Here is a 57,671-nt window from a genome sequence, read left to right as displayed (position 1 = left end):
AATTTTCCGGTGCAGAACCGACAGCGGTCCAGAATTCCGGAGATGCGAAGTCGCGGATTACAATACCCATCGGGATCATAAACATGTTTGCGATACTGTGCTCAAAACCGCTGGCAACAAACATCGCGACCGGCAGCACCATGATAAACGCTTTATCCATCAGGCTGCGGCCAGAATAACTCATCCATACTGCCAGACATACCATCAGGTTTGCCAGGATACCAAGGCTGACAGCCTCAATAAAAGTATGGTGCACTTTGTGGTCGGCAGTTTGTAGGACGTTTAGCCCCCATTGACCATTTGCGGTCATATACTCGCCGGAAAGCCACATTAAAAGTACAAACAGCAGTGCGCCGACCAGGTTGCCAAAATAGACATTTAGCCAGTTTTTCGCCAACTGGCCCCAAGTGATGCGCCCACTCGCCTTGGCAACAACAATCAACACTGTGGAAGTAAAGAGATCGGCTCCGCAGACAACACAAAGAATTAGCCCCAGAGAGAAGCAAATGCCACCAACCAGTTTTGCCATGCCGAAGGGCATTGTGCCTGTGCCAGTGGTTGCTGTGATATAGAAGACGAATGCGATTGAGATGAAAACACCGGCGGTAATCGCCAGATAGAAAGTCTTAAGCGGATGTTTCGTTGCTTTATAGACACCTGCCTCTTCGGCTACTTTGGCCATTGCGGCAGGAAGTAAAAGATCAAAAGGGTTGTCAGCTTTCACACTAACTCTCTCTTTATTAAGTCGGCGACGAGATACTAACAAAGCATTATAGATGAGAAATTGATATAGATCATATCTCGCCTGGCTTATAGGCCCGTAATTCGCATGGTTTTTATGCAAATACGGAGTAAGTATTTGATTATCAAAATAAAAATAAATTTTAAAAATTAACAAACGAGTTGAATTTTTTCCGCATCCTCCGCTAAAACAGTTAATTAAAAGGGTGCATCAGGCAAATAAAGTAACAATATCGATCGCATTTATTAAATATAAATCACCGACATTTAACTTTATAATTACAATCGTTTTATTAATGCAAATATATGTAAAGAGGGGCATTAAAAAAACGCCCCGTAATATAACTCAGACGAATCATTAAGCCTACATTGCGTAGGCTATTTGATTTTATTTTGCCCAGAATGCTGCTTTGGCGCGCTGCAGCTTTTCGTAGGCCTTCAACAATGACTGATGCGCAGCAAACGCGTGCAGATCGCTATCTACCGGTTGCAGGCCATAAAACGCGGCTTCGCCACTCATTGCCGCACTGGCAGCTTCTACCGCCTCCGCACCGTACATGCGGACAAAAGCATTCAGATATTGCAGGGGCTGGCGATCCTCTTCCTGAGCCAGTAGCAGTAGGGTTTGCAGGCAGCGATAATAGTTGGCGCGTTCCGGACTGAACACTGATGAGTTAAATTCCATTGTCCATTCGGTCCAGACCAGAGCCAGCTCCTGATCGCCACCAGCCAGCGCGAGCATGGCTTTTAATTCACCGATACGCAGAGTGTACCAACCGTTATCCGGCCCGGTCGCCAGACCCAGCAGCTCACGCACGCGGGTAAAGTCATCAAAACCTTCTTCATCCAGTTGCTCAATGAGGTTAAGGTAATCTTCTTTTTCCCACTCGCTGCCGGGTAGCGACAGGATCGTTTCACGTAAATGGCTGCCCATGCTGTTATTCGCCAGCCACAGATCTTCAGCCGGATAAATATCGGACATGCCAGGCACGATAATACGGCAAGCATAAACGCCCAGATGCTCGTAGTCGGCAATATACACTTCTTTACCTTCTTTACTGAAGATAGCCATCAGCGTGGCAAACTCTTCTTCCGTGGTGCCGGAGAAATTCCAGTCCACAAACGGATAATCGGCATCCTGCTTGAACAGGTCCCAGGAAATTAAACCGCTGGAATCAATAAAGTGCGTTTCGAGGTTAGTATGTTCAGCGACTTCTTCATCATCGAAGGTTGGGGGAGTAAACACATCCAGGTCTTTCAAACCGCGGCCTTGCAGCAGCTCGGTCACGGTACGTTCCAGTGCCACGCCAAAATCAGGATGCGCACCGAAAGAGGCAAAGCAGGTGCCGTTAGCCGGATTGAACAGTACAACGCAAATCACCGGATACTGGCCGCCAAGTGAAGCATCATAAGCGAAGATTGGGAAACCTTCCGCTTCCAGTGTTTCGATCGCTTCAACTACTGCAGGGTAACGCGCCAGCACCTCTGCTGGGATCTCTGGCAGACTGATGCTTTCAGCAATAATGCGGTTTTTCACGTAACGTTCGAAAACTTCGGACAACCCTTGAACGCGTGCTTCGTTGCGGGTATTGCCAGCGGACATACCGTTAGAAACGTACAGGTTACCAATGATATTCATCGGAATATAAACGGTCTGATTGTCGGACTGGCGCGTAAACGGTAGACCGCAAATACCACGATCTTCGTTACCGGATTGCAGGTCAATTAGCATGCTGCCGGTCAGTTCATTTTCCGGATCGTAAAATGCACGCAGACGGTCATCAAGCAGCCCTTCCGGCACATCGTCATTTTCGGTCAGTGGGAACCATTTTTCGTTGGGATAATGCACGAACGGACCGTTGGCGATGGTTTCGCCCAGCCAGAAGTCCGCAAAAAAGTAGTTGGTTGAGAGACGCTCGAAATATTCACCGAGGGCAGATGCCAGCGCCGCTTTTTTGGTTGCGCCTTTACCGTTGGTAAAACACAGCGCGCATTCTTTGTCGCGAATGTGCACAGACCAGACGTTTGGTACGGGATTCAACCAGGAGGCCTCTTCAATCTGAAAACCGAGGTCTGAAAGTTTTTGCTGGAAGCGAGCGATGGAATCTTCCAGTGCGGCATCTTTGCCGGGGATAAATGTTTGCGTCATGTAAATCACTTTAGTCGTACGGAAAGCGCGCAATAATACGGGTTTTATCTCAAAGGCGCTATCACCGCCGCCATGCCGATGAACTGTTGACTATGCTTTTAGCGGATAAACCACGATAAGAGCATAAAAATGAAGGCGTTCGATCTCCACCGTATGGCATTTGATAAAGTGCCTTTTGATTTCCTTGGCGAAGTTGCACTACGTAGTCTTTATACCTTTGTACTGGTCTTTTTGTTCCTCAAAATGACCGGAAGACGCGGTGTGCGGCAGATGTCGCTGTTTGAAGTGTTAATCATTCTGACGCTGGGGTCAGCGGCGGGGGATGTGGCGTTTTATGATGATGTGCCGATGGTCCCGGTACTTATCGTCTTTATTACTCTGGCGTTGTTATACCGCCTGGTAATGTGGTTGATGGCGCACAGTGAAACACTGGAAGATCTTCTGGAAGGTAAGCCGGTTGTCATTATTGAAGATGGCGAGCTGGCCTGGTCGAAACTCAATAACTCCAACATGACGGAATTTGAGTTTTTTATGGAGCTACGATTGCGAGGCGTGGGGCAGCTGGGGCAGGTACGTCTGGCGATTCTCGAAACCAACGGGCAAATCAGTGTCTATTTCTTTGAAGATGACAAGGTGAAACCGGGTTTACTTATCTTACCCAGTGACTGTACTCAGCGTTACAAAGTGGTGCCCGAGGCGGCAGACTATGCCTGCATTCGTTGCAGTGAAATCATTCATATGAACGCAGGGGAAAAACAATTATGTCCGCGCTGCGCAAATCCAGAATGGACGAAGGCAAGCCGGGCTAAACGGGTGACCTGACAGCAAAAATATCGGTTTTTTGGTAATAATCCGAGAGATTCTGTTGTGTGATATGTGCCTCATTTTTGCCCTCAATTGTTTTACCCATTGCGATGCGTGTCACTGAATGATAAAACCGATAGCCACAGGAATAACATATTACCCGCGGTCGCAATCGATTGACCGGGGGTTAATGGCAACGCAACGTGGTGAGGGGAAATGGCTCAAATCTTCAATTTTAGTTCTGGTCCGGCAATGCTACCGGAAGAGGTGCTTAAACAGGCTCAACAAGAACTGCGTGACTGGAATGGTCTTGGTACGTCGGTGATGGAGGTGAGCCACCGTGGCAAAGAGTTCATTCAGGTTGCAGAGGAAGCCGAGAAGGATTTTCGTGATCTTCTTAACATCCCCTCCAACTACAAAGTATTGTTCTGCCATGGCGGTGGCCGCGGTCAGTTTGCTGCTGTACCGCTGAATATTCTCGGTGATAAAACCACCGCAGATTATGTTGATGCCGGTTACTGGGCGGCAAGTGCCATTAAAGAAGCCAAAAAATACTGCACGCCTAATGTCTTTGACGCCAAAGTGACGGTTGATGGTTTGCGCGCGGTTAAGCCAATGCGTGAATGGCAGCTCTCTGATAATGCTGCTTATATGCATTACTGCCCGAATGAAACCATCGACGGTATCGCCATCGACGAAACGCCAGATTTCGGCAAAGATGTGGTGGTCGCTGCCGACTTCTCTTCCACGATTCTTTCCCGTCCGATTGATGTCAGCCGTTATGGCGTGATTTACGCTGGCGCGCAGAAAAATATCGGTCCAGCTGGCCTGACAATCGTTATCGTTCGTGAAGATTTGCTGGGTAAAGCGAATATTGCTTGTCCGTCGATTCTGGATTATTCCATCCTCAACGATAACGACTCCATGTTTAACACGCCGCCGACATTTGCCTGGTATTTGTCTGGTCTGGTCTTTAAATGGCTGAAAGCGAACGGCGGTGTCGCGGCAATGGATAAAATCAATCAGCAAAAAGCAGAACTGCTGTATGGGGTGATTGATAACAGCGATTTCTACCGTAATGACGTGGCGAAAGCTAACCGTTCGCGGATGAACGTGCCGTTCCAGTTGGCAGACAGTGCGCTTGACAAATTGTTCCTTGAAGAGTCTTTTGCTGCTGGCCTTCATGCACTGAAAGGTCATCGTGTGGTCGGTGGAATGCGCGCGTCTATTTATAACGCCATGCCGCTGGAAGGCGTTAAAGCGCTGACAGACTTCATGGTTGAGTTCGAACGCCGTCACGGCTAATGCCGAAATTTTGCTTAATCCCCACAGCCAGCCTGTGGGTTTTTTATTTCTGTTGTAGAGAGTTGAGTTCATGGAATCCCTGACGTTACAACCCATCGCTCGTGTCGATGGCACTATTAATCTGCCCGGTTCCAAGAGCGTTTCTAACCGCGCTTTATTGTTGGCGGCATTAGCACGCGGCAAAACAGTATTAACCAATCTGCTGGATAGCGATGACGTGCGCCATATGCTGAATGCATTAGCGGCGTTAGGGGTAAGCTACACGCTTTCAGCCGATCGTACGCGTTGCGAAATCATCGGTAACGGCGGTCCATTACATGCAGAAAGTGCCCTGGAGTTGTTCCTCGGTAACGCCGGAACGGCAATGCGTCCGCTGGCGGCAGCGCTTTGTCTGGGGAGTAATGATATTGTGCTGACCGGTGAACCGCGTATGAAAGAACGCCCGATTGGTCATCTGGTGGATGCGCTGCGCCTGGGCGGGGCGAAGATCACTTACCTGGAACAAGAAAACTATCCACCGTTGCGTTTACAGGGCGGCTTTACTGGCGGCAACGTTGACGTAGATGGCTCCGTTTCCAGCCAGTTCCTCACCGCACTGTTGATGGCTGCGCCTCTTGCACCGGAGGATACGGTGATTCGAATTAAAGGCGATCTGGTTTCTAAACCTTATATCGACATCACACTCAATCTGATGAAGACATTTGGTGTTGAAATTGAAAATCAGCATTATCAACAATTTGTCGTAAAAGGCGGGCAGTCTTATCAGTCTCCGGGGAGTTATTTGGTGGAAGGCGATGCATCTTCGGCTTCTTACTTCCTGGCAGCAGCAGCAATCAAAGGTGGCAGTGTAAAAGTGACCGGCATTGGACGCAACAGTATGCAGGGTGATATTCGCTTTGCTGATGTGCTGGAAAAAATGGGCGCGACCATTTGCTGGGGCGATGATTATATTTCCTGCACGCATGGTGAACTGAACGCTATTGATATGGATATGAACCATATTCCCGATGCGGCGATGACCATTGCCACTGCGGCGTTATTTGCAAAAGGCACCACCACACTGCGCAATATCTATAACTGGCGTGTTAAAGAGACTGATCGCCTGTTTGCGATGGCAACAGAGTTGCGTAAAGTTGGTGCGGAAGTAGAAGAAGGGCATGATTTCATTCGTATCACTCCACCGGAAAAACTGAACTTTGCCGAGATCGCAACATACAATGATCACCGGATGGCGATGTGTTTCTCGCTGGTGGCATTGTCAGATACGTCAGTGACGATCCTTGATCCCAAATGTACGGCTAAAACCTTCCCGGATTACTTCGACCAATTGGCGCGGATAAGCCAGGCAGCCTGAATAATGGGCGAAAAACAGACAAATATTTCTTTCTAAAAACGTCGGCATATTGCCGTAATGCCGATCTACTCCCGCGATAAAGAGTCCGAAGCAGATGATTTCTCTTTTGAGCTGTTGAAGAAACGCGGCATCAGCACTCAGGGGCTGGTCGGTAGCTTTGAAAAACTGGCCAGCCCGCTATAATTGCGCAATAAATCCCCATCTGAATACAGACAAAACTGGTTTTTGCACACAACGTTAACGATTTGTGGCGTCGACGCGTATAATGTGCGCGGTTATGTTAACGGTAGGCCTGTTTTAAGGAGATAAAGATGACGGCAATTGCTCCGGTTATTACCATTGATGGCCCTAGCGGTGCAGGGAAAGGCACCTTGTGTAAGGCTATGGCGGAAGCGTTGCAATGGCATCTGCTGGACTCGGGTGCAATTTATCGCGTACTGGCTCTGGCGGCATTACATCACCATGTTGATGTTGCGTCGGAAGATGCGCTGGTGCCGCTGGCATCCCATCTGGATGTACGTTTTGTGTCGACCAATGGCAATCTGGAAGTGATCCTCGAAGGGGAAGATGTCAGCGGCGAAATTCGGACTCAGGAAGTAGCGAATGCTGCTTCACAAGTCGCTGCATTTCCACGTGTTCGTGAAGCATTGTTGCGTCGCCAACGCGCATTCCGCGAGTTGCCAGGCCTGATTGCCGATGGTCGCGACATGGGAACGGTGGTATTCCCTGATGCGCCAGTGAAAATTTTCCTTGACGCCTCCTCACAAGAACGTGCGCATCGCCGCATGCTACAGTTGCAGGAGAAGGGCTTTAGTGTTAACTTTGAGCGCCTTTTGGCCGAGATCAAAGAACGCGACGACCGCGATCGTAACCGAGCGGTAGCGCCACTGGTTCCGGCAGCCGATGCTTTAGTGTTGGATTCCACCACCTTAAGCATTGAGCAAGTGATTGAAAAAGCGCTACAATACGCGCGCCAGAAATTGGCTCTCGCATAAGCGACCGAATTTGCAGTACCCCCGTTGCAATGGAGTGACAGCGGGTATGTTAAACAACCCCATCCGGCAGGAGCCAGGTGGACGTTAAATATAAACCTGAAGATTAAACATGACTGAATCTTTTGCTCAACTCTTTGAAGAGTCCTTAAAAGAAATCGAAACCCGCCCGGGTTCTATCGTTCGTGGCGTTGTTGTTGCTATCGACAAAGACGTAGTACTGGTTGACGCTGGTCTGAAATCTGAGTCTGCCATCCCGGCTGAGCAGTTCAAAAACGCCCAGGGCGAGCTGGAAATCCAGGTAGGTGACGAAGTTGACGTTGCTCTGGACGCAGTAGAAGACGGCTTCGGTGAAACTCTGCTGTCCCGTGAGAAAGCTAAGCGTCACGAAGCCTGGATCACGCTGGAAAAAGCTTACGAAGATGCTGAAACTGTTACCGGTGTTATCAACGGCAAAGTTAAGGGCGGCTTCACTGTTGAGCTGAACGGTATTCGTGCGTTCCTGCCAGGCTCTCTGGTAGACGTTCGTCCGGTGCGTGACACTCTGCACCTGGAAGGCAAAGAGCTTGAATTCAAAGTAATCAAGCTGGATCAGAAGCGCAACAACGTTGTTGTTTCTCGTCGTGCCGTTATCGAATCCGAAAACAGCGCAGAGCGCGATCAACTGCTGGAAAACCTGCAGGAAGGCATGGAAGTTAAAGGTATCGTTAAGAACCTCACTGACTACGGTGCATTCGTTGATCTGGGCGGCGTTGACGGCCTGCTGCACATTACTGACATGGCCTGGAAACGCGTTAAGCATCCGAGCGAAATCGTTAACGTGGGCGACGAAATCACTGTTAAAGTGCTGAAGTTCGATCGCGAACGTACCCGTGTATCCCTGGGCCTGAAACAGCTGGGCGAAGATCCGTGGGTAGCTATCGCTAAACGTTATCCGGAAGGTACCAAACTGACTGGTCGCGTGACCAACCTGACTGACTACGGCTGCTTCGTTGAAATCGAAGAAGGCGTTGAAGGCCTGGTACACGTTTCCGAAATGGATTGGACCAACAAAAACATCCACCCGTCCAAAGTTGTTAACGTTGGCGATGTAGTGGAAGTTATGGTTCTGGATATCGACGAAGAACGTCGTCGTATCTCCCTGGGTCTGAAACAGTGCAAAGCTAACCCGTGGCAGCAGTTCGCGGAAACCCACAACAAGGGCGACCGTGTTGAAGGTAAAATCAAGTCTATCACTGACTTCGGTATCTTCATCGGCCTGGACGGCGGCATCGACGGCCTGGTTCACCTGTCTGACATCTCCTGGAACGTTGCAGGCGAAGAAGCCGTTCGTGAATACAAAAAAGGCGACGAAATCGCTGCAGTTGTTCTGCAGGTTGACGCAGAACGTGAACGTATCTCCCTGGGCGTTAAACAGCTCGCAGAAGATCCGTTCAACAACTGGGTTGCTCTGAACAAGAAAGGCGCTATCGTAACTGGTAAAGTAACTGCAGTTGACGCTAAAGGCGCAACCGTAGAACTGGCTGACGGCGTTGAAGGTTACCTGCGTGCTTCTGAAGCATCCCGTGACCGCGTTGAAGACGCTACTCTGGTTCTGAGCGTTGGCGACGAAGTTGAAGCTAAATTCACCGGCGTTGATCGTAAAAACCGCGCAATTAGCCTGTCTGTTCGTGCGAAAGACGAAGCTGACGAGAAAGATGCAATCGCAACTGTTAACAAACAGGAAGATGCAAACTTCTCCAACAACGCAATGGCTGAAGCTTTCAAAGCAGCTAAAGGCGAGTAATTCTCTGACTCTTCGGGATTTTTATTCTGAAGTTTGTTGAGTTTACTTGACAGATTGCAGGTTTCGTCCTGTAATCAAGCACTAAGGGCGGCTACGGTCGCCCTTAATCAATGCAGCAACAGCAGCCGCTTAATTTGCCTTTTTTAAGGAACCGGAGGAATCATGACCAAGTCAGAATTGATAGAAAGACTTGCCACCCAGCAATCGCACATTCCCGCCAAGACGGTTGAAGATGCAGTAAAAGAGATGCTGGAGCATATGGCCTCGACTCTTGCGCAGGGCGAGCGTATTGAAATCCGCGGTTTCGGCAGTTTCTCTTTGCACTACCGCGCACCACGTACCGGACGTAATCCGAAGACCGGCGATAAAGTTGAACTGGAAGGAAAATACGTTCCTCACTTTAAACCAGGTAAAGAACTGCGCGATCGCGCCAATATTTACGGTTAAGTTTTTACTCAAACTTGAACGCGAGAAAAGCACCTGTTGGGTGCTTTTTTCATTTCTCTAATCTGGAACTGGAAGCTGCCTCGCAGAGTTTTGAGCCGTTTTCACCCTCTCGTTAAATTCTTCTGAACCCGCCTCGGGGAACACAAAACTCCCGCCAGACAACCACTCAACAAAGTTGCACACTTTCCAAAAACAGGGAGGAGTGCATGAAAATAACGACAGTCGGCGTATGCATAATTTGCGGAATATTACCGCTGCTGATTTTGCCCCAGTTGCCTGGGACGTTAACCCTTGCGATTCTGACTGTCTTCGCCTGCGTACTGGCATTTATTCCTGTTAAAACCGTCCGTTATACCGCGCTGACGTTGCTGTTTTTTCTTTGGGGCATATTAGCGGCAAAGCAAATTTTGTGGACAGGAGAAACTTTAACTGGCGCGACGCAGGATGCAATTGTTGAGATCACTGCTACTGACGGCATGACCACTCATTATGGTCAAATTACTCATCTACAAGGTCAACGTATATTTCCGGCGCCAGGCATCGTGCTGTATGGCGAATATCTTCCGCAAGCGGTTTGTGCCGGACAACAATGGTCAATGAAACTCAAAGTTCGTGCAGTTCATGGCCAACTTAATGATGGCGGCTTTGATAGTCAGCGTTATGCCATTGCCCAGCATCAACTACTCACTGGCCGTTTTCTTCAGGCAAGTGTCATTGAACCGAATTGTAGCCTGCGTGCACAGTATCTGGCGTCACTACAAACAACGCTGCAACCCTATATGTGGAACGCGGTTATTCTTGGTTTAGGAATGGGGGAACGGTTATCCGTTCCCAAAGAAATCAAAAATATCATGCGCGATACGGGAACGGCGCATTTAATGGCGATATCAGGATTGCACATCGCTTTTGCGGCGTTGCTGGCTGCGGGGATCATTCGCAGTGGACAAATTTTTCTGCCTGGGCGCTGGATCCACTGGCAAATGCCATTAATTGGCGGAATCTGCTGTGCTGCTTTTTATGCCTGGTTGACGGGAATGCAACCTCCTGCATTGCGTACTGTGGTGGCGCTTGCCACGTGGGGAATGCTTAAGTTAAGTGGGCGACAATGGAGTGGCTGGGATGTCTGGATATGTTGTCTGGCGGCAATTTTGCTGATGGATCCTGTTGCCATTCTCTCGCAAAGTTTATGGCTCTCTGCCACTGCGGTAGCGGCGCTGATTTTTTGGTATCAGTGGTTTCCCTGTCCGGAGTGGCAACTGACGCCGGTATTGCGCGCGGTTGTTTCCCTCATCCATCTGCAACTGGGAATCACGCTCCTGCTAATGCCTGTGCAAATCGTCATATTTCATGGCATCAGTCTGACTTCGTTCATAGCAAATCTGTTCGCTATTCCCTTGGTGACATTTATCACTGTACCGTTGATCCTGGCCGCGATGGTTGTGCATTTAAGTGGGCCGTTAATCGTTGAGCAAGGGTTATGGTTTCTTGCCGATCGGTCTTTGGCTTTGCTTTTCTGGGGGTTAAAGAGTTTGCCAGAAGGATGGATCAACATTGCTGAACGTTGGCAATGGCTATCATTTTCCCCGTGGTTCTTACTGGTGTTATGGCGATTAAACGCCTGGCGAACGTTGCCAGCAATGTGTGTGGCTGGAGGCTTGCTGATGTGTTGGCCGCTGTGGCAAAAACCTCGACCTGACGAGTGGCAGGTGTACATGCTTGATGTCGGGCAAGGGCTGGCAATGGTAATTGCGAGAAATGGTAAAGCGATTCTTTATGATACGGGGCTTGCCTGGCCGGAGGGGGACAGTGGTCAACAACTTATTATTCCCTGGCTACGCTGGCATAACCTTCAACCAGAAGGGGTTATTCTTAGTCATGAACATCTGGATCACCGGGGAGGGTTGGACTCGATATTACGAGTCTGGCCAACAATGTGGGTCAGAAGCCCACTAAACTGGGAACATCATCAGCCCTGTGTGCGTGGCGAAGCGTGGCAGTGGCAAGGATTGCGTTTTAGCGCACACTGGCCTTTACAAGGTAGCAACGATAAAGGAAATAATCATTCCTGTGTGGTTAAGGTTGATGACGGGACGAATAGCATTCTTCTAACCGGTGATATTGAAGCCCCCGCTGAACAAAAGATGCTAAGCCGTTACTGGCAACAAGTGCAGGCAACATTACTTCAGGTACCTCACCATGGCAGTAATACATCATCATCATTACCATTAATTCAGCGAGTGAATGGAAAAGTGGCACTGGCGTCAGCATCGCGCTATAACGCATGGCGACTGCCTTCCAGTAAAGTTAAACGGCGCTATCGACAACAGGGCTATCAGTGGTTGGATACCCCGCATCAGGGGCAAATAACGGTCAATTTTTCAGCGCAAGACTGGCGGGTTAGTAGCCTCAGGGAGCAAATTTTACCTCGTTGGTATCATCAGTGGTTTGGCGTGCCAGTGGATAACGGGTAGAATATACGGCTATTTCAACAAATGCTGGTTTTTTGAATGCATAACGACAAAGATCTCTCTACGTGGCAGACATTCCGCCGACTGTGGCCAACCATTGCGCCTTTTAAAGCGGGTCTGATCGTGGCGGGCGTAGCGTTAATCCTCAACGCAGCCAGCGATACCTTCATGTTATCGCTCCTTAAGCCACTTCTTGATGATGGCTTTGGTAAAACAGATCGCTCCGTGCTGATGTGGATGCCGCTGGTGGTGATCGGGCTGATGATTTTACGTGGTATCACCAGCTATGTCTCCAGCTACTGTATCTCCTGGGTATCAGGAAAGGTGGTAATGACCATGCGTCGCCGCCTGTTTGGTCACATGATGGGAATGCCTGTTTCATTTTTTGACAAACAGTCAACGGGTACGCTGTTGTCGCGTATCACCTACGATTCCGAGCAGGTTGCTTCTTCCTCTTCCGGCGCACTGATTACTGTTGTGCGTGAAGGTGCGTCGATTATCGGCCTGTTCATCATGATGTTCTATTACAGCTGGCAACTGTCGATCATTTTGATTGTGCTGGCACCGATTGTTTCGATTGCGATTCGCGTCGTATCGAAGCGTTTTCGCAACATCAGTAAAAACATGCAGAACACCATGGGGCAGGTGACTACCAGTGCGGAACAGATGCTGAAAGGCCACAAAGAAGTATTGATTTTCGGTGGTCAGGAAGTGGAAACGAAACGCTTCGATAAAGTCAGCAACCGAATGCGTCTTCAGGGGATGAAAATGGTTTCAGCCTCTTCCATCTCAGATCCGATCATACAGCTGATCGCCTCTTTGGCGCTGGCGTTTGTTCTGTATGCGGCGAGCTTCCCAAGTGTCATGGATAGCCTGACTGCCGGTACGATTACCGTTGTTTTCTCTTCAATGATTGCACTGATGCGTCCGCTGAAATCGCTGACCAACGTTAACGCCCAGTTCCAGCGCGGTATGGCAGCTTGTCAGACGCTGTTTACCATTTTGGACAGTGAGCAGGAAAAAGACGAAGGTACGCGCGTGATCGAGCGTGCGACTGGCGACGTGGAATTCCGCAATGTCACCTTCGCTTATCCGGGACGTGACGCACCTGCATTGCGTAACATCAACCTGAACATTCCGGCAGGGAAGACGGTTGCTCTGGTTGGACGTTCTGGTTCAGGTAAATCAACCATTGCCAGCCTGATCACGCGTTTTTACGATATTGATGAAGGCGAAATCCTGATAGATGGTCACGATCTGCGCGAGTATACCCTGGCGTCGTTACGTAACCAGATTGCTCTGGTGTCGCAGAATGTCCATTTGTTTAACGATACGGTTGCAAACAATATTGCTTACGCACGGACTGAACAGTACAGCCGTGAGCAAATTGAAGAAGCTGCGCGTATGGCCTACGCCATGGACTTCATCAATAAGATGGATAACGGTCTCGATACAGTGATTGGTGAAAACGGCGTGCTGCTCTCTGGCGGTCAGCGTCAGCGTATTGCTATTGCTAGAGCCTTGTTGCGTGATAGCCCGATTCTGATTCTGGACGAAGCTACCTCGGCGCTGGATACCGAATCCGAACGTGCGATTCAGGCTGCGCTGGACGAGTTGCAGAAAAACCGTACCTCTCTGGTGATTGCCCACCGCTTGTCTACCATTGAAAAGGCAGACGAAATTGTGGTCGTCGAGGATGGTGTCATTGTGGAACGCGGTACGCATAACGATTTGCTTGAGCACCGTGGTGTCTACGCGCAACTTCACAAAATGCAGTTTGGCCAATGATTGAAAAAATCTGGTCTGGTGAATCCCCTTTGTGGTGGCTATTGCTGCCACTCTCTTGGTTGTATGGCCTGCTGAGTGGCGCTATCCGTCTTTGCTATAAACTAAAACTGAAACGCGCCTGGCGTGCTTCCGTGCCGGTTGTCGTGGTTGGTAATCTCACCGCAGGCGGCAACGGAAAAACTCCGGTCGTTGTCTGGCTGGTGGAACAGCTGCAACAGCGCGGTATTCGCGTGGGGGTCGTGTCCCGGGGATATGGTGGTAAGGCTGAATCTTATCCGCTGTTATTGTCGGCAGATACCACCACAGCACAGGCGGGTGATGAACCTGTGTTGATTTATCAACGCACTGGCGCGCCTGTTGCTGTTTCTCCCATGCGTTCTGATGCGGTAAAAGCTATTCTGGCGCAACATCCTGATGTGCAGATCATCGTAACCGACGACGGTTTACAGCATTATCGTCTGGCGCGAGATGTGGAAATTGTCGTTATTGATGGTGTGCGTCGCTTTGGTAATGGCTGGTGGTTGCCGGCGGGGCCAATGCGTGAGCGGGCGGGGCGCTTAAAATCGGTTGATGCGGTAATCGTCAACGGCGGTGTCCCACGCAGCGGTGAAATCCCCATGCATCTGCTGCCGGGGCAGGCGGTGAATTTACGTACCGGTACGCGTTGTGACGTTGCTCAGCTTGAACATGTGGTAGCGATGGCGGGAATTGGTCATCCACCCCGCTTTTTTGCCACGCTGAAGATGTGTGGCGTACAACCGGAAAAATGTGTACCGCTGGCCGACCATCAGTCTTTAAATCATGCGGAGGTTAGCGCGTTGGTAAGCGCCGGGCAAACGCTGGTAATGACTGAAAAAGATGCGGTGAAATGCCGGGCCTTTGCGGAAGAAAATTGGTGGTATTTGCCTGTTGATGCACAGCTTTCAGGCGATGAACCAGCGAAACTGCTTGCGCAACTAACCTCGCTGGCTTCCGGTAACTAGTTATGCCGCGGCAGCGTTCGATTGATGGAGTCATGAATGTCGCTGCCGCACCTCTCCCTTGCTGATGCGCGTAATCTTCACCTTGCCGCGCAAGGTCTGTTAACAAAATCCCGTCGTCGCGCGTTGCCAGAAGATATTCTGGCGACTATCTCCTGTATGTCATTGCTGCAAATCGACACGATAAATATCGTTGCCCGCAGCCCTTATCTGGTGCTTTTCAGTCGTCTTGGTCATTATCCTGCGCAGTGGCTGGATGAGTCTCTGGCGCGTGGCGAATTAATGGAATACTGGGCGCATGAAGCCTGCTTTATGCCGCGTAGCGATTTTCGTCTTATTCGCCACCGCATGCTGGCACCTGAAAAAATGGGCTGGAAATACAAAGACGCCTGGATGCAGGAACATGCGGTGGAAATTGCACAGTTAATTCAGCATATTCAGGATAAGGGGCCGGTACGTTCAGCCGATTTTGAGCATCTTCGTAAAGGTGCAAGCGGTTGGTGGGAGTGGAAGCCGCACAAACGGCATCTGGAAGGTTTATTTACTGCCGGAAAGGTGATGGTGATTGAACGGCGCAACTTCCAGCGCGTTTATGATTTAACCCACCGTGTCATGCCTGACTGGGATGATGAGCGCGATCTCATTTCGCAAACAGAAGCAGAAATCATCATGCTGGATAACAGTGCGCGTAGTCTGGGAATATTCCGCGAACAGTGGCTGGCAGATTACTACCGGCTGAAACGTCCGGCACTGGCGGCGTGGCGTGACGCGAGGGCTGAACAGCAGCAAATCATTGCTGTGCATGTTGAAAAATTGGGCAATCTTTGGCTGCATGCTGATTTGCTTCCGCTACTTGAACGCGCGCTCGCCGGAAAGCTCACTGCAACGCACAGCGCGATACTTTCGCCTTTTGATCCTGTTGTCTGGGATCGCAAACGCGCAGAGCAGCTTTTTGATTTTAGCTACCGGCTGGAGTGTTATACCCCAGCGCCGAAACGCCAGTATGGCTATTTTGTTCTGCCGTTATTACATCGTGGGCAATTAGTTGGGCGAATGGATGCCAAAATGCACCGCCAGACACGCATTCTTGAAGTGATCTCTCTGTGGTTACAGGAAGGCATTAAACCAACGGCAACGCTGCAAAAAGGGTTGCGTCAGGCGATTACTCATTTCGCTAACTGGCAGCAGGCAACGCGAGTGACATTAGGACGCTGCCCGCAAGGCCTCTTTACTGATTGCCGCACCGGCTGGGAAATAGACCCCGTCGCATAAATGATTATGATAAGATTTATGCATTCATAACCCGATCCATCTGGAGGAACTATGGATCATCGTCTGCTTGAAATCATTGCCTGCCCGGTTTGCAACGGAAAACTTTGGTATAACCAGGAAAAACAAGAAATTATTTGCAAACTGGACAACCTGGCCTTCCCGTTGCGCGATGGTATTCCAGTGTTGCTGGAAACGGAAGCCCGCGTACTGACTGCTGATGAGAGTAAATCATGAGTTTTGTGGTCATTATTCCCGCGCGCTACGCGTCCACGCGTCTGCCCGGTAAACCATTGGTTGATATTAACGGCAAACCCATGATTGTTCATGTTCTTGAACGTGCTCGCGAATCAGGTGCCGAGCGCATCATCGTGGCAACCGATCATGAGGATGTTGCCCGCGCTGTCGAAGCCGCTGGCGGTGAAGTATGCATGACGCGCGCCGATCACCAGTCAGGTACAGAACGCCTGGCAGAAGTTGTCGAAAAATGCGTGTTCAGCGACGACACGGTGATCGTTAATGTGCAGGGGGATGAACCGATGATCCCTGCGACAATCATTCGTCAGGTTGCTGATAATCTCGCCCAGCGTCAGGTGGGAATGGCGACTCTGGCGGTGCCAATCCACAATGCGGAAGAAGCGTTTAACCCGAATGCGGTGAAAGTGGTTCTCGATGCTGAAGGGTATGCACTGTACTTCTCACGCGCCACCATCCCATGGGATCGCGATCGTTTTGCAAAAGGCCTTGAAACCGTTGGCGATAACTTCCTGCGTCATCTCGGTATCTATGGCTACCGTGCAGGTTTTATCCGTCGTTATGTCACCTGGCAGCCAAGTCCGTTAGAACACATCGAAATGTTAGAGCAGCTTCGTGTTCTGTGGTACGGCGAAAAAATCCATGTTGCTGTCGCGCAGGAAGTGCCTGGCACAGGTGTGGATACCCCTGAAGATCTCGAGCGCGTTCGCGCTGAAATGCGCTAATTTCACTTCACGACACTCCAGCCAATTTGGGAGGAGTGTCGTACCGTTACGATTTTCCTCAATTTTTCTTTTCAACAATTGATCTCATTCAGGTGACATCTTTTATATTGGCGCTCATTATGAAAGCAGTAGCTTTTATGAGGGTAATCTGAATGGAACAGCTGCGTGCCGAATTAAGCCATTTACTGGGCGAAAAACTCAGTCGTATTGAGTGCGTCAATGAAAAAGCGGATACGGCGTTGTGGGCTTTGTATGACAGCCAGGGAAACCCAATGCCATTAATGGCAAGAAGCTTTAGTACGCCCGGAAAAGCCCGACAGCTGGCATGGAAAACTACCATGCTGGCAAGAAGTGGGACTGTCCGTATGCCGACTATTTATGGTGTGATGACGCATGAAGAACACCCCGGCCCCGACGTTCTGTTACTGGAGCGGATGCGCGGTGTTTCCGTGGAGGCGCCAGCCCGAACACCAGAACGCTGGGAACAACTCAAAGATCAAATCGTTGAAGCCCTACTGGCCTGGCATCGTCAGGACAGTCGCGGTTGCGTCGGCGCGGTCGACAATACTCAGGAAAATATCTGGCCCTCATGGTACCGGCAACGTGTTGAAGTGCTATGGAGCACGCTCAATCAGTTCAATAACACCGGTCTAACGATGCAGGATAAGCGGATCCTGTTTCGCACCCGCGAATGTCTCCCGGTATTATTTGAAGGCTTTAACGACAATTGTGTGCTGATTCACGGTAACTTCTGTTTACGCAGCATGTTGAAAGATTCGCGCAGCGATCAGTTACTGGCCATGGTCGGGCCGGGATTAATGCTTTGGGCGCCACGAGAATACGAACTGTTCCGCTTAATGGATAATTCTCTGGCAGAAGATTTGCTCTGGAGTTACCTGCAACGCGCGCCAGTAGCAGAGTCGTTCATCTGGCGGCGTTGGTTGTATGTGTTATGGGATGAAGTTGCGCAACTGGTTAACACCGGACGATTTAGTCGTCGCAACTTCGATCTGGCATCAAAATCACTCTTGCCGTGGCTCGCCTGACTAACCTTTCAGCCACTGCCAGATGCGGCCAAGCGTTTCATAGCCAGCACGATCGCTATGCATCAACCAGACCGGAGAGGGGATTGCCCGTTCCCATGGATTAAGCGGTGAGTCGATGGTCAACTGGTTCGCCGGGGCTGGCAGCGGATTTAGCCCTTCCTGCTGAAAAAAGATCATCGCGCGCGGCAAATGAGACGCAGATGTCACCAGCAGGAAAGGGGCGTTGCCAATTGTCTGTTTCACTGCGGCAGCTTCTTCTTCGGTATCTTTTGGGAAATCCAGTGTGATAATTTGCTCGCGTGGGACACCCAGCGATTGCGCAACTCGGGCACCTACTTCGGCTGCACTCACCGTATTGGTTTTTGCCACGCCTCCTGTGAAGATCAGCTTTGCTCCCGGATTTTCACGCCATAAGCGAATGCCTTCATTCAGGCGTGGCAGACTGTTATTGATTAAATTCGAGCTTGGTGCCCACAGTGGATTCCAGGTATAACCACCCCCGAGCACCACGATATAGTCCACTTTTTGCGAATTATTCCATGTCGGATAGTTGCTTTCGATGGGACGTAGCAGGCGGTCGGCTACCGGTTGCAAACTCAATAACAAGAGCGCCAGCCACCCAATGCTAATAAAAATCTTCCCGGTTTTTTGAAAACGGCTAAACCACAGCAGCGCCAGGCCCGCGCCAATAATCAATAACATTAGCGGAAGTGGTAGCAACATATTGCCAATCACTTTTTTCAGTGTAAAAAGCATCCTTTTTGGTTCCTTTTTTGACCATATAGCAAGGGATCGCCAGCGATATTACACCAGACGGGTTCATTCTCGCCGTGGCTGTGACAAAATAGCGTCTTTATCAGAAAACGTCTTAGCCAACCGGTGGAGAAAGCAATGCAGGATCGCAATTTTGATGATATTGCGGAAAAGTTTTCCCGTAACATTTACGGCACCACCAAAGGGCAGCTTCGACAGGCTATTCTGTGGCAAGATCTCGATCGCGTGCTGGCGGAAATAGGCCCACGAAAACTGCGCGTGCTGGATGCTGGCGGTGGAGAAGGGCAGACCGCAATTAAAATGGCCGAGCGCGGGCATCAGGTCATTTTATGCGATCTCTCTGCGCAGATGATCGACCGTGCAAAACAGGCGGCAGAAGCAAAAGGTGTGAGCGATAACATGCAATTTATCCATTGCGCCGCTCAGGACGTTGCTTCGCATTTGGAAACGCCCGTTGATCTGATATTGTTTCATGCGGTGCTCGAATGGGTGGCCGATCCCCGCAGCGTATTACAGACTTTGTGGTCAGTATTGCATCCAGGCGGTGTGTTGTCGCTAATGTTCTACAATGCGCATGGTTTGTTGATGCATAACATGGTCGCCGGGAATTTTGATTACGTGCAGGCGGGAATGCCGAAAAAGAAAAAACGGACGCTTTCGCCAGATTATCCACGCGACCCGGCGCAAGTTTATCTGTGGCTGGAAGAAATTGGTTGGCAAATTATGGATAAGACTGGCGTACGCGTGTTTCATGATTATCTGCGTGAAAAGCACCAGCAGCGCGACTGCTATGAAGCATTACTTGAATTAGAAACGCGTTATTGCCGTCAGGAACCGTATATTAGCCTGGGGCGTTATATTCATGTTACCGCGCGCAAACCGCAGAGCAAGGATAAAGTATGAGTGAATTTTCCCAGACAGTCCCCGAACTGGTTGCCTGGGCCAGAAAAAATGACTTCTCCATCTCGCTGCCGGTAGACCGACTCTCTTTTCTGCTGGCGGTTGCCACGCTGAATGGCGAGCGTCTGGATGGTGAGATGAGTGAAGGCGAGCTGGTGGATGCATTCCGCCATGTGAGTGATGCGTTTGAGCAAACCAGCGAAACCATCGGCGTGCGCGCCAACAACGCGATCAACGACATGGTGCGTCAACGTCTGCTGAACCGCTTTACCAGCGAGCAGGCAGAAGGGAACGCGATTTACCGTTTGACGCCGCTCGGCATCGGCATTACTGACTACTACATCCGTCAGCGCGAGTTTTCTACGTTGCGCCTTTCAATGCAGTTGTCGATTGTGGCGGGTGAGCTCAAACGCGCAGCAGATGCCGCCGAAGAGGGCGGTGATGAATTTCACTGGCACCGTAATGTCTATGCGCCACTGAAATATTCGGTTGCGGAAATTTTCGACAGTATCGACCTGACGCAACGTCTGATGGACGAACAGCAGCAGCAGGTGAAAGATGATATCGCCCAGCTGCTGAATAAAGACTGGCGGGCGGCGATTTCCAGCTGCGAATTGTTGCTTTTGGAAACTTCCGGAACGCTGCGTGAATTGCAGGATACGCTGGAAGCGGCAGGCGACAAATTGCAGGCCAATCTGTTGCGCATTCAGGATGCGACGATGACTCATGACGATCTGCATTTCGTCGATCGGCTGGTGTTCGATCTGCAGAGCAAACTGGACCGTATTATCAGCTGGGGCCAGCAATCCATCGATTTGTGGATTGGTTACGACCGCCACGTACACAAATTTATCCGTACCGCGATTGATATGGATAAAAATCGCGTCTTTGCCCAGCGTTTACGTCAGTCGGTACAAACCTATTTTGATGAGCCGTGGGCGCTAACTTACGCCAATGCCGATCGTCTGCTGGATATGCGTGACGAAGAGATGGCACTGCGCGATGAAGAAGTGACCGGGGAACTTCCACCAGATTTAGAGTACGAAGAGTTCAACGAGATCCGCGAACAACTGGCGGCAATCATCGAAGAACAACTCGCCGTGTACAAAACCAGACAAGTGCCGCTGGATCTTGGTCTGGTGGTACGCGAATATCTGTCACAGTATCCGCGTGCGCGTCACTTTGACGTTGCGCGAATTGTTATTGATCAGGCGGTACGTCTTGGCGTAGCGCAAGCAGATTTCACCGGACTGCCTGCGAAATGGCAGCCGATTAATGATTACGGAGCCAAGGTACAGGCGCATGTCATCGACAAATATTGAACAAGTGATGCCGGTTAAGCTGGCGCAGGCGCTGGCGAATCCGTTATTTCCGGCGCTGGATAGCGCCTTACGTTCAGGCCGTCATATTGGCCTCGACGAATTGGATAATCATGCATTCCTGATGGATTTTCAGGAATATCTGGAAGAGTTTTACGCGCGTTATAACGTTGAGCTTATTCGCGCACCGGAAGGGTTCTTCTATTTACGCCCACGTTCCACCACTATTATCCCGCGTTCCGTCTTGTCGGAACTGGATATGATGGTCGGGAAAATCCTCTGTTATCTTTATCTCAGCCCGGAACGGCTGGCGAATGAGGGGATTTTCACCCAGCAGGAACTGTACGATGAACTGCTCACCCTGGCCGATGAAGCGAAACTGCTGAAGCTGGTGAACAACCGTTCAACCGGTTCAGACGTTGACCGGCAGAAGTTGCAGGAGAAAGTACGTTCTTCGCTCAACCGTCTGCGTCGTTTAGGCATGGTGTGGTTTATGGGCCACGACAGTAGCAAGTTCCGCATTACCGAATCGGTGTTCCGCTTCGGAGCCGATGTGCGTGCGGGAGACGATCCGCGTGAAGCACAGCGTCGCCTGATTCGTGATGGCGAAGCAATGCCGATTGAAAATCATCTGCAACTCAACGATGAAACCGAAGAGAATCAGCCAGATAGCGGAGAGGAAGAATAATGATTGAACGCGGTAAATTTCGCTCACTGACGCTGATTAACTGGAACGGCTTTTTTGCCCGAACCTTTGACCTCGATGAGCTGGTTACGACGCTCTCCGGCGGTAACGGTGCGGGTAAATCCACCACCATGGCGGCGTTCGTTACGGCGCTCATTCCCGACCTGACCCTGCTGCATTTCCGTAACACCACGGAAGCCGGGGCCACCAGCGGTTCGCGTGATAAAGGCCTGCACGGTAAGCTGAAAGCGGGTGTCTGCTATTCGATGCTCGACACCATTAACTCGCGCCACCAGCGCGTGGTGGTCGGTGTGCGTCTGCAACAGGTTGCCGGACGCGATCGTAAAGTGGATATCAAACCATTTGCTATTCAGGGCTTGCCGATGTCAGTGCAGCCGACACAGCTGGTGACCGAAACCCTGAACGAACGTCAGGCGCGTGTGCTGCCGCTGAACGAGCTGAAAGACAAGCTCGAGGCGATGGAAGGCGTGCAGTTTAAGCAGTTTAACTCCATTACTGATTATCATTCGTTGATGTTCGAGCTGGGCATCATCGCGCGTCGTCTGCGCTCAGCATCTGACCGTAGCAAATTCTATCGTCTGATCGAAGCCTCGCTGTACGGCGGGATCTCCAGCGCCATTACCCGTTCTCTGCGCGACTATTTGTTGCCAGAAAACAGCGGCGTGCGTAAAGCGTTCCAGGATATGGAAGCGGCGCTGCGTGAAAACCGTATGACGCTGGAAGCGATTCGCGTCACCCAGTCTGACCGTGACTTGTTCAAGCATCTGATCAGCGAAGCCACCAACTACGTGGCGGCAGACTACATGCGTCACGCCAATGAGCGCCGTGTTCATCTCGATAAGGCCCTGGAGTTTCGTCGTGAGCTTCACACTGCGCGTCAGCAACTGGCGGCTGAGCAGTACAAACATGTCGATATGGCACGTGAACTGGCAGAGCACAACGGTGCCGAAGGCGATCTGGAAGCAGATTATCAGGCGGCCAGCGATCATCTGAACCTGGTGCAAACCGCACTGCGTCAGCAGGAGAAGATCGAACGCTACGAAGTGGATCTCGATGAACTGCAGATCCGTCTGGAAGAGCAAAACGAGGTGGTGGCAGAAGCCATCGAGCGTCAGGAAGAGAACGAAGCACGTGCAGAAGCTGCCGAACTGGAAGTGGACGAGCTGAAAAGCCAGCTTGCCGACTACCAGCAGGCGCTGGACGTCCAGCAAACGCGGGCGATCCAGTACAACCAGGCGATTGCTGCGCTTAATCGTGCCAAAGAATTGTGTCATCTACCTGACTTAACCGCCGACAGCGCCGCCGAATGGCTGGAAACCTTCCAGGCGAAAGAGCTGGAAGCGACCGAAAAAATGCTCTCTCTTGAGCAGAAGATGAGCATGGCGCAAACCGCGCACAGCCAGTTTGAGCAGGCTTATCAATTGGTAGTTGCAATCAACGGCCCGTTGGCGCGTAACGAAGCGTGGGATGTCGCCCGCGAGCTGCTGCGCGAAGGGGTCGATCAGCGTCATCTGGCAGAGCAGGTTCAGCCGCTGCGGATGCGCTTAAGCGAACTGGAACAGCGTTTGCGCGAGCAGCAAGAAGCTGAGCGTCTGCTGGCAGATTTCTGCAAACGTCAGGGCAAGAATTTTGATATCGATGAACTGGAAGCCCTGCATCAGGAACTGGAAGCGCGCATTGCTTCTCTTTCTGACAGTGTTTCTAACGCCCGCGAAGAGCGTATGGCACTGCGTCAGGAGCAGGAACAACTGCAGTCTCGCATTCAGAGTTTGATGCAGCGTGCACCGGTTTGGCTGGCAGCGCAAAACAGCCTCAATCAGTTGAGCGAACAGTGCGGCGAAGAGTTTTCCTCCAGCCAGGACGTGACCGAATATCTGCAACAGTTGCTTGAGCGTGAGCGCGAAGCGATTGTTGAACGTGACGAAGTGGGCGCACGCAAAAACGCCGTCGATGAAGAGATCGAGCGTTTAAGTCAGCCAGGTGGTTCTGAAGACCAGCGTTTGAATGCGCTGGCGGAGCGTTTTGGCGGCGTGTTGTTGTCAGAAATTTATGACGACGTTAGCCTGGAAGATGCGCCGTACTTCTCGGCGCTGTATGGCCCGTCACGCCACGCCATCGTGGTGCCAGATCTGTCGCAGATAACCGAACACCTGGAAGGCTTGACCGATTGCCCGGAAGATCTCTATCTGATCGAAGGGGATCCGCAGTCATTCGATGACAGCGTGTTCAGCGTTGATGAGCTGGAAAAAGCGGTAGTGGTGAAAATCGCCGATCGTCAGTGGCGTTACTCACGTTTCCCGGAAGTGCCGCTGTTTGGTCGTGCTGCGCGTGAAAGCCGTATTGAAAGCCTCCATGCCGAGCGTGAAGTGCTTTCCGAACGCTTCGCCACGCTCTCCTTTGATGTACAGAAAACTCAGCGTCTGCATCAGGCGTTCAGCCGTTTTATTGGCAGCCATCTGGCGGTGGCGTTTGAGTCCGATCCGGAAGCAGAAATCCGCCAACTGAACAGCCGTCGCGTCGAACTGGAGCGGGCGTTGAGTAATCATGAAAATGACAACCAGCAGCAGCGTATTCAGTTTGAGCAAGCGAAAGAGGGCGTTACGGCGCTGAACCGCATTCTGCCGCGTCTCAACCTGTTGGCTGATGACAGCCTGGCAGATCGCGTCGATGAAATCCGCGAACGTCTGGATGAAGCCCAGGAAGCCGCGCGTTTTGTTCAGCAGTTTGGTAATCAACTGGCGAAACTGGAACCGATCGTTTCAGTATTGCAGAGCGACCCGGAACAGTTCGAACAGTTAAAAGAAGACTACGCGTACTCCCAGCAGATGCAGCGCGACGCCCGTCAGCAGGCGTTTGCCCTGACGGAAGTGGTGCAGCGTCGTGCGCACTTTAGTTACTCTGACTCGGCAGAAATGCTTAGCGGTAACAGCGATCTCAACGAAAAACTGCGTGAACGTCTGGAACATGCGGAAGCGGAGCGTACCCGCGCTCGTGAAGCCTTGCGCGGACACGCTGCCCAGTTGAGTCAGTACAACCAGGTACTGGCTTCGCTGAAAAGTTCTTATGACACCAAAAAAGAGCTACTTAACGATCTGCAACGTGAATTGCAGGATATCGGCGTGCGTGCCGATAGCGGAGCAGAAGAGCGGGCGCGTATTCGCCGTGACGAGCTGCACGCGCAACTAAGCAATAACCGTTCACGCCGCAATCAACTGGAAAAAGCGCTTACCTTCTGCGAAGCGGAGATGGACAACCTGACCCGCAAACTGCGCAAGCTGGAGCGGGATTACTTTGAGATGCGCGAGCAGGTAGTGACTTCCAAAGCGGGCTGGTGTGCCGTCATGCGCATGGTGAAAGATAACGGTGTTGAACGCCGCTTACACCGTCGCGAGCTGGCTTATCTCTCCGCTGATGATTTGCGTTCCATGTCGGATAAGGCGTTAGGTGCGCTACGTCTGGCGGTAGCGGATAACGAACATCTGCGCGACGTACTGCGTATGTCAGAAGATCCAAAACGTCCGGAGCGTAAAATTCAGTTCTTCGTGGCGGTTTATCAGCATCTGCGCGAGCGTATTCGTCAGGATATTATTCGTACCGATGATCCGGTGGAAGCTATCGAGCAGATGGAGATCGAACTGAGCCGTCTGACTGAAGAGTTAACCTCCCGCGAACAGAAACTGGCGATCAGCTCTCGCAGTGTGGCGAACATCATCCGCAAAACCATTCAGCGCGAGCAGAACCGTATCCGTATGCTCAACCAGGGCTTGCAGAACGTATCGTTTGGTCAGGTGAACAGCGTGCGTCTCAACGTGAACGTGCGTGAAACTCACGCCATGCTGCTGGATGTGCTCTCTGAACAGCATGAGCAGCATCAGGATCTGTTTAACAGCAACCGTCTGACCTTCTCGGAAGCGCTGGCGAAACTGTATCAGCGTCTTAATCCGCAGATTGATATGGGGCAGCGCACGCCGCAGACCATCGGCGAAGAACTACTGGATTACCGCAATTATCTGGAAATGGAAGTTGAGGTTAACCGTGGTTCCGATGGCTGGCTGCGCGCAGAGTCTGGTGCACTATCGACCGGTGAGGCGATCGGTACTGGCATGTCGATTTTGGTGATGGTGGTACAGAGCTGGGAAGATGAATCACGTCGCCTGCGTGGTAAAGATATCTCTCCTTGCCGCCTGCTGTTCCTCGATGAAGCTGCGCGACTGGATGCCCGTTCCATCGCCACGCTGTTTGAATTGTGTGAGCGTTTGCAAATGCAACTCATCATCGCGGCACCAGAAAATATCAGTCCGGAAAAAGGCACCACCTATAAACTGGTGCGTAAAGTCTTCCAGAATACGGAACACGTTCACGTTGTTGGTCTGCGTGGCTTTGCGCCGCAACTCCCTGAAACGCTTCCAGGAACTGATGAAGCGCCTTCCCAGGAGAGCTAAAATTAAGGCGGCAGCAATGCCGCCTTTTTCTTTTTTCGAAAACTCCGTTTCTGCACTAAAAAAGTGGCACATTACGGCGCGCTTTTCTTTAAACTTCTTTACATTAGGTTATGTAAAAACGTATCGGCGTTTATATACTGAAGATAAGCCTGATGAGTAACAGGCTTGCTCGTCATACTTTCGTGAGTATTGGCGTTGTACAGGCAAGTCGTAAAATAACAGCCTGGCTATTCAGAGTATGATAAAAACAGGGGGCAAGGGATGTTGCTTAATATGATGTGTGGTCGTCGGCTGTCGGCAATCAGTTTGTGCCTGGCTGTAACATTCGCTCCACTGTTCAATGTGCAGGCCGATGAGCCTGAAGTAATCCCAGGCGACAACCCGGTGGCTGTCAGCGAACAGGGCGAGGCACTGCCGCAGGCGCAAGCCACGGCAATAATGGCGGGGATCCAGCCATTGCCTGACGGTGCGGCAGAAAAAGCCCGCACACAAATCGAATCTCAATTACCCGCAGGTTATCAGCCGGTTTATCTTAACCAGCTTCAACTATTGTATGCCGCACGCGATATGCAACCCATGTGGGAAAACCGTGATGCTGTTAAAGCCTTCCAGCAACAGCTGGCAGAGGTGGCGATTGCCGGTTTCCAGCCGCAGTTTAATAAATGGGTAGAGTTACTGACCGATCCTGGTGTTAACGGGATGGCACGCGACGTGGTGCTCTCTGATGCGATGATGGGCTATCTCCATTTCATTGCAAATATTCCGGTCAAAGGCACTCGCTGGCTATATAGCAGTAAACCTTATGGGCTTTCAACGCCGCCTCTCTCGGTGATTAACCAATGGCAGTTGGCGCTGGATAAAGGTCAATTGCCTACGTTTGTTGCAGGACTGGCACCGCAGCATCCGCAATATGCGGCGATGCATGAATCATTACTAACCTTACTCAGTGACACCAAACCGTGGCCCCAACTGACCGGCAAAGCAACGTTGCGTCCAGGGCAGTGGAGTAACGACGTACCGGCGTTGCGCGAAATATTGCAACGCACAGGCATGCTGGACGGGGGGCCGAAAATTACTCTACCTGGCGATGACACGCCAACGGAGGCGGTAGTCAGCCCATCTGCTGTTACTGTTGAAACAGCAGAAACTAAGCCGATGGACAAGCAAACTACGTCTCGTAGTAAACCTGCACCTGCCGTTCGTGCCGCCTACGATAATGAACTGGTGGAAGCCGTTAAACGTTTTCAGGCATGGCAAGGATTGGGGGCTGATGGCGCTATTGGCCCGGCAACGCGGGACTGGTTAAACGTAACGCCCGCCCAGCGTGCTGGCGTGTTGGCACTCAACATCCAGCGATTGCGCTTGCTGCCAACAGAGCTTTCTACCGGGATTATGGTTAACATTCCCGCCTATTCGCTGGTCTACTACCAGAACGGCAATCAGGTACTGGATTCGCGAGTCATCGTCGGTCGCCCCGATCGCAAAACGCCGATGATGAGCAGTGCCCTTAACAATGTAGTGGTAAACCCGCCGTGGAATGTACCACCAACTCTGGCACGCAAAGATATTCTGCCGAAAGTGCGCAACGATCCGGGATATCTCGAAAGCCATGGCTATACGGTGATGCGCGGCTGGAATAGCAGGGAAGCAATTGACCCGTGGCAGGTTGACTGGTCTACAATCACGGCCTCGAATTTACCGTTCCGCTTCCAGCAGGCTCCAGGCCCACGGAACTCACTGGGACGCTATAAATTCAATATGCCGAGTTCAGAGGCTATTTATTTGCATGACACGCCGAACCACAATTTGTTCAAGCGTGATACACGCGCATTGAGTTCAGGCTGTGTACGAATAAATAAAGCTTCCGATCTGGCGAATATGCTGTTGCAGGATGCTGGCTGGAATGACAAACGCATTTCCGATGCGCTGAAGCAGGGCGATACGCGTTACGTCAATATTCGGCAGTCGATTCCTGTGAATCTCTACTACCTGACTGCCTTTGTGGGTGCAGATGGTCGCACCCAGTATCGTACAGATATTTACAATTATGATCTGCCTGCGCGATCCAGCTCGCAAATCGTATCGAAAGCGGAACAATTAATCAGGTAAATGAAGTAGTTCGGGAAAATCAGTTGTCGTAATAATTAGCATGATTGGGGGCGATTCTCTGCAGCCCCCGTCACTGCTGGGGTTGAGTCATCTTGACGTCTGCTTTACGGGCGGTTAAGGTGCCTCTTGTGCGCCAGAAGTGCATATAAACGATAACATTGACCTGTAGACTTGATTATCATGGACAAATTCGACGCTAATCGCCGCAAGCTGCTGGCGCTTGGTGGCGTTGCACTTGGTGCCGCCATCCTGCCGACCCCCGCGTTTGCCACACTCTCTACCCCACGCCCGCGGATTTTGACACTCAATAATCTTCATACCGGAGAGTCAATAAAAGCAGAGTTTTTCGATGGCAGAGGCTATATTCAGGAAGAATTGGCAAAACTTAACCATTTTTTCCGCGATTACCGCGCGAACAAAATAAAGTCCATCGATCCCGGATTATTCGACCAGTTGTATCGCCTGCAAGGGTTGTTAGGCACCCGCAAACCGGTGCAACTCATTTCCGGTTATCGTTCCGTTGATACCAACAATGAACTACGCGCTCGCAGCCGTGGAGTAGCGAAGAAAAGCTATCACACTAAAGGCCAGGCGATGGATTTCCATATTGAAGGTATCGCGTTAAGCAATATTCGCAAAGCCGCGTTATCTATGCGCGCAGGTGGTGTAGGATATTACCCACGTAGTAACTTTGTGCATATTGATACCGGGCCAGCACGGCACTGGTAGTAATTGCTTAACGAAACAGGGGCAGTATGAATTATCGTATTATTCCGGTCACCGCATTCTCCCAGAACTGTTCATTGGTCTGGTGTGAACAAACCCGCCTGGCCGCACTGGTCGATCCTGGTGGCGATGCAGAAAAAATCAAACAGGAAGTTGACGCCAGCGGCCTGACATTGATGTTGATCCTGCTGACGCATGGTCATCTGGACCATGTTGGTGCAGCGGCAGAACTGGCGCAACATTACGGCGTGCCGGTTCTTGGCCCGGAAAAAGAAGATGAGTTCTGGCTGCAAGGCTTGCCTGCGCAAAGCCGCATGTTTGGCCTGGATGAGTGTCAGCCACTAACGCCAGATCGTTGGCTGAACGAAGGCGATACCATCAGCATAGGGAATGTGACTTTACAGGTGTTACATTGCCCAGGGCATACGCCGGGTCATGTGGTCTTCTTTGATAACCAGGCAAAACTGCTGATTTCTGGCGACGTTATTTTCAAAGGTGGAGTAGGGCGTAGTGACTTCCCGCGTGGCGATCACAATCAACTGATCTCTGCTATCAAAGATAAACTGCTACCTCTTGGCGATGACGTGACTTTTATTCCGGGACACGGGCCGTTATCCACTCTCGGATTCGAGCGTCTGCATAATCCCTTCCTGCAAGACGAAATGCCCGTCTGGTAAAGGCGCATAAAAAAGCTCGCTTTCAGCTGGCCTGAATTTCTGGCAACGTGTGCTTTGTTTATGCCGGATGCGACGTGAACGCCTTATCTGGCCTACAAAACCATGTAATTCAATAGATTGCAGAGATTATGTAGGCCTGATAAGCGTAGCGCATCAGGCAATGTTGGGGGCGTCATCAGTCTCAGCCCGCTTTTCAGCGGGCTTCATTAGTTTTAACGCTTACAGCACAGCCACAATCGCTTCACACAGCGGAGCCATGTTATCGGGTGTCATCCCGGCTACGTTCACACGACCGGAAGCCACCGCATACACGCCAAACTCTTCGCGCAGACGTAGCACCTGTTCTTTTGTCAGACCACTGAAGGAGAACATGCCGTTCTGTTTGATGATAAAGCTAAAGTCGCGGTTTGCGCCTTTTTCCTGCAGCGTATTGACGAACAACTGACGCATACGCTGAATACGCTGGCGCATATCAGTCAGCTCTTGTTCCCAAATCGCACGTAATGCATCGTTGCTCAGGATTGTGGCAACAACAGAAGCACCGTGTGCTGGTGGGTTAGAGTAGTTAGCGCGAATCGCCGCTTTCATCTGGCTGAATGCGCGATCAACGGTTTCACTGTCAGCAGCAACCAGAGTACAAGCGCCAACACGCTCGTTGTACAGGCCAAAGTTTTTTGAGTAGGAACTGGCAACAATCAGCTCTTTATGCAGAGCCGCGAAAGTGCGCAGTCCTTCAGCATCTTCTTCCAGACCACGAGCAAAACCCTGGTAAGCGAAGTCAAACAGCGGTAACCAGCCTTTCTCAACGGAAAGTTGTGCCAGTGTCTGCCATTGTTCCAGCGTAGGGTCGATACCGGTTGGGTTATGGCAACAGCCGTGGAACAGCACTACGTCGCCAGCCTGAGCTTCGTTCAGGCTGTTAATCAGTGCATCGAAGTCAAGGGTGTGGTTTTCCGCATCATAATAAGCGTATTCACGAACTTCCAGACCTGCAGAGTTAAAGACGCTCTTATGGTTCGGCCAGCTTGGGTTGCTCACCCACACACGCTTAACGCTGGTATTTTTTGCCAGGAAATCGGCAGCCACGCGTAGTGCGCCAGTGCCCCCCGGAGTCTGTGCCGTGCGAGCACGTTTGTCATTGATCAGGGTGCTACCTTTACCAAACAGCAGTTCCTGAGTGCAGCGACCAAATTCAGGGATGCCGTCAATGCCGAGGTAATTTTTGGTGGTTTCATTTTCGAGCAGATACTGTTCAGCCTTTTTCACGCTGGTCAGTACCGGGGTTTTGCCCGTCTCATCTTTATAGACACCAATCCCGAGGTTAATTTTGCCGGGACGTTCATCGGCACGAAATAGATCAGCCAGGCCCAGAATCGGGTCGGCAGGAGCGGCTGTAATATTCTCAAACATGACGAGGTTCCATTATGGTTACAGAAGGGAAGTCCGCTATCAGGGTAACGGGAGATTTACAAAATTCCAACTATTACTGATGAAAACGCAGGCTGTTTTTGCAAGACGTGAGATTGCTCTGGAAGGCATAAAAAAAACAGGACCAAAGCCCTGTTTTTTCGGCATTTAACAAAGAGGTGTGCTATTAGAACTGGTAAACGATACCTACAGCAACGGTGTCGTCAGAACCTACACCCAGTTTGTTGTCAGAATCGATCTGGTTGATGATGTAATCAACATAGGTGGACATGTTTTTGTTGAAGTAGTAGGTTGCGCCCACTTCAAAGTAGTTCACCAGATCAACATCACCGATACCTTCTACGTCTTTCGCTTTGGATTTGGTATAAGCGATGGACGGACGCAGACCGAAATCAAACTGGTATTGCGCAACTAACAGAACGTCTTGTGTTTTGTTGGCGAAGCCGCCAGTGATCGGCGTAGCATTACGGGTTTCACCGTAGTTCGCTGCCAGGTAGATGTTGTTCGCATCATACTTCAGACCAGTTGCCCACTGTTCAGCTTTTTTACCTTTGCCAAGAGTTTGAGCTTCTTGCAGGTTGGTACGATCAGCTGCACCATAAGCACCAACGATACCAAAGCCTTCGAAGTCGTAGCTGATAGAACCGCCAACACCGTCGCCGTTAGAGCGGCGTGCAGTGTCACGCTCGTTTTTACCCAAGTACTGAACTGCGAAGTTCAGGCCATCAACCAGACCAAAGAAGTTTGAGTTACGGTAAGTTGCAACGCCGCCAACACGACCAACGAAGAAGTCATCGCTGTATGCGGTATCACCACCAAATTCCGGAAGCATATCGGTGTAACCCAGTGCATCGTAAACCACACCGTAGTTACGACCGTAATCGAAAGAACCCGCATCAGCGAATTTCAGACCAGCAAACGCCAGACGCGTTTTATTGCCATTCTGAGCATCACCACCTTCAGAGTTATTACCCTGGAAGTTGTATTCCCACTGACCATAACCGGTCAGATCGGAATTGATTTGTGTTTCCCCTTTAAAACCAAGACGGGCATAGGTCTTATCGCCATTGCCACCGTAACTGTTTTCACCGTTACCCTTGGAGAAATAATGCAGACCGACAGCTTTACCGTACAGATCTACTTTGTTGCCATCTTTGTTATAGATTTCTGCAGCGTTTGCAGTACCTGCTACCAACAGAGCAGGGACGATCACTGCCAGAATATTGCGCTTCATCATTATTTATTACCCTCATGGTTTTTTATGACACCTGCCACTGCCGTCAATAAGTTCTGTCAATAAAAATTCACGGAACTATTGATGAAAGTTTGGTGTCTTTATGTGTCTGCAGGCATCTTTTCATTCAAACTAACGTTTCGCTACCGTGAAAATGCTACAAATATAAAGATATAGTTACAAAAAGAAAAAGTATGTAACAAAAAATTAAAATTTAAGAAGCTTTGTGAACACCGTCATGTTTCCATAGAAGCGTGATGATATTTACAGCAATTTTTATCTATTTATATGATTTCCTTATATTTAATTTAACTAAATGCAAATTTTGTTTCTGATGGAAACTTTATTGACCTGGCACAAAATCCTCTTTCAGACATCCAGAACGCCCCAAAATAGTATAAGAATTGTGCTATCGGCTAAGAAAAAACTAATCCGTAATAAAAATGCGGATTAGTTTTTGTACGTAAATGTTGTAGTGTAATATTCCGTAACAGGATGATCGTTATGGTGGGGTTGCAAATAGATTAATTGACTTAACAAAGAGATAACTTGACAGAAAGGACAAAAAAAGAGCCAGCGGGCGCTGGCTCTTGAAGATGCTTAATTAGAAACTGGCGTTACGCGGAGTACGCGGGAACGGAATCACGTCACGCACGTTTTGCACGCCAGTTACGTAAGCAATCAGGCGTTCAAAACCAAGGCCGAAACCGGAATGCGGAACAGTACCGTAGCGACGCAGATCGCGATACCACCAGTAATCTTCTTTGTTCAGGCCCATTTCCAGCATTCGCTCGTCCAGCACGTCCAGACGTTCTTCACGCTGGGAACCACCAATGATTTCACCGATACCCGGTGCCAGAACGTCCATAGCCGCAACGGTTTTACCGTCTTCGTTAAGGCGCATATAGAACGCTTTAATGTCTTTCGGATAGTTTTTAACCACTACCGGTGCTTTAAAGTGTTCTTCTGCCAGATAACGCTCATGCTCAGAAGAGAGATCAACCCCCCAGTAAACTGGGTTTTCAAATTTCTTGCCGCAGTTTTCGAGAATGGCCACTGCGTCGGTGTAATCCACCTGCGCGAAATCGGCTTCAATGAAGCGTTCCAGACGTGAAACAGCATCTTTATCTACGCGTTCAGCGAAGAATTTCATGTCGTCAGCGCGTTCTTCGAGAACTGCTTTGAAGACATATTTCAGCATGGCTTCAGCCAGACCGGCGATATCGTTCAGGTTAGCAAACGCTACTTCTGGTTCCAGCATCCAGAATTCGGCCAGGTGACGGCTGGTGTTGGAGTTTTCAGCACGGAAAGTCGGGCCGAAGGTATAAATTTTGGACAATGCGCAAGCGTAGGTTTCGCCGTTCAATTGGCCAGATACGGTCAGGAAAGACTCTTTACCGAAGAAATCTTTGTCGAAATCCACCTTGCCCTGATCGTTACGCGGCAGGTTTTCCAGATCCAGCGTAGAAACGCGGAACATTTCGCCAGCACCTTCGGTATCAGATGCGGTAATCAGTGGCGTTGAAACCCAGAAGAATCCCTGCTCGTTAAAGAAACGATGCAGCGCCTGCGCCAGCGTATGGCGAACGCGCGCGACGGCACCGATCAGGTTAGTGCGCGGACGCAGGTGAGCGACTTCACGCAGATATTCAATGCTGTGGCGTTTTGCCGCCATCGGGTAAGTGTCTGGATCTTCGACCCAACCAGCAACTTCAACCTTGCTGGCCTGAATTTCAAATTGTTGCCCCTGGCCCGGCGACGCCACGACTTTACCCGTCACAATGACTGAGCAACCGGTAGTCAGACGTAGAACGTCTTCATTGTAATTGGGCAGAGAATTATTGATGACAGCCTGTACAGGATCAAAGCAGGAACCGTCATAAACGGCGAGGAAGGAGATGCCAGCTTTTGAATCTCGGCGGGTACGTACCCATCCGCGCACGGTGACTTCGCTGTCAACGGCTACACGGCCCTGGAGTACGTCGGCTACAGGCACAACGCTCATAATATTCTCTCTGTTAATAGTCGGAAAAAATAAACACTTGTCCACCCTTCAATGGGGGGATACCTATGTTACCAGGCATCTGCAATCAGACAAGCAGAATTCGCAAATGCAGCGAAAGATTTCGGAATTAAAGGTAAAAAAAGGGGCGCCGAATAGCTCCCTCAGACTGCTGACAACGTGCGCGTTGTTCATGCCGGATGCGGCGTGAACGCCTTATCCGGCCTACAAAACATGCAATATCAATAGATTGCAGAGATGATGTAGGCCTGATAAGCGTAGCGCATCAGGCAATTTTGCATTTGTCGTCATTCTCAGGGAGCCTAACTGGCTTTTTTAATATGCGGAAGGTCGAACGCTTTTCGCAGCGCCCGGACAAATGCTTTGTCATGGCAGATAGTTTTGCCAGGACTGTCAGAAAGTTTCGCTACCGGTTTACCATTACATTCCACCAGTTTAATCACGATATTCAGTGGTTTCACCTGGGGAATATCACAGGTCAGGCGAGTACCAATACCAAAACTTAATTGCACGCGGGAAGAGAAGTGGCGATAAAGCTCAACCGCTTTGCGTAAATCCAGATTGTCAGAGAAAACTAGCGTTTTACTCTGTGGATCAATTCCCAGCTTCTCATAATGTGCAATGGCTTTTTCACCCCATTCAACCGGGTCGCCAGAGTCATGACGCAGGCCCTGATAGCGGCTGGCAAATTCTACGCCGAAATCTCGCAGGAAAGCATCCATGGTTATACAGTCGGTTAACGCAATGCCAAGCTGGTCGGGATACTCTTCCAGCCAGGCAGCAAGTGCAGCCCGCTGGCTGTTGGCTAGATCCGGACTGATTTGCTGATGTGCCTGGAACCACTCGTGTGCCTGTGTTCCCATCGGTGTGAGGGAAAGCCGACGCGCCAGATCGTAGTTGCTGGTGCCCACGAACCAGGATTCCTGTTGCAGACGCTTAACGATGGTTTCTTGTACTTCGCGAGAAAAACGGCGGCGGGTGCCAAAATCCATCAGATGGAAGCGCGACATATCAAGACCGGCGGTTAATGCCGAGAAGTCGACTAATTTGCTTTCCAGCGCATCAAGGGCTTGCGCAACGTCGGCCTGCGGTGAGCGATAGCGATGTACCATTTCACTGATAACCGCCAGTAAAGGAACTTCCCAGAGGATGACTTCACGCCACGGGCCGCTTAAACGAATATCCAGCTTGCCATTATCGTTGGACACGGTCACTTGTTCCGGATTAAAGCGGAACTCGCGTAGCCAGTTAAGATAGTCGGCCTTAAAGAAAGGCAGGGCAGAGAGCCACTGATATTCATCATCCTGCAGGCGCAGGTGCTGCATCGCCTGAACCTGTTCACGAATAGCATCGGCATAAATACCCAGCAGATCGTCACCTCGGCAACGAAATTCTGCCGCGACATGCACATCGTAATAGTGATGAAACACGGCTTGCTGCATATGCAACTTATAAGCATCTGTATCCAGCAATGAGTGCAGAACAGGAGAAGCGAATTGTGTCATAGGTGCGCAGTAGCGTCCTCGTACAGGAGCGTTTAGTACAATAAACATCTTCAGGAACTGTTGGAGTATACCTTGTTTCGCAATTTATTGAACCCCGATCACACCATATGCCACCTTTCTGATCGATGGCACTACGCTGTGTATGTTATAAAAATGTAGCAATTAAAGGTGTTTGTGTCTGAAAAGATGAAGATTCTGCGTAGCGCGATTTACGCAACAGGAATAGACTGAACACCAGACTCTATAAAAGATGCTAAAGGTTATTTATGACTCAACAGCCACAAGCCAAATACCGTCACGATTATCGTGCGCCGGATTACCAGATTACTGATATTGACTTGACCTTTGACCTGGACGCGCAAAAGACGGTTGTTACCGCAGTCAGCCAGGCTGTCCGTCATGGTGCATCAGATGCTCCGCTTTGTCTCAACGGCGAAGACCTCAAACTGGTTTCTGTTCATATTAATGATGAGTTGTGGACCGCCTGGAAAGAAGAAGAGGGCGCACTGGTCATCAGCAATTTGCCGGAGCGTTTTACGCTCAAGATCGTTAATGAAATTAGCCCGGCGACGAATACCGCGCTGGAAGGGCTTTATCAGTCAGGCGATGCGCTTTGCACCCAGTGTGAAGCCGAAGGTTTCCGCCATATTACGTATTATCTTGACCGCCCGGATGTACTGGCGCGTTTTACCACCAAAATTATTGCCGATAAAACCAAATATCCATTCCTGCTTTCCAACGGTAACCGCGTTGCGCAAGGTGAACTGGAAAACGGACGTCACTGGGTACAGTGGCAGGACCCGTTCCCGAAACCATGCTACCTGTTTGCGCTGGTGGCAGGCGATTTTGATGTACTGCGCGATACTTTCACCACGCGTTCTGGTCGCGAAGTAGCGCTGGAGCTGTATGTTGATCGTGGTAACCTTGACCGCGCGTCGTGGGCGATGACGTCCTTGAAAAACTCCATGAAGTGGGATGAAGAACGCTTCGGCCTTGAGTATGACCTCGACATCTATATGATTGTTGCGGTGGATTTCTTCAATATGGGCGCAATGGAGAATAAAGGTCTGAATATCTTTAACTCCAAGTATGTGCTGGCGCGCACCGACACCGCTACCGATAAAGATTACCTCGATATTGAGCGCGTTATTGGTCACGAATACTTCCATAACTGGACGGGTAACCGTGTGACCTGCCGCGACTGGTTCCAGCTCAGCCTGAAAGAAGGGTTAACCGTGTTCCGAGATCAGGAATTCAGCTCTGACCTTGGTTCCCGTGCGGTAAACCGTATCAACAACGTGCGAACCATGCGCGGATTGCAGTTTGCGGAAGACGCCAGCCCAATGGCGCACCCGATCCGCCCGGACATGGTTATTGAAATGAACAACTTTTACACCCTGACCGTTTACGAGAAGGGCGCGGAAGTGATTCGTATGATCCACACCCTGCTGGGCGAAGAAAACTTCCAGAAAGGGATGCAGCTCTATTTTGAGCGCCATGATGGCAGCGCGGCAACCTGCGACGATTTTGTTCAGGCGATGGAAGATGCGTCGAATGTCGATCTCTCCCATTTCCGCCGTTGGTACAGCCAGTCCGGTACGCCGGTTGTGACCGTCAAAGACGACTATAATCCGGAAACCGAACAGTACACCCTGACCATTAGCCAGCGCACGCCAGCCACGCCGGATCAGGCAGAAAAACAGCCGCTGCATATTCCGTTTGCCATCGAACTATATGATAACGAAGGCAACGTGATCCCATTGCAGAAAGGCGGTCACCCGGTTAATTCAGTGCTGAACGTTACCCAAGTGGAACAGGCCTTTGTCTTTGATAATGTCTACTTCCAGCCAGTGCCTGCGCTGCTGTGCGAATTCTCTGCGCCAGTGAAACTGGAATATAAGTGGAGCGATCAGCAACTGACCTTCCTGATGCGTCATGCGCGTAATGATTTCTCCCGCTGGGATGCAGCGCAAAGCCTGCTGGCAACTTACATCAAGCTGAACGTTGCCCGCCATCAGCAAGGTCAGCCGCTGTCTCTGCCGGTGCACGTTGCCGATGCTTTCCGCGCGGTGCTGCTGGATGAAAAAATCGATCCGGCGCTGGCGGCAGAAATTCTGACGCTGCCATCCGTCAATGAAATGGCAGAATTGTTCGATACCATTGATCCGATTGCCATTGCTGAAGTACGCGAAGCACTCACCCGTACTCTGGCGACGGAACTGGCAGATGAGCTGCTGGCTATTTACAACGCGAATTACCAGAGCGAGTACCGTGTTGAGCATGAAGAAATTGCGAAACGCACTCTGCGTAATGCCTGTCTGCGCTTCCTTGCTTTTGGTGAAACGCATCTGGCTGATGTGCTGGTAAGCAAGCAGTACCACGAAGCGAACAATATGACCGATGCGCTGGCGGCGCTTTCTGCGGCGGTTGCTGCACAGCTGCCATGCCGTGATGTGCTGATGCAGGAATACGACGATAAGTGGCATCAGGACGGTCTGGTGATGGATAAATGGTTTATCCTGCAAGCCACCAGCCCGGCGGCGAATGTGCTGGAGACGGTGCGTGGCCTGTTGCAGCATCGCTCATTTACTATGAGCAACCCGAACCGCATTCGTTCGTTAATTGGCGCGTTTGCGGGCAGCAACCCGGCAGCGTTCCATGCTGAAGATGGCAGCGGTTATCAGTTCCTGGTGGAAATGCTTACCGACCTGAACAGCCGTAACCCGCAGGTGGCTTCACGTTTGATTGAACCGCTGATTCGCCTGAAACGTTACGATGCCAAACGTCAGGAGAAAATGCGAGCGGCGCTGGAGCAGTTGAAAGGGCTGGAAAATCTCTCTGGCGATCTGTACGAGAAGATCACCAAAGCACTGGCTTGATACAAACATGCCTGATGCGCATCTTATCAGGCCTACAAACCCGTTGAAATTGCTGGTTTTGTAGGCCGGATAAGGCGTTTACGCCGCATCCGGCAGCCGTGCCGAACAGCCTGATGCGACGCTTGCCGCGTCTTATCAGGCCTATAAGCCCGTTGAAACTGCTGGTTTTATGCGCCACATTCGGCATATTAACCATGACGCCGAATCGGTTGTTCAGAATGCCCACGCTGCATCACCCGTTGCAACACTTCTGCTTCCAGCTCCGCTAATCGCACCGAACCTAACCGGCGCGGACGGGGAATATCCACCGTCAAATCAAGCCCAATCTTTCCCTCTTCAATCAACAGTACCCGGTCAGCCATCGCCACCGCTTCGCTCACATCATGCGTCACCAGCAAAACGGTAAAACCGTGCTCCTGCCAAAGCGACACAATCAGATCCTGCATCTCCAGTCGCGTTAAGGCGTCCAGCGCCCCGAGCGGTTCATCAAGCAACAATAACCCCGGTCGATGAATCAACGCTCTTGCCAGCGCCACGCGCTGTTTCTGCCCGCCAGAAAGTGCGGCAGGCCATTCTCCCGCGCGATTCTCCAGCCCTACCGCAGCCAACGCCCGACGAGCGGCATCGCGCCACTGGCCTTTAAGACCTAACCCAACGTTATCAATCACCGATTTCCACGGCAGCAGACGCGCATCCTGAAACATCATTCGCGTATCGTCCTGAATCTCAGCCATCGGCGTTGTGCCCGCTAACACATCGCCTGCGGTTGGCGTTTCCAGACCAGCCAGAAGGCGCAGCAGGGTACTTTTACCACCGCCGCTGCGACCCACCACCGCCACAAATTGACCTGCCGGAATATGCAGATCCATTCGGTTCAGGACGATATTTTCCGCGTAATGTTTGCTTACTGCATTGAGTAACAATGGTGTGCCCTTGTTCAGACGAGCAGTATTCATACCGTGGCCTCCTTCAGATGATAAGCCGGGTTCCAGCGCAACCAGAAGCGCTCTAACAGCTGCGCGCTGACGTCAGCAAGTTTGCCGAGCAGGGCGTAAAGAATAATAGCGACTACCACCACATCCGTTTGCAAAAACTCCCGCGCATTCATCGCCAGATAACCAATGCCGGAATTGGCAGAAATGGTTTCGGCAACAATCAGCGTCAGCCACATCAGGCCCAACGCAAAACGAACGCCAACCATAATTGAAGGCAGGGCGCCAGGCAGGATCACATGAATAAACAGCGGTAAACCGGATAATCCATAGCTACGCGCCATCTCCACCAGCCCGCGATCAATATTACGGATGCCATGCCAGGTGTTGATATAAATGGGGAATAGCGTGCCGAGCGCCACCAGAAAGATTTTTGCGGATTCATCAATGCCAAACCACAAAATCACTAGCGGGATCAGCGCCAGATGCGGCACGTTGCGCAACATCTGAATTGAGGTATCCAGCAGCCGTTCTCCCCAGCGCGACAGTCCGCTAATCAGTCCCAGAATCAACCCCAGCGATCCGCCAATTGAAAAACCAATCAGCGCCCGCCAGGAGCTGATCGCCAGATGTTGCCACAATTCGCCGCTGGCTGAGAGCGTCCAGAATGCCATCACCACCCCTTCCGGTGAGGGCAAAATACGTGTCGACAGCCAGCCAACCGAGGAGGCCAGTTGCCACACCGCCACGATGCCCACCGGTAAAAACCAGGGGGCAACGCGCAATAACCACTTCTTCACTGGCGTTGCCATCATTTTGTTCCTTAGCTCTGCGCGACTTTGCGTGGGATAAAATCATTTGCCACCGCTTCACCTTGTAGATTCAGCGGCTGCGGCTGGGGAATTTCCGGGATGGCGACATCCAGATGCGGGAACAGCAACTCGCCAACCCGATACGCTTCTTCCAGATGTGGATAGCCCGAAAGCACAAAACTGTCGATGCCAAGTGCAGCGTATTCCTTGATTCTCGCGGCGACCGTCGGACCATCGCCCACCAGCGCTGTCCCGGCACCGCCGCGGACTAAGCCAACGCCCGCCCATAAATTAGGACTGATCTCCAGATTGTCGCGCTTGCCGTTATGTAACGCCGCCATCCGCTGTTGCCCCACAGAATCCGTACGGGCAAAGGCGGCCTGTGCTTTGGCGATGGTCTCATCATCAAGATGGGAGATTAATCGTTCGGCTGCCTGCCACGCTTCGTCGTTGGTCTCGCGAACAATCACATGCAGACGAATACCAAAACGAATTTTGCGTCCATGCGCGGCAGCTTTCGCCCGTACTTGTTCGATTTTCTCTTTTACCCGTTCCGGCGGTTCGCCCCAGGTGAGATAGAGATCAACTTGTTCTGCCGCCAGTTCCTGGGCGACGTCTGACGATCCACCAAAGTAAAGCGGAGGATACGGCTGTTGAATTGGCGGGAAGAGCAGTCTGGCTCCGCGCACATGAATATGTTTACCGTTGAAATCGACGGTTTCTCCCTGTAATAAACGTCGCCAGACTTGGGTAAATTCTGCCGAGGCTTCGTAACGCTCGCTATGGTCGAGGAACACGCCGTCGCCTGCCAGCTCTTGTGGATCGCTGCCTGTCACCAGATTAAACAACGCGCGTCCGTTAGAGAGGCGGTCAAGCGTGGTGGCCTGGCGGGCGGCAACGGTAGGAGAGGTCACACTGGGGCGCAAAGCAACAAGAAACTTCAGCCGTTGCGTCACCGGGATCATCGATGCTGCAACCAGCCACGCATCTTCGCAGGAGCGCCCCGTTGGGATCAGCACCCCAGTATAGCCAAGACGATCCGCTGCTTGCGCAATCTGCTGCAGATAACCGTGATCAACCGGGCGTGAACCTTCTTCCGTTCCCAGATAACGACCGTCACCGTGGGTCGGTAAAAACCAGAACATATTCAGACTCATAATTGTTTTCCTTCCAGTTGCGTGGGCTGCCAGATGCGCTGGCGAATATCGACTTTTTTCGGTACCAGACGGTTTTCATAAAACAGATCTGCCGTTTGCTGCTGTAAGGCGGCAATCTCGGCGTTAACCGGTTTGATGGTGGTGGGAGGACGATGATCCAGATACGAGGCAATCACTGGTGCCGGTAAGCCCATCGTTTTTGCCAGTAAAGCGATGCTTTGCTCACGCTGACTGCGGGTTAACGCATCGGCTTCGCTAAAGGTTGCCAGCACGTCCTGAATAAATGCGCCGTTTTTTTCGGCATAGGGGCGAGCTGCCAGATAAAACGATCCGGTTTGATTAAGATCGCTGCCGTCTTTCAACACCCGTACGCCGCCCTGTAATAACGCGGCAGAGTAGTAGGGATCCCAGATGGCCCAGGCGTCGACGTTACCTTGCTGGAACGCAGCGCGGGCATCGGCGGGCGTCAGGTAAGTGGGCTGGATATCCGTGAATGTAAGCCCGGCCTGGCGCAATGCGCGTAGTAAAAGATTGTGCGAACTGGAACCTTTCTGAAAGGCAACTTTGTGACCTTTAAGGTCGGCTACGGTTTTGATCGGACTGCTTTCTGGTACCAGAATCACTTCGGCTTTTGGCTTCGGCGGCTCGACGCCCACGTACACCAAATCAGCCCCGGCGGCCTGAGCATAGATTGGTGGAATATCCCCGGTGCCGCCGAGATCAATACTGCCAACGTTTAACGCTTCCAACATTTGCGGACCCGCGGGAAACTCCACCCACGAGATTTTGGTTTGTGGATAGCGTGTTTCCAGTAACTGGTGGCTTTTTGCCAGCACCATACCAATGCTGCCTTTCTGATAGCCTATTCGTAACGTTTCAGGCGAGGACTCTGCAGCAACCGCAATCGTAGAGACGCTAAGCAATCCCGCCAGCGCCAGTTTAATGATGTTACGCATGGGCATTACCTCGCAGAGAATGAAAGTCAGGAACCTGAACATCCCGACGGTGCAACGCCTGCCAGAAAGTTTCTAGCGCGGTATCAAGACGGGTTTGCAGATTTGGCGTGAACTGGGGTTTGTGCTGGTAATCAATCACCTGAGAGTCATCGGCAAACACGCCGTGCAGGATCTCCTAGGCTTTCAGTGCGCTTAAAACAGGTTTAAGTGCGTAATCGACCGCCAACAGATGAGCCACCGTACCGCCCGTTGCCAGCGGCAGTACCACTTTGCCTTGCAACGCACGTTCTGGCAGCAGATCGAGCAGAGTTTTCAGTGCACCGGAATAGGCGGCTTTATACACAGGTGTGGCGACAATCAACCCATCGGCCTGTTGCAGTTGTTCGGTGAAAGTCTTGACTGCCGGACTATCGAAACGAGCATAGAGCAGATCTTCCGGGGCGAAGTTTTGCAGATTCCAGTGATAAACCTCTACATCCAGGCCATTCAGTTTTTCCCGCGCATATTCCAGCAAGGCGCTGGAGCGAGAAGGAAAGCGAGGACTACCCGCCAGGGTGATGACACGCATACTCTCTCCTTATAACCAATTGTTCTTCTTTTGTTAACATTGATAACAATTTAGTCAGTCTGACAGAGGGCGTTCGCGAGTTGAAATGATTTATCTGGCGAAGCAAAGCCAAAAAAAGCATAAAAAAAACGCAATAAGAAAACGTTTGCTATTTATTGCCGTAGGTCAATTCCCTTTTGTTCCGAACTCGCACATAATATGCCCCCGGTTTGCACACCGGGAATCCAGGAGAGTTCATGTACTACCCCTTCGTTCGTAAAGCCCTTTTCCAGCTCGATCCAGAGCGCGCTCATGAGTTTACTTTTCATCAATTACGCCGCATTAGCGGAACGCCGTTTGAAACACTTATTCGGCAAAAAGTTCCTGTAAAACCCGTTAATTGCATGGGCCTGACGTTTAAAAATCCACTTGGTCTGGCAGCCGGTCTGGATAAAGACGGGGAGTGCATTGACGCGTTAGGCGCGATGGGTTTTGGATCGATCGAGATCGGTACCGTCACGCCACGCCCACAACCCGGTAATGACAAACCGCGTCTCTTTCGTCTGGTAGATGCCGAAGGTTTGATCAACCGCATGGGCTTTAATAATCTTGGCGTTGATAACCTCGTAGAGAACGTAAAAAAAGCTCATTATGACGGCATCCTGGGGATTAACATCGGCAAAAATAAAGATACGCCGGTGGAGCAGGGTAAAGATGACTATCTGATTTGTATGGAAAAAATCTATGCCTATGCGGGATATATCGCCATCAATATTTCATCGCCGAATACCCCAGGATTACGCACACTGCAATATGGTGAAGCGCTGGATGATCTCTTAACCGCGATTAAAAATAAGCAAAATGATTTGCAAGCGATGCACCATAAATATGTGCCGATCGCGGTGAAGATCGCGCCGGATCTTTCTGAAGAAGAATTGATCCAGGTTGCCGATAGTTTAGTTCGCCATAATATTGATGGCGTTATTGCAACCAATACCACACTCGATCGTTCTCTGGTTCAGGGAATGAAAAATTGCGATCAAACCGGTGGCTTAAGTGGTCGTCCGCTTCAGTTAAAAAGCACAGAAATTATTCGCCGCTTATCACAGGAATTAAACGGTCGCCTACCGATCATCGGTGTTGGCGGCATTGACTCGGTGATCGCTGCGCGTGAGAAGATTGCTGCTGGTGCCTCACTGGTGCAAATTTATTCTGGTTTTATTTTTAAAGGTCCGCCGCTGATTAAAGAAATCGTTACCCATATCTAATTATTTCTTCGAATTTCTCTTTATAAGATAATCAGGGCTTTATTTTCAGCCCTGGTTGTTTTATATTCATCCCTGTTGCTTATTTAGACATTTTGTACTTTATTGTTGAGGTTATTAAGCGAAGCGACAATGGATTGTGTTGCTGCGGTTTTATAGGGTAGGGGGAGGCAGATGCGAATTAAACCAGACGATAACTGGCGTTGGTATTACGATGAAGAGCACGATCGAATGATGCTCGATTTAGCCAATGGTATGCTATTTCGCTCACGTTTTGCGCGAAAAATGTTGACTCCGGATGCCTTTTCTCCCGCAGGCTTTTGCGTTGACGACACCGCACTCTATTTCTCGTTTGAAGAAAAGTGCCGCGATTTCAATTTATCTAAAGAACAAAAAGCCGAACTGGTGCTTAATGCGCTGGTGGCGATTCGTTATCTCAAACCGCAAATGCCGAAAAGCTGGCATTTTGTTTCCCATGGCGAAATGTGGGCACCAATGTTGGGTGATGCTGCTTGTGTCTGGTTGAGCGATACCCACGAGCAAGTCAATTTGCTGGTCGTTGAATCTGGCGAAAATGCCGCACTATGCTTGCTGGCGCAACCCTGCGTAGTTATTGCTGGTCGCACGATGCTGCTAGGCGATGCCATCAAAATCATGAACGACAGGTTGAAACCGCAGGTTAATTTTGACAGCTTCAGCCTCGAACAGGCAGTCTAACGCGTCAGCTTAAGCGCAGTCTTCGGCACACAGCTACAGCAAAGAATGGTGCCATCATCGCCCATTGCGGATTTTTTCAGCGGTGTAACTTCGCCTTCTATAAGCTGAACACGACAACTTCCACAAATGCCCGCGCGGCAAGAATAAGGGATACGAATTCCCTGATTTTCTAATTGCTCCAGCAAAACCTGTTGGTTGTTTCCACGAAATGCCTGTCCCTGCCAGTCAATATCTACATTTGCGTCCGGTTGTTGCGTGATGTTGACAGTATCGTCAGCGGCAGTTGCGCCGTAAATTTTAGCCGGAACCGTGGCCAGAATTTCCACCTCGTCGCCAACGCGAATCACGCCACTATTACGGGCAATTAAATTCTGACCAAAATCGACATCACCGTTATCCTGGGCAGTGCGGAAAGATTGCAACGTTTTTAACGGTTCACCAGCCGGATGCTTTTGTCCTTTTTCCGGACTGACAGTGGTGAAAATACAGCGGCTGCAAGGTTTAACCACGTCAAACACCACATCACCAATGCGAATCACTTTCCAGCTATCTTCTTCCCAGGCCGACGCGCCGGAAACCACCAGATTGGGACGGAACTGCTCCATTTTTACACTGGCCGGACAACGTTGCTGGAGATCACGTAACGAGGCTTCGTTAGCAAGTAGGTAAGGATAGCCATCGGCAAATGACAGAGGTACAGTGTGGTGGCGTTTCACGCGCCGCGTCATTTGTGGCCCCACCCAGCGTAATTGCACTTCGCGGGAGAAAAATCCACTTAGCCATTTGTTGATCGCGTCTGGCGCAGTTCGCGCGGTAAAATGCGTGCCCCAAACCTCTGTTGGTGCGTCTTGTGTGGCGAAATCAGCAAAACGGACATATGCGCTACTGCCATCTGGAGCGGTGAGATGCAAGCCATCATGCACGGGGGAAGGGGTAAACCGTACCATTTGCGGAAACTGGCGAGCGGTAATAAACGTACCGTCAGGTTCCGTGAGCATGAAGATGCGATCGAAGGCCAGACCACTGACATCAGCCAGGGCATGTGTAAGACCAATGCCGCGCATCGATTTAACAGGATGAATAAAAAGCCGGGTTAATGTCGCCACGCTGCGGTCCTCAAATGAAAATAAGCCTTCAACTTTATGACATGACGCGCTTATTAGCTATAATGCGCAACAATTTTCTTAGAGTAAAAGTGACGATATGAATTCTCTGTTTGCCAGTACGGCCCGTGGGCTGGAAGAGCTGTTAAAAACTGAACTGGAAAACCTGGGGGCCGTTGAATGCCAGGTAGTTCAGGGTGGGGTCCATTTCAAGGGCGACACACGGCTTGTTTACCAGAGCCTGATGTGGAGCCGCCTGGCCTCGCGTATTATGTTGCCGCTGGGCGAGTGCAAGGTTTACAGCGATTTAGACCTCTATCTCGGCGTTCAGGCGATCAACTGGACAGAGATGTTTAATCCTGGCGCGACATTCGCTGTCCACTTCAGTGGTTTGAATGACACCATCCGCAACAGTCAGTACGGCGCGATGAAAGTGAAAGACGCGATCGTCGATGCTTTCACGCGGAAAAATCTGCCGCGTCCAAATGTGGATCGCGATGCGCCGGATATCCGCGTTAATGTCTGGCTGCATAAAGAAACCGCCAGTATCGCCCTTGATCTCAGTGGTGATGGTTTACATCTGCGTGGCTATCGTGATCGTGCCGGTATTGCGCCGATCAAAGAAACCCTGGCAGCCGCTATTGTTATGCGTTCTGGCTGGCAGCCAGGAACACCCCTGCTCGATCCGATGTGTGGTTCCGGTACGTTGCTGATTGAAGCAGCGATGCTGGCGACCGATCGCGCGCCGGGCTTGCACCGTGGGCGTTGGGGCTTTAGCGGCTGGGCGCAGCATGATGAAGCTATCTGGCAGGAAGTGAAAGCGGAAGCGCAAACTCGCGCCCGTAAAGGCCTGGCTGAGTATAGCTCCCATTTTTACGGTTCGGACAGCGACGCACGGGTGATTCAACGTGCGCGTACTAACGCCCGTCTTGCGGGGATTGGCGAACTGATCACCTTTGAGGTGAAAGATGTCGCGCAGCTGACCAACCCACTGCCGAAAGGGCCGTATGGTACAGTACTGAGCAACCCGCCATACGGTGAACGTCTGGACAGCGAACCGGCGCTGATTGCGCTGCATAGTCTGCTGGGCCGAATCATGAAAAACCAGTTCGGTGGCTGGAATCTCTCTTTATTTAGTGCTTCGCCGGATCTGTTAAGCTGCCTGCAACTGCGTGCAGACAAACAGTATAAGGCGAAAAACGGCCCACTGGACTGCGTGCAGAAAAATTACCACGTTGCCGAAAGCACACCCGATAGCAAACCGGCAATGGTAGCGGAAGACTACGCCAACCGCCTGCGTAAGAACCTCAAAAAATTCGAGAAGTGGGCACGCCAGGAAGGGATTGAATGTTACCGCCTGTATGACGCCGATCTGCCGGAATATAACGTTGCCGTTGACCGTTATGCTGACTGGGTGGTGGTGCAGGAGTATGCGCCGCCAAAAACTATTGATGCGCACAAAGCGCGTCAGCGTCTGTTCGATATTATCGCTGCAACCATTTCTGTACTGGGGATTGCGCCAAACAAACTGGTGCTGAAAACCCGTGAACGGCAGAAGGGCAAAAATCAGTATCAGAAACTGGGCGAGAAGGGCGAGTTTTTCGAAGTCACCGAATATAACGCTCACCTGTGGGTGAACCTGACGGATTACCTCGATACGGGTCTGTTCCTCGACCACCGTATCGCCCGTCGTATGCTTGGTCAAATGAGCAAAGGCAAAGATTTCCTCAACTTGTTCTCTTATACCGGTAGCGCCACCGTGCACGCGGGATTAGGCGGTGCGCGCAGCACCACCACCGTGGATATGTCGCGTACGTATCTGGAGTGGGCAGAACGCAACCTGCGTCTGAATGGCTTAACTGGCCGTGCGCATCGCCTGATTCAGGCCGATTGCCTGGCATGGCTGCGTGAGGCAAATGAACAGTTTGATCTGATCTTTATCGATCCGCCAACCTTCTCTAACTCAAAACGAATGGAAGACGCGTTTGATGTTCAGCGCGATCATCTGGCGCTGATGAAAGATTTGAAACGTCTGCTGCGTGCCGGTGGGACGATCATGTTCTCGAACAACAAGCGTGGCTTCCGTATGGATCTTGACGGACTGGCAAAACTGGGGTTGAAAGCACAAGAAATTACGCAAAAAACACTCTCCCAGGATTTTGCCCGTAACCGCCAGATCCACAACTGCTGGCTGATTACCGCAGCCTGAAAGGAATAGCAATGTCATTAATCAGTATGCATGGTGCATGGCTGTCGTTCAGCGACGCGCCGCTTCTCGATAATGCAGAACTGCATATCGAAGATAACGAACGTGTTTGTCTGGTGGGCCGTAACGGCGCAGGCAAATCGACATTAATGAAAATCCTCAACCGTGAACAGGGGCTGGATGACGGTCGCATTATTTACGAGCAAGATTTGATTGTAGCTCGTCTGCAACAGGATCCACCGCGTAACGTTGAGGGTAGCGTTTATGATTTCGTTGCCGAAGGTATTGAAGAACAAGCGGAATACCTGAAACGCTATCACGATATTTCGCGCCTGGTGATGAGCGACCCGAGCGAGAAAAATCTCAACGAGCTGGCGAAGGTTCAGGAACAGCTGGATCACCACAACCTGTGGCAGCTGGAAAACCGCATCAACGAAGTACTGGTGCAACTGGGGTTAGATCCTAACGTTGCGCTGTCGTCGCTTTCCGGCGGCTGGTTGCGTAAAGCGGCATTAGGACGCGCGCTGGTGAGCAATCCGCGCGTATTGCTGCTCGACGAACCGACTAACCACCTGGATATCGAAACCATAGACTGGCTGGAAGGCTTCCTCAAAACCTTCAATGGGACGATTATTTTCATCTCCCACGACCGTTCGTTTATCCGCAATATGGCGACGCGCATTGTTGATCTCGATCGCGGCAAGCTGGTGACCTATCCGGGGAATTACGACCAGTACCTGCTGGAAAAAGAAGAAGCTCTGCGCGTGGAAGAACTACAAAATGCCGAGTTCGATCGCAAGCTGGCACAGGAAGAGGTGTGGATCCGTCAGGGGATCAAAGCACGCCGCACCCGTAATGAAGGCCGCGTACGTGCCCTGAAAGCAATGCGCCGTGAACGTAGCCAGCGTCGTGAGGTAATGGGCACGGCGAAGATGCAGGTGGAAGAGGCCAGCCGCTCCGGTAAGATCGTTTTCGAAATGGAAGACGTTTGCTACCAGGTTGACGGCAAGCAACTGGTGAAAGATTTTTCTGCCCAGGTTCAACGTGGCGACAAAATTGCTCTGATTGGCCCGAATGGGTGCGGCAAAACCACGTTGCTGAAACTAATGCTCGGTCAGCTTCAAGCGGACAGCGGGCGTATTCACGTTGGCACCAAACTGGAAGTGGCTTATTTCGATCAGCACCGTGCTGAACTTGATCCCGATAAAACGGTGATGGATAACCTTGCCGAAGGTAAGCAAGAAGTGATGGTTAACGGCAAGCCACGCCACGTATTGGGCTATTTGCAGGACTTTCTGTTCCATCCGAAACGGGCGATGACGCCGGTACGTGCGCTTTCTGGCGGTGAGCGTAACCGCTTGCTGCTGGCGCGTTTGTTCCTCAAACCAAGCAACTTATTGATTCTTGACGAACCGACCAACGATCTTGATGTTGAAACGCTGGAGCTGCTGGAAGAGCTGATCGACAGCTATCAAGGTACGGTATTGCTGGTGAGCCACGATCGTCAGTTTGTCGATAACACCGTTACAGAATGCTGGATCTTCGAAGGCAGCGGTAAAATTGGTCGTTATGTCGGCGGTTATCATGATGCCCGTGGTCAGCAAGAACAGTATGTGGCGCTCAAACAGCCTGCGGTGAAAAAAACCGAAGAAGCCGCCACGCCGAAAGCAGAAACTGTAAAACGCAGCAGTAGCAAACTAAGCTATAAATTGCAGCGCGAACTGGAGCAGCTACCACAATTGCTTGAAGATCTGGAGGCGAAGCTGGAAGCTCTACAGGCGCAGGTGGCAGATGCTTCCTTCTTCAGTCAGCCGCATGAGCAGACACAAAAAGTGCTCGCCGATATGGCTGCTGCGGAGCAGGAGCTGGAGCAAGCCTTTGAACGCTGGGAGTATCTTGAAGCGTTAAAAAATGGTGGCTGATCGCAAAATAGTCGATTCAAACAGAGACTGCTGACAACGGTAAAATTGCCTGATGCGCCAGGTTTATCAGGCATGGAAACAACACTTTGTTAGTAATCTGTAAAATAGCGCATCATTAAGGAGTACCAATGTGCGAACATCATCATGCCGCGAAGCACATCCTGTGCTCGCAGTGTGACATGCTGGTGGTGCTACCGCGCCTTGAGCATGGTCAGAAAGCGGCATGTCCCCGGTGTGGCACAACGTTAACCGTGGCGTGGGATGCCCCTCGGCAGCGTCTCACCGCCTATGCGTTGGCTGCACTGTTCATGCTGTTGCTGTCCAACTTGTTTCCTTTTGTGAATATGAACGTTGCAGGAGTCACCAGTGAAATTACATTACTGGAAATTCCCGGCGTGCTTTTTTCTGAGGACTACGCCAGCCTCGGCACCTTTTTTCTGTTGTTTGTGCAACTGGTTCCCGCGTTTTGCCTGATAACCATTCTGCTACTGGTTAATCGTGCGGAATTACCTGTCCGTTTAAAAGAGCAACTGGCACGGGTGCTTTTTCAACTCAAAACCTGGGGAATGGCAGAGATTTTCCTCGCGGGTGTGCTGGTCAGTTTTGTTAAACTGATGGCCTACGGCAGCATTGGTGTAGGCAGCAGTTTTCTCCCCTGGTGTTTATTTTGTGTGCTGCAATTGCGCGCCTTTCAGTGCGTTGATCGTCGCTGGTTATGGGACGATATCGCCCCGATGCCAGAACTGCGCCAGCCGCTAAAACCAGGCGTCACGGGGATACGTCAGGGGCTGCGTTCGTGTTCCTGTTGTACGGCAATCCTTCCTGCTGATGAACCCGTGTGCTCGCGCTGTGGTACTAAAGGGTACGTTCGGCGTAGAAACAGCCTGCAATGGACATTCGCGCTGCTTGTTACGTCCATCATGCTGTATCTTCCTGCTAATATTTTGCCCATTATGGTGACGGATTTATTCGGTTCGAAAATGCCGTCGACGATTCTCGCTGGGGTTATCCTGTTATGGAGCGAAGGCTCTTATCCCGTCGCTGCGGTTATCTTTCTGGCCAGTATTATGGTGCCAACGTTAAAGATGATCGCCATCGCGTGGCTGTGTTGGGATGCCAAAGGGCATGGCAAACGCGACAGTGAAAGAATGCATTTGATTTATGAAGTTGTTGAGTTTGTTGGTCGCTGGTCGATGATTGACGTTTTCGTTATCGCGGTGCTCTCGGCGCTGGTGCGTATGGGAGGTTTAATGAGTATTTATCCGGCAATGGGTGCATTAATGTTTGCTTTAGTCGTCATAATGACAATGTTTTCTGCTATGACGTTTGACCCGCGTTTGTCATGGGATCGTCAACCTGAATCAGAGCATGAGGAGTCCTGACAGTATGGAATCTAATAGTGGGGAAGCCAAAATCCAGAAAGTGAAGAACTGGTCTCCCGTGTGGATATTTCCTATCGTCACGGCGCTCATTGGGGCCTGGGTTCTTTTTTATCATTACAGCCATCAGGGACCGGAAGTGACCCTGATCACCGCGAATGCGGAAGGAATTGAAGGTGGTAAGACCACCATTAAAAGTCGTAGCGTTGACGTCGGTGTGGTTGAAAGCGCCACACTGGCTGATGATTTGACGCACGTTGAAATCAAAGCGCGGCTGAATTCCGGTATGGAAAAGTTGCTGCATAAAGATACCGTCTTTTGGGTGGTGAAGCCACAGATTGGTCGAGAAGGGATTAGTGGCTTGGGAACGTTGCTGTCTGGGGTTTATATCGAACTGCAGCCTGGGGCGAAAGGCAGCAAAATGGAGAAATACGATTTGCTGGACTCGCCACCGTTGGCTCCACCTGATGCGAAAGGTATCCGTGTGATTCTCGATAGCAAAAAAGCCGGGCAGCTCTCGCCAGGAGATCCGGTGCTGTTCCGTGGCTATCGAGTCGGTTCGGTTGAAACCAGCACCTTCGATACGCAAAAACGCAACATTAGCTATCAACTGTTTATCAATGCACCTTATGACCGACTGGTGACCAGCAATGTTCGTTTCTGGAAAGATAGTGGCATTGCGGTTGATCTGACGTCAGCGGGAATGCGTGTGGAGATGGGCTCATTGACAACGCTGCTGAGTGGCGGTGTCAGCTTTGATGTGCCAGAAGGCCTGGGTTTAGGGCAACTGGTGGCACCGAAAACAGCTTTCGTTTTGTATGATGATCAGAAGAGTATTCAGGATTCGTTGTACACCGATCACATTGATTATCTGATGTTCTTTAAAGATTCGGTACGCGGTCTGCAACCGGGAGCTCCGGTAGAATTCCGGGGTATTCGCCTGGGGACCGTAAGCAAAGTGCCATTCTTTGCACCGAATATGCGTCAGACATTTAACGATGATTACCGTATTCCGGTACTGATTCGTATCGAGCCAGAGCGGCTGAAAATGCAGCTTGGCGAAAATGCGGATGTTGTTGAGCACCTTGGCGAATTGTTGAAACGTGGTTTGCGTGGATCGCTTAAAACCGGAAACCTGGTCACAGGCGCACTCTATGTTGATCTCGATTTCTATCCAAATACGCCTGCAATAACCGGTATTCGTGAATTTAATGGTTATCAGATTATCCCGACCGTTAGCGGCGGCCTGGCGCAAATCCAGCAACGACTGATGGAAGCGTTGGATAAGATCAACAAACTGCCATTGAATCCGATGATTGAACAGGCGACCAGTACGCTTTCTGAAAGTCAGCGCACAATGAAAAACCTGCAAACGACGCTGGATAGCATGAACAAGATCCTCGCCAGCCAGTCGATGCAGCAGTTGCCGACGGATATGCAGTCAACGTTGCGTGAGTTGAATCGCAGCATGCAGGGCTTCCAGCCAGGTTCCGCAGCCTACAACAAGATGGTTGCAGATATGCAGCGCCTTGATCAGGTGTTGCGAGAACTGCAACCAGTGCTGAAAACGCTCAACGAGAAGAGTAACGCGCTGGTATTTGAAGCGAAGGACAAAAAAGATCCAGAGCCGAAGAGGGCGAAACAATGAAAAAGTGGCTAGTGACGATTGCAGCACTGTGGCTGGCCGGATGCAGCTCCGGCGAGATCAATAAAAACTATTACCAGTTACCTGTTGTGCAAAGCGGTACCCAAAGTACCACCAGCCAGGGGAATCGCCTGTTATGGGTAGAGCAGGTATCTGTACCTGACTATCTGGCGGGGAATGGTGTGGTTTATCAGACCAGTGATGTGAAGTATGTGATTGCCAACAATAACTTGTGGGCCAGCCCGCTGGATCAACAGTTGCGCAACACCCTGGTTGCCAACCTGAGCACGCAACTGCCCGGCTGGGTGGTTGCCTCTCAGCCTCTGGGAAGCACCCAGGACACGCTCAATGTTACCGTAACGGAGTTTAACGGTCGCTATGATGGCAAGGTCATTGTTAGTGGCGAGTGGCTGTTGAATCACCAGGGACAACTGATCAAACGTCCGTTCCGTCTGGAAGGGATACAAAATCAGGATGGTTACGATGAGATGGTTAAAGTGCTGGCCAGTGTCTGGAGTCAGGAAGCCGCTTCTATTGCGCAAGAGATAAAGCGCTTACCTTAATTATAAAGATTTGTAAATATAACCGTCTCCGGTATGTTGCCTGAGGCGGTTTTTTTGTTTCTAAGGTGCGGAAAAGTTGTTCCTCTTCGCATTTTTTGTACAACCGACATGCCCGTGTAGCTCACAAATATGGCAGTGGCGTGAATTTTTCGCATTGACGGCGGTTATGATTCGCGGTATTGCTTAACTGTGATTGCACATTTAGTAATCACTGTTTTCTTTTCCACCAGAAACCAGTATGAGGGAAACGAGGCATGAAGAGACAAAAACGAGATCGCCTGGAACGGGCACATCAACGTGGTTATCAGGCCGGCATCGCCGGACGCTCAAAAGAAATGTGTCCCTATCAGACGTTGAATCAAAGGTCACAATGGCTGGGAGGCTGGCGAGAAGCTATGGCGGACAGGGTAGTAATGGCCTGATTCTGTCTCTTTAAAAAGAAACCTCCGCATTGCGGAGGTTTCGCCTTTTTATACTCTGTCTGATTATAATCAGAAGGCAGACGTATCCTGGAACAGACCGACTTTCAGGTCGCTGGCGGTGTAGATCAGACGACCATCAACCAGCACTTCGCCATCTGCCAGACCCATAATCAGACGACGATTAACAATGCGTTTAAAGTGAATACGGTAGGTCACTTTTTTCGCTGTCGGCAGTACCTGACCAGTGAATTTCACTTCGCCAACGCCCAGCGCGCGGCCTTTACCTTCGCCGCCCAGCCAGCCGAGGTAGAACCCTACCAGCTGCCACATTGCGTCCAGGCCCAGGCATCCTGGCATAACCGGATCGCCAATGAAGTGGCATCCGAAGAACCACAGATCCGGATTGATATCCAGTTCTGCTTCAACATACCCTTTGTCGAAGTTACCACCCGTTTCGGTCATTTTGACCACACGGTCCATCATCAGCATGTTCGGTGCTGGCAATTGCGGGCCTTTAGCACCAAACAGTTCACCGCGACCAGAGGCAAGAAGGTCTTCTTTTGTATAGGATTCGCGTTTATCTACCATGTTCTCTGTAAGCCTTATTCTATTGAAGCACGCAGGATAGCTAACACGTGTACGCTGAACAAGTCCGATCAGTTCGGAATAAACCAGTTCAGCCAACGTAATGGCCATGGAAAACGGTGACGTCCTTCCTGTTGCGATGCTTGCGCGATACGTTCCTGGATGGTTTGCATCAGCGTCGTTTGGCCTTCGCCATCCCACACCAGATTTAATAATAATGGCAGTGCGTCAGTCACATCGTCTACTGCCCAGATGGTGAATTTGCCTTCTTCTACCGCTTTCACCAGTTCACTGTGAAGACTTAAATGGCGAACGTTAGCTGTGGGGATAATGACACCTTGTTTCCCCGTTAACTCTCGTTGCTGGCAAATAGCAAAGAAGCCTTCGATTTTCTCATTTAAACCACCGACCGGCTGGGCGCGACCGAACTGATCGACTGAACCTGTGATAGCGATACTCTGATTTACCGGCACATCGGCGAGGGCACTTATCAGGGCGCAGAGTTCAGCCATCGAGGCACTATCGCCATCCACTTCACTGTATGACTGCTCAAATGTCAGCGATGCCGAGAAGGGGATCTGTTGCTCAAGCTGAAGTTCCGACATCAGGAACGCCTGCATGATCATCATCCCTTTCGCATGGATGTTGCCGCCAAGCTCTGCTTTGCGTTCGATATCGGTGAATTCGCCATCGCCAATATGCACAACGCAGCTAATGCGAGAAGGTTCGCCAAAAGCGCGTGGATGGCCCGGAAATTCAATGACCGAAAGGGCGTTAATTTGCCCGATGCGTTCGCCTTCAGTTTCAATCAGGATCTGCTCCTGAAGGATCTCATCCTGCATGCGTTCAGCGAGGAAACCTTCGCGCCATTCACGCTGCTGTAGCATTAAGTTTAGCTGCTCGCCGGAGAAGGTGTCGCCATCACACAGTGAAGCGACCTCTTTACACTGGCGAAGGATCCACTGCGGGCTAAGCGGCAGTGTGTCTTGTTCACCGGTGTAGCGTGCTGCTTCGCGGATAAGTACCGGCCAGGCATCCACTCCCGGTGCAGGTAAGTGGTTATGCCTGGCGGTAAATGTCACCCAGCGACACCACTGGTTTACTGACTCCGCATCGACAATCTGCAGAGTATCTTCAAATTCGCTATAAATAGCCTGCTCAGAAAGCTCTGGCTCCATCTCCTGGAAATCAGCCAATGATTCGCGTTCGCCTACCAGAATGACTTTCAGCGTTAATGGCATTGAAGGCACAGAGACGGGGAGAGGGCGCGACTCATCAAACGCTACCCAGTCAAAACGCCCGCGGTTAACGATGTTTTTCAGCCGCATCCACAGCAGAGGTTGCGCCAGCAGTGTACGCAAAGAGATGATGAGAATACCGCCATTTGCCTGATGTACCAGACCAGGCTGCAGGGTAATGCCGCCATTAAACTGGCGCAGGCAGCCAAAGAGTTGTTCCGCTTCTACCCAGTCGGCAGCGACAACCTGCGTTAAAGTCGCAAAATTATCATCTGCGCTCGCTGCGTTACGTAAACGAATGGTGTGGCCGGAAACCTCATAGTGACCACCCACCAGTTGGTCTGCATCGCTTTGTAGCGTACGCGCGACATCGGCAATTAGATTCAGATACTCAGACTCTTCCGGGGCCTTCGCCAGCATAAAAGAGGAGGATGCTCGCGTATGCAGCAGCTGCTCCAGCGCAAATTGCAGTCGCGGTTGAGTATCACTGAATAAAGGATCGTTTTCGTCAATCAAATGTGGCTGAGCAAATATTTCCTGATAGCTTTCGGTATCAGGAACCAGATCACGCCATGCAAGTTTCGTAATGGTCAAAGTTGATGTTTTTTAGTCTGTTGTCAAAGCCGCGATTATACCGTAACCGGCACTGCAGCACACGTAGAAAGCACCGACAATACTCCCGGCATGGGCGTTAAAGGTCACAGGATGGAGATTCTTTTCTTCACTAGCCCAAAAAGCTGATATTCTGTAAAGAGTTACACGGTAACATTGAGATCGCTATGAAATATCAACAACTTGAAAATCTTGAAAGCGGTTGGAAATGGAAGTATCTGGTGAAGAAGCACCGCGAAGGGGAGTTAATCACCCGTTACATAGAAGCCAGTGCCGCCCAGGAGGCCGTCGATGTGCTGTTCTCGCTGGAAAATGAACCCGTCCTGGTAAATGGCTGGATTGACAAGCATATGAATCCGGAACTGGTCAATCGCATGAAGCAGACTATTCGGGCCAGACGGAAACGCCATTTTAATGCCGAACATCAGCATACGCGCAAAAAATCGATCGATCTGGAATTTATTGTCTGGCAACGTCTGGCTGGTCTTGCGCAGCGTCGCGGTAAAACACTTTCCGAAACGATTGTTCAGCTGATTGAAGATGCGGAAAACAAAGAGAAATACGCGAATAAAATGTCTTCTTTGAAGCAGGATCTGCAGGCGTTGCTGGGTAAGGAATAACTGACAAAGGTCAGCCCAATTTACGAAAGGCGAAAAAAAACCCCGCAGCTGCGCTGAGGGATCCCCATAAATCAGCGCTAATAAACCAACACCATATTCTGGTAGGTTTTGGCGAGATGATTAAGAACTGTGCTTAGCACTGTTCGTCTTAAAATTAGC

At 50.9% G+C, this 57,671-nt stretch carries 45 protein-coding genes and 2 pseudogenes (1 of these 47 running past the window's edge); 32 read left to right on the top strand and 15 right to left on the bottom strand.

The genetic code is table 11. From position 1 onward, the window contains the following. Together focA and ycaO are read right to left on the bottom strand one after the other, a co-directional pair. Positions 1-724, bottom strand: partial view of a formate transporter FocA gene (gene focA, locus A7090_RS03255; protein WP_105273012.1) — the 5' portion only. 134 nt of this gene lie to the left of the window's left edge; 724 of the gene's 858 nt are visible here — the first part of the coding sequence; its start codon is at positions 722-724; its stop codon lies off the left edge, out of view. Positions 725-1,129: 405 nt separating this feature from the next. Continuing rightward, positions 1,130-2,890 carry a 30S ribosomal protein S12 methylthiotransferase accessory factor YcaO gene (ycaO, locus tag A7090_RS03250; protein WP_105273011.1) on the bottom strand — a complete coding sequence of 587 codons (1,761 nt, stop codon included), beginning with the start codon at positions 2,888-2,890 and terminating at the stop codon, positions 1,130-1,132. A gap of 129 nt (positions 2,891-3,019) precedes the next feature. On the opposite strand from ycaO, the gene A7090_RS03245 reads away from it, so the two are divergent. The 14 genes and pseudogenes from A7090_RS03245 to A7090_RS03180 all read left to right on the top strand — a co-directional run bounded on the left by A7090_RS03245 (position 3,020) and on the right by A7090_RS03180 (position 18,109). Further along, on the top strand, positions 3,020-3,712 hold the full coding sequence (locus A7090_RS03245) for a DUF421 domain-containing protein (protein WP_105273010.1): 693 nt from the start codon (positions 3,020-3,022) through the stop codon (positions 3,710-3,712). A 198-nt stretch (positions 3,713-3,910) separates the two neighbouring features. After that, positions 3,911-4,999, top strand: a complete 1,089-nt coding sequence (gene serC / locus A7090_RS03240; RefSeq protein ID WP_105273009.1) for a 3-phosphoserine/phosphohydroxythreonine transaminase — start codon at positions 3,911-3,913, stop codon at positions 4,997-4,999. Between the two features lie 70 nt (positions 5,000-5,069). After that, positions 5,070-6,353, top strand: a complete 1,284-nt coding sequence (gene aroA, locus A7090_RS03235; protein ID WP_105273008.1) for a 3-phosphoshikimate 1-carboxyvinyltransferase — start codon at positions 5,070-5,072, stop codon at positions 6,351-6,353. Positions 6,354-6,404: 51 nt separating this feature from the next. Then, a pseudogene (locus tag A7090_RS03230) lies at positions 6,405-6,527 on the top strand (metalloprotease); the annotation flags it as partial. Between the two features lie 137 nt (positions 6,528-6,664). Next, positions 6,665-7,348 carry a (d)CMP kinase gene (gene cmk / locus A7090_RS03225; RefSeq protein ID WP_105273007.1) on the top strand — a complete coding sequence of 228 codons (684 nt, stop codon included), beginning with the start codon at positions 6,665-6,667 and terminating at the stop codon, positions 7,346-7,348. A 109-nt stretch (positions 7,349-7,457) separates the two neighbouring features. After that, positions 7,458-9,131, top strand: coding sequence for a 30S ribosomal protein S1 (gene rpsA, locus A7090_RS03220; RefSeq protein WP_000140327.1), 1,674 nt, complete (start codon positions 7,458-7,460; stop codon positions 9,129-9,131). A gap of 162 nt (positions 9,132-9,293) precedes the next feature. Then, positions 9,294-9,578 (top strand): integration host factor subunit beta, encoded by a 285-nt coding sequence (gene ihfB, locus A7090_RS03215; protein ID WP_000167336.1) that lies wholly within the window; start codon positions 9,294-9,296, stop codon positions 9,576-9,578. A gap of 206 nt (positions 9,579-9,784) precedes the next feature. After that, positions 9,785-12,049: a ComEC family protein gene (locus A7090_RS03210; RefSeq protein WP_105273006.1), complete on the top strand. Its 2,265-nt coding sequence runs from the start codon at positions 9,785-9,787 to the stop codon at positions 12,047-12,049. Positions 12,050-12,085: 36 nt separating this feature from the next. After that, a complete protein-coding gene (msbA, locus tag A7090_RS03205) occupies positions 12,086-13,834 on the top strand; it encodes a lipid A ABC transporter ATP-binding protein/permease MsbA (RefSeq protein WP_105273005.1) in 1,749 nt (582 codons plus the stop codon). Then, the gene (lpxK, locus tag A7090_RS03200; protein ID WP_105273004.1) at positions 13,831-14,817 is read left to right on the top strand and encodes a tetraacyldisaccharide 4'-kinase; all 987 of its coding nucleotides are present in this window, start codon (positions 13,831-13,833) and stop codon (positions 14,815-14,817) included. The genes msbA and lpxK overlap by 4 nt, the downstream gene beginning before the upstream one ends. A gap of 36 nt (positions 14,818-14,853) precedes the next feature. Then, a complete protein-coding gene (gene ycaQ, locus A7090_RS03195) occupies positions 14,854-16,086 on the top strand; it encodes a crosslink repair DNA glycosylase YcaQ (protein WP_105273003.1) in 1,233 nt (410 codons plus the stop codon). A 51-nt stretch (positions 16,087-16,137) separates the two neighbouring features. After that, positions 16,138-16,320: a protein YcaR gene (ycaR, locus tag A7090_RS03190; protein ID WP_000350051.1), complete on the top strand. Its 183-nt coding sequence runs from the start codon at positions 16,138-16,140 to the stop codon at positions 16,318-16,320. Beyond that, on the top strand, positions 16,317-17,063 hold the full coding sequence (gene kdsB, locus A7090_RS03185; protein WP_105273002.1) for a 3-deoxy-manno-octulosonate cytidylyltransferase: 747 nt from the start codon (positions 16,317-16,319) through the stop codon (positions 17,061-17,063). Before ycaR ends, kdsB begins: the two co-directional genes overlap by 4 nt. A 152-nt stretch (positions 17,064-17,215) precedes the next feature. Continuing rightward, positions 17,216-18,109 (top strand): YcbJ family phosphotransferase, encoded by an 894-nt coding sequence (locus tag A7090_RS03180; RefSeq protein ID WP_105273001.1) that lies wholly within the window; start codon positions 17,216-17,218, stop codon positions 18,107-18,109. Here the strand turns inward: A7090_RS03180 and elyC are convergent, their stop codons facing one another. Continuing rightward, positions 18,110-18,865 (bottom strand): envelope biogenesis factor ElyC, encoded by a 756-nt coding sequence (elyC, locus tag A7090_RS03175; RefSeq protein WP_105273000.1) that lies wholly within the window; start codon positions 18,863-18,865, stop codon positions 18,110-18,112. A gap of 135 nt (positions 18,866-19,000) precedes the next feature. On the opposite strand from elyC, the gene cmoM reads away from it, so the two are divergent. The 8 genes from cmoM (at position 19,001) to gloC (ending at position 29,762) form a co-directional block, all read left to right on the top strand. Further along, on the top strand, positions 19,001-19,786 hold the full coding sequence (cmoM, locus tag A7090_RS03170) for a tRNA uridine 5-oxyacetic acid(34) methyltransferase CmoM (protein ID WP_105272999.1): 786 nt from the start codon (positions 19,001-19,003) through the stop codon (positions 19,784-19,786). Next, the gene (gene mukF / locus A7090_RS03165) at positions 19,783-21,105 is read left to right on the top strand and encodes a chromosome partition protein MukF (RefSeq protein WP_105272998.1); all 1,323 of its coding nucleotides are present in this window, start codon (positions 19,783-19,785) and stop codon (positions 21,103-21,105) included. The genes cmoM and mukF overlap by 4 nt, the downstream gene beginning before the upstream one ends. Continuing rightward, positions 21,086-21,790: a chromosome partition protein MukE gene (gene mukE, locus A7090_RS03160; RefSeq protein ID WP_010360875.1), complete on the top strand. Its 705-nt coding sequence runs from the start codon at positions 21,086-21,088 to the stop codon at positions 21,788-21,790. Before mukF ends, mukE begins: the two co-directional genes overlap by 20 nt. After that, the gene (mukB, locus tag A7090_RS03155) at positions 21,790-26,250 is read left to right on the top strand and encodes a chromosome partition protein MukB (RefSeq protein ID WP_105272997.1); all 4,461 of its coding nucleotides are present in this window, start codon (positions 21,790-21,792) and stop codon (positions 26,248-26,250) included. Before mukE ends, mukB begins: the two co-directional genes overlap by 1 nt. After that, entirely contained in the window at positions 26,225-26,410 is a 186-nt protein-coding gene (locus tag A7090_RS25940) for a hypothetical protein (RefSeq protein ID WP_157941437.1), read from the top strand. The genes mukB and A7090_RS25940 overlap by 26 nt, the downstream gene beginning before the upstream one ends. A gap of 101 nt (positions 26,411-26,511) precedes the next feature. Next, a complete protein-coding gene (gene ldtD / locus A7090_RS03150) occupies positions 26,512-28,359 on the top strand; it encodes a L,D-transpeptidase (protein ID WP_105272996.1) in 1,848 nt (615 codons plus the stop codon). A gap of 180 nt (positions 28,360-28,539) precedes the next feature. Then, a complete protein-coding gene (locus A7090_RS03140) occupies positions 28,540-29,088 on the top strand; it encodes a DUF882 domain-containing protein (protein ID WP_105273019.1) in 549 nt (182 codons plus the stop codon). A gap of 26 nt (positions 29,089-29,114) precedes the next feature. Then, on the top strand, positions 29,115-29,762 hold the full coding sequence (gene gloC, locus A7090_RS03135) for a hydroxyacylglutathione hydrolase GloC (RefSeq protein WP_105272995.1): 648 nt from the start codon (positions 29,115-29,117) through the stop codon (positions 29,760-29,762). 219 nt (positions 29,763-29,981) lie between these two features. Here gloC and aspC read toward each other — a convergent pair whose 3' ends face one another. The 4 genes from aspC to pncB all read right to left on the bottom strand — a co-directional run bounded on the left by aspC (position 29,982) and on the right by pncB (position 35,952). Continuing rightward, entirely contained in the window at positions 29,982-31,172 is a 1,191-nt protein-coding gene (aspC, locus tag A7090_RS03130) for an aspartate transaminase (RefSeq protein WP_105272994.1), read from the bottom strand. A 184-nt stretch (positions 31,173-31,356) separates the two neighbouring features. Then, positions 31,357-32,427 (bottom strand): porin OmpF, encoded by a 1,071-nt coding sequence (gene ompF, locus A7090_RS03125; protein WP_105272993.1) that lies wholly within the window; start codon positions 32,425-32,427, stop codon positions 31,357-31,359. Positions 32,428-33,028: 601 nt separating this feature from the next. After that, positions 33,029-34,429: an asparagine--tRNA ligase gene (asnS, locus tag A7090_RS03120; protein WP_105272992.1), complete on the bottom strand. Its 1,401-nt coding sequence runs from the start codon at positions 34,427-34,429 to the stop codon at positions 33,029-33,031. A 320-nt stretch (positions 34,430-34,749) separates the two neighbouring features. Next, positions 34,750-35,952 carry a nicotinate phosphoribosyltransferase gene (pncB, locus tag A7090_RS03115; protein WP_105272991.1) on the bottom strand — a complete coding sequence of 401 codons (1,203 nt, stop codon included), beginning with the start codon at positions 35,950-35,952 and terminating at the stop codon, positions 34,750-34,752. Positions 35,953-36,218: 266 nt separating this feature from the next. On the opposite strand from pncB, the gene pepN reads away from it, so the two are divergent. Next, positions 36,219-38,831, top strand: a complete 2,613-nt coding sequence (gene pepN, locus A7090_RS03110; protein WP_105272990.1) for an aminopeptidase N — start codon at positions 36,219-36,221, stop codon at positions 38,829-38,831. A gap of 188 nt (positions 38,832-39,019) precedes the next feature. Here the strand turns inward: pepN and ssuB are convergent, their stop codons facing one another. From ssuB to ssuE, 5 genes and pseudogenes are all read right to left on the bottom strand, one after another. Next, entirely contained in the window at positions 39,020-39,787 is a 768-nt protein-coding gene (ssuB, locus tag A7090_RS03105) for an aliphatic sulfonates ABC transporter ATP-binding protein (RefSeq protein ID WP_105272989.1), read from the bottom strand. After that, the gene (gene ssuC / locus A7090_RS03100; RefSeq protein ID WP_105272988.1) at positions 39,784-40,575 is read right to left on the bottom strand and encodes an aliphatic sulfonate ABC transporter permease SsuC; all 792 of its coding nucleotides are present in this window, start codon (positions 40,573-40,575) and stop codon (positions 39,784-39,786) included. The genes ssuB and ssuC overlap by 4 nt, the downstream gene beginning before the upstream one ends. 11 nt (positions 40,576-40,586) lie before the next feature. Beyond that, the gene (gene ssuD / locus A7090_RS03095) at positions 40,587-41,732 is read right to left on the bottom strand and encodes an FMNH2-dependent alkanesulfonate monooxygenase (protein WP_105272987.1); all 1,146 of its coding nucleotides are present in this window, start codon (positions 41,730-41,732) and stop codon (positions 40,587-40,589) included. Beyond that, positions 41,729-42,688, bottom strand: a complete 960-nt coding sequence (gene ssuA, locus A7090_RS03090) for an aliphatic sulfonate ABC transporter substrate-binding protein SsuA (protein WP_105272986.1) — start codon at positions 42,686-42,688, stop codon at positions 41,729-41,731. The genes ssuD and ssuA overlap by 4 nt, the downstream gene beginning before the upstream one ends. After that, positions 42,681-43,256 (bottom strand): annotated as a pseudogene (gene ssuE / locus A7090_RS03085) (NADPH-dependent FMN reductase). The gene ssuA and the pseudogene ssuE overlap by 8 nt, the downstream one beginning before the upstream one ends. A 236-nt stretch (positions 43,257-43,492) precedes the next feature. Between ssuE and pyrD the strand changes: the two are divergent. Together pyrD and zapC are read left to right on the top strand one after the other, a co-directional pair. Further along, positions 43,493-44,503, top strand: a complete 1,011-nt coding sequence (gene pyrD / locus A7090_RS03075) for a quinone-dependent dihydroorotate dehydrogenase (protein WP_105272985.1) — start codon at positions 43,493-43,495, stop codon at positions 44,501-44,503. A 171-nt stretch (positions 44,504-44,674) separates the two neighbouring features. Next, on the top strand, positions 44,675-45,217 hold the full coding sequence (gene zapC, locus A7090_RS03070; RefSeq protein ID WP_105272984.1) for a cell division protein ZapC: 543 nt from the start codon (positions 44,675-44,677) through the stop codon (positions 45,215-45,217). Here zapC and ycbX read toward each other — a convergent pair. Beyond that, positions 45,214-46,323: a 6-N-hydroxylaminopurine resistance protein YcbX gene (gene ycbX / locus A7090_RS03065; protein WP_105272983.1), complete on the bottom strand. Its 1,110-nt coding sequence runs from the start codon at positions 46,321-46,323 to the stop codon at positions 45,214-45,216. The genes zapC and ycbX overlap by 4 nt on opposite strands. Positions 46,324-46,420: 97 nt before the next feature. Between ycbX and rlmKL the strand changes: the two genes are divergently transcribed. From rlmKL to rmf, 6 genes are all read left to right on the top strand, one after another. Then, on the top strand, positions 46,421-48,529 hold the full coding sequence (gene rlmKL / locus A7090_RS03060; RefSeq protein WP_105272982.1) for a bifunctional 23S rRNA (guanine(2069)-N(7))-methyltransferase RlmK/23S rRNA (guanine(2445)-N(2))-methyltransferase RlmL: 2,109 nt from the start codon (positions 46,421-46,423) through the stop codon (positions 48,527-48,529). An 11-nt stretch (positions 48,530-48,540) separates the two neighbouring features. Continuing rightward, the gene (locus A7090_RS03055) at positions 48,541-50,448 is read left to right on the top strand and encodes an ABC transporter ATP-binding protein (protein WP_105272981.1); all 1,908 of its coding nucleotides are present in this window, start codon (positions 48,541-48,543) and stop codon (positions 50,446-50,448) included. Positions 50,449-50,576: 128 nt separating this feature from the next. Continuing rightward, positions 50,577-51,830, top strand: a complete 1,254-nt coding sequence (pqiA, locus tag A7090_RS03050) for a membrane integrity-associated transporter subunit PqiA (RefSeq protein ID WP_105272980.1) — start codon at positions 50,577-50,579, stop codon at positions 51,828-51,830. A 4-nt stretch (positions 51,831-51,834) separates the two neighbouring features. Next, the gene (pqiB, locus tag A7090_RS03045) at positions 51,835-53,475 is read left to right on the top strand and encodes an intermembrane transport protein PqiB (protein WP_105272979.1); all 1,641 of its coding nucleotides are present in this window, start codon (positions 51,835-51,837) and stop codon (positions 53,473-53,475) included. Beyond that, positions 53,472-54,035 (top strand): membrane integrity-associated transporter subunit PqiC, encoded by a 564-nt coding sequence (pqiC, locus tag A7090_RS03040; protein WP_105272978.1) that lies wholly within the window; start codon positions 53,472-53,474, stop codon positions 54,033-54,035. The genes pqiB and pqiC overlap by 4 nt, the downstream gene beginning before the upstream one ends. Positions 54,036-54,289: 254 nt before the next feature. After that, on the top strand, positions 54,290-54,457 hold the full coding sequence (gene rmf, locus A7090_RS03035; RefSeq protein WP_000828648.1) for a ribosome modulation factor: 168 nt from the start codon (positions 54,290-54,292) through the stop codon (positions 54,455-54,457). Between the two features lie 69 nt (positions 54,458-54,526). On the opposite strand, the gene fabA is transcribed toward rmf, so the two are convergent. Both fabA and A7090_RS03025 read right to left on the bottom strand, forming a co-directional pair. Beyond that, entirely contained in the window at positions 54,527-55,045 is a 519-nt protein-coding gene (fabA, locus tag A7090_RS03030) for a bifunctional 3-hydroxydecanoyl-ACP dehydratase/trans-2-decenoyl-ACP isomerase (protein ID WP_000227927.1), read from the bottom strand. Positions 55,046-55,113: 68 nt separating this feature from the next. Beyond that, the gene (locus A7090_RS03025) at positions 55,114-56,874 is read right to left on the bottom strand and encodes an AAA family ATPase (RefSeq protein WP_105272977.1); all 1,761 of its coding nucleotides are present in this window, start codon (positions 56,872-56,874) and stop codon (positions 55,114-55,116) included. 185 nt (positions 56,875-57,059) lie between these two features. Between A7090_RS03025 and matP the strand changes: the two genes are divergently transcribed. Beyond that, complete coding sequence (gene matP, locus A7090_RS03020) at positions 57,060-57,512, top strand: macrodomain Ter protein MatP (protein WP_105272976.1); 453 nt, start codon at positions 57,060-57,062, stop codon at positions 57,510-57,512. The last annotated feature ends 159 nt before the right edge of the window (positions 57,513-57,671 follow it).

This window comes from Escherichia sp. MOD1-EC7003, from assembly GCF_002965065.1.
In the GTDB taxonomy this organism is placed as follows: domain Bacteria; phylum Pseudomonadota; class Gammaproteobacteria; order Enterobacterales; family Enterobacteriaceae; genus Escherichia.
The sequence above is the reverse complement of the archived record's forward strand: the minus strand, read 5'-3'. Positions and strand labels throughout refer to the sequence as shown.

Excerpts from the sequence above, each read along its gene's own strand:
- mukE (WP_010360875.1), top strand. The coding sequence starts at position 21,086 with ATGTCATCGACAAATATTGAACAAGTGATGCCGGTTAAGCTGGCGCAG.
- ssuC (WP_105272988.1), bottom strand. The coding sequence starts at position 40,575 with ATGGCAACGCCAGTGAAGAAGTGGTTATTGCGCGTTGCCCCCTGGTTT.
- elyC (WP_105273000.1), bottom strand. The coding sequence starts at position 18,865 with ATGCTTTTTACACTGAAAAAAGTGATTGGCAATATGTTGCTACCACTT.
- pqiA (WP_105272980.1), top strand. The coding sequence starts at position 50,577 with ATGTGCGAACATCATCATGCCGCGAAGCACATCCTGTGCTCGCAGTGT.
- rpsA (WP_000140327.1), top strand. The coding sequence starts at position 7,458 with ATGACTGAATCTTTTGCTCAACTCTTTGAAGAGTCCTTAAAAGAAATC.
- A7090_RS25940 (WP_157941437.1), top strand. The coding sequence starts at position 26,225 with ATGAAGCGCCTTCCCAGGAGAGCTAAAATTAAGGCGGCAGCAATGCCG.
- pncB (WP_105272991.1), bottom strand. The coding sequence starts at position 35,952 with ATGACACAATTCGCTTCTCCTGTTCTGCACTCATTGCTGGATACAGAT.
- mukF (WP_105272998.1), top strand. The coding sequence starts at position 19,783 with ATGAGTGAATTTTCCCAGACAGTCCCCGAACTGGTTGCCTGGGCCAGA.
- fabA (WP_000227927.1), bottom strand. The coding sequence starts at position 55,045 with ATGGTAGATAAACGCGAATCCTATACAAAAGAAGACCTTCTTGCCTCT.
- gloC (WP_105272995.1), top strand. The coding sequence starts at position 29,115 with ATGAATTATCGTATTATTCCGGTCACCGCATTCTCCCAGAACTGTTCA.
- serC (WP_105273009.1), top strand. The coding sequence starts at position 3,911 with ATGGCTCAAATCTTCAATTTTAGTTCTGGTCCGGCAATGCTACCGGAA.
- ycaQ (WP_105273003.1), top strand. The coding sequence starts at position 14,854 with ATGTCGCTGCCGCACCTCTCCCTTGCTGATGCGCGTAATCTTCACCTT.
- ssuD (WP_105272987.1), bottom strand. The coding sequence starts at position 41,732 with ATGAGTCTGAATATGTTCTGGTTTTTACCGACCCACGGTGACGGTCGT.
- A7090_RS03180 (WP_105273001.1), top strand. The coding sequence starts at position 17,216 with ATGGAACAGCTGCGTGCCGAATTAAGCCATTTACTGGGCGAAAAACTC.
- pepN (WP_105272990.1), top strand. The coding sequence starts at position 36,219 with ATGACTCAACAGCCACAAGCCAAATACCGTCACGATTATCGTGCGCCG.
- A7090_RS03210 (WP_105273006.1), top strand. The coding sequence starts at position 9,785 with ATGAAAATAACGACAGTCGGCGTATGCATAATTTGCGGAATATTACCG.
- pqiB (WP_105272979.1), top strand. The coding sequence starts at position 51,835 with ATGGAATCTAATAGTGGGGAAGCCAAAATCCAGAAAGTGAAGAACTGG.
- ssuB (WP_105272989.1), bottom strand. The coding sequence starts at position 39,787 with ATGAATACTGCTCGTCTGAACAAGGGCACACCATTGTTACTCAATGCA.
- matP (WP_105272976.1), top strand. The coding sequence starts at position 57,060 with ATGAAATATCAACAACTTGAAAATCTTGAAAGCGGTTGGAAATGGAAG.
- ycaO (WP_105273011.1), bottom strand. The coding sequence starts at position 2,890 with ATGACGCAAACATTTATCCCCGGCAAAGATGCCGCACTGGAAGATTCC.
- pyrD (WP_105272985.1), top strand. The coding sequence starts at position 43,493 with ATGTACTACCCCTTCGTTCGTAAAGCCCTTTTCCAGCTCGATCCAGAG.
- pqiC (WP_105272978.1), top strand. The coding sequence starts at position 53,472 with ATGAAAAAGTGGCTAGTGACGATTGCAGCACTGTGGCTGGCCGGATGC.
- rlmKL (WP_105272982.1), top strand. The coding sequence starts at position 46,421 with ATGAATTCTCTGTTTGCCAGTACGGCCCGTGGGCTGGAAGAGCTGTTA.
- lpxK (WP_105273004.1), top strand. The coding sequence starts at position 13,831 with ATGATTGAAAAAATCTGGTCTGGTGAATCCCCTTTGTGGTGGCTATTG.
- msbA (WP_105273005.1), top strand. The coding sequence starts at position 12,086 with ATGCATAACGACAAAGATCTCTCTACGTGGCAGACATTCCGCCGACTG.
- kdsB (WP_105273002.1), top strand. The coding sequence starts at position 16,317 with ATGAGTTTTGTGGTCATTATTCCCGCGCGCTACGCGTCCACGCGTCTG.
- aspC (WP_105272994.1), bottom strand. The coding sequence starts at position 31,172 with ATGTTTGAGAATATTACAGCCGCTCCTGCCGACCCGATTCTGGGCCTG.
- A7090_RS03245 (WP_105273010.1), top strand. The coding sequence starts at position 3,020 with ATGAAGGCGTTCGATCTCCACCGTATGGCATTTGATAAAGTGCCTTTT.
- ssuA (WP_105272986.1), bottom strand. The coding sequence starts at position 42,688 with ATGCGTAACATCATTAAACTGGCGCTGGCGGGATTGCTTAGCGTCTCT.
- ldtD (WP_105272996.1), top strand. The coding sequence starts at position 26,512 with ATGTTGCTTAATATGATGTGTGGTCGTCGGCTGTCGGCAATCAGTTTG.
- cmk (WP_105273007.1), top strand. The coding sequence starts at position 6,665 with ATGACGGCAATTGCTCCGGTTATTACCATTGATGGCCCTAGCGGTGCA.
- A7090_RS03055 (WP_105272981.1), top strand. The coding sequence starts at position 48,541 with ATGTCATTAATCAGTATGCATGGTGCATGGCTGTCGTTCAGCGACGCG.
- zapC (WP_105272984.1), top strand. The coding sequence starts at position 44,675 with ATGCGAATTAAACCAGACGATAACTGGCGTTGGTATTACGATGAAGAG.
- A7090_RS03140 (WP_105273019.1), top strand. The coding sequence starts at position 28,540 with ATGGACAAATTCGACGCTAATCGCCGCAAGCTGCTGGCGCTTGGTGGC.
- mukB (WP_105272997.1), top strand. The coding sequence starts at position 21,790 with ATGATTGAACGCGGTAAATTTCGCTCACTGACGCTGATTAACTGGAAC.
- cmoM (WP_105272999.1), top strand. The coding sequence starts at position 19,001 with ATGCAGGATCGCAATTTTGATGATATTGCGGAAAAGTTTTCCCGTAAC.
- ompF (WP_105272993.1), bottom strand. The coding sequence starts at position 32,427 with ATGATGAAGCGCAATATTCTGGCAGTGATCGTCCCTGCTCTGTTGGTA.
- asnS (WP_105272992.1), bottom strand. The coding sequence starts at position 34,429 with ATGAGCGTTGTGCCTGTAGCCGACGTACTCCAGGGCCGTGTAGCCGTT.
- ycaR (WP_000350051.1), top strand. The coding sequence starts at position 16,138 with ATGGATCATCGTCTGCTTGAAATCATTGCCTGCCCGGTTTGCAACGGA.
- rmf (WP_000828648.1), top strand. The coding sequence starts at position 54,290 with ATGAAGAGACAAAAACGAGATCGCCTGGAACGGGCACATCAACGTGGT.
- aroA (WP_105273008.1), top strand. The coding sequence starts at position 5,070 with ATGGAATCCCTGACGTTACAACCCATCGCTCGTGTCGATGGCACTATT.
- ihfB (WP_000167336.1), top strand. The coding sequence starts at position 9,294 with ATGACCAAGTCAGAATTGATAGAAAGACTTGCCACCCAGCAATCGCAC.